The following is a 57671-nucleotide window of genomic DNA, read 5'->3' as shown; positions in this document are numbered from 1 at the left end:
CGGCACTCCTTTCGTTGATGACGCCGATGAAAGCATCGAAAATATCGCCGCCGCCGAGCTGGCGGAACGCGGCCGTCGTATCGTTGAACACCGTCGTGCCGCCATTGATGACGCAGACGCGGTCGCACAGCTTGTCGACTTCGTGCAGATGGTGGGTCGAAAAGATCAGCGGAACCCGGCGCCGCTTGCAGTCGGCCATGAAGTCGAGCAGCACCTTCGCCGCCATGACGTCGAGCCCGCTGGTCGGTTCATCGAGAATGATGACCTTCGGATCGTGCACCACGGCGCGCGCGATCGAGCACTTCTGCTTCATGCCGGTCGACATCTCGTCGGTGCGCTTGTGGGCAAAATCGTGCAGCTGCAATTGCTCGAACAGCTCGTCGCAGCGGCGCTGCAGGCGCGCTTCGTCGATGCCGTGCAGGCGGCCGAAATATTCGACGTTTTCGCGCCCGGTCAGGCGGCCGTACAAGCCGGTGGTACCGGACAGGAAGCCGATCTGCCGGCGCGCCTGCATCGGTTCGGCGACGATGTCGACGCCGTTGACGAACGCCGTGCCCTGGTCGGGCTTGAGCGCGGTGGCAAGCAGGCGCAAGGTGGTGGTCTTGCCGGCGCCGTTCGGGCCCAACAGGCCCAGCACTTCGCCGGGGGCGCAATGAAAACTGACGTCGCGCACGGCCTGGAAATAGCCATCGCCTTCGCGCGCATCGCGGCGCTTGGACAGGTCCGATTTGTTCGCTTGGCGGAAGCGCTTGAACAGGTTTTTGACTTCGATCATCGGGTTTTCACCATCGCAATAACGGAATTTAATTATAGCCCAGAGAACAATCTTTCCAAGCAACATTGTTACTTATATGCATGAAGTTCTTGCCTTCGCCGCCACATCGGCTTTTGTCGGATAATGGCGTTTTGCGTATAGCGGACCACCGTGACCAAGACCCTCGCCGACCTGATCGAAGACGTACTGCCGCAGACGCAATGCACCAAGTGTGGCTATGCGGCGTGCCGGCCGTACGCCGAAGCGATCGCCGACGGCACGGCCGACATCAACCAGTGCCCGCCGGGCGGCATCGAGGGCGTGCGCCGCCTGGCCGGCGTCACCGGGCGCGCCGTCATCCCGATCAATCCGGTCAACGGCATAGAGCGTGCGCGCCCGGTCGCCTACATCGACGAGGAGCTGTGCATAGGCTGCACCTTGTGCATCCAGGCCTGCCCGGTCGACGCCATCGTCGGCGCGGCCAAGCAGATGCACACCGTGGTGCCGAGCCTGTGCACCGGCTGCGACCTGTGCGTGGCGCCCTGCCCGGTCGACTGCATCGTCATGTACCCGGTCACGGGCGACTTCACCGGCTGGGACGCCTGGTCGCAGCGGCAGGCCGACGCCGCGCGCGCGCGCCACGACCTGCGCGGCGCGCGCCTGCAGCGCGAACGCGAGGAAAACGACGCCCGCCTGGCCGCCAAGGCGGTGGCCAAGATGCGCGAAGTGACGGCCGAAGCGACCAACACGCCCGAACAACTGGCCGAGAAGGAGCGCAAGCGCGCCATCATCGCCGCCGCCATCGAACGCGCGCGCCTGAAGGCGACGCCTCCCGCCGAATGAATCCTGCCAAACGCCTCGAGATCTTCACCCGCTTTCGCGCCGCCAATCCGCATCCGACCACGGAACTGGAATACACCACCCCGTTCGAACTGCTGATCGCGGTGCTGCTATCGGCCCAGTCGACCGACGTCGGCGTCAACAAGGCCACCCGCAAGCTGTACCCGGTGGCCAATACGCCGGCGCAGATATTGGCGCTTGGCCTCGACGAACTGAAGACCTACATCGCCACCATCGGCCTGTACAACACCAAGGCGAAAAACGTTATCGCCACCTGCCAGATGCTCGTCGACCTGTACGGCGGCGAAGTGCCGCGCTCGCGCGAGGCGCTCGAAGCGCTGCCCGGGGTCGGCCGCAAGACCGCCAACGTCGTGCTCAACACCGCCTTCGGCGAGCCGACCATGGCGGTCGACACCCATATCTTCCGGGTGTCGAACCGCACCGGCATCGCGCCCGGCAAAACGGTCGAGGTAGTCGAGCAGAAGCTGCTCAAGTTCGTGCCGAAGGCGTTTTTGCAGGACGCCCATCACTGGCTGATCCTGCACGGGCGCTACACCTGCATCGCGCGCAAACCGCTGTGCTGGAACTGCCTGATCGCCGACCTGTGCGAATACCGTCCCAAGACGCCGCCGCCGGATCGGCTGTAGCGCGATGAACTAGCCGGCGCCGAACCAGTCTTACTGTAACAACCGCGTAACCGATAACCATGCAGGGCTACGACACCATACCGACAGAGCTGGAAAAAGCCTGTGCCCGGGAACCGATTCACCTGCTCGGCACCGTGCAGCCGCACGGCTTTCTGATCGTCGCGCAGGTCGCCGACGGGCGCGTTGTCCAGGTCTCGAGCGGCATTGCACGCCACTGGCCCGGGCTCACTGCCGAGGCCATGCTCGGCACGCCGCTGCTCGACTGGATCGAGCGGGGCCCGCCGTTCGACACGCTTGGCCTTGACGCGCTGCCGCCGGTGCAGCCGATGGCGCTGCCGTGGCGCGCGCGCTTCGAGCGCACCGCGCCGGCACAGCAGCAGGCGTCCGACGACTGGGAATGCATTGGCCATCGCCTCGGCGAGGTCGCCGTGCTCGAATGGCTGCCGCAGACCACCAGCGCCGAGCGGTTGCGCGCCGAAGGCCGTGAGTTCGCCGACATCGCCTCGCTGATTGCGCGACTGCGCCGCGCCGACCGCATCGACACCTTCCTCGACGATTGCGCCAAGGTGGTGCGCGGCTTTACCGGCTTCGACCGCGTGATGATTTACCGCTTCCTGCCCGACGGTTCCGGCGCAGTCATCGCCGAGCAGTGCGGCGCGCACTGCGAGCAGCGCTTTGTGGGCCTGCGATTCCCCGCCAGCGACATCCCGGCCCAGGCGCGCGAACTGTACCTGACCAACCGGCTGCGCGTGCTGGCCGACGTCGAGGCGACGCCCGACACACTGGTGCCGCCGCTGCTGCCCGACGGCGCCCCGCTCGACCAGAGTCACTGCCTGCTGCGCGGCCTGTCGCCGGTGCACCTGTCCTACCTGCGCAACATGGGCGTGCGCGCGACGCTGACGATGTCGATCGTCATCGACGCCAAACTGTGGGGCATGATCGCCTGCCATCACCACACGCCGAAGTCCCCGCCGCACCACGTCCGCGCGGCGCTGCGCCAGCTGTGCGAACTGACGGCCGAAGTGGCCACGATGCGCATCGAAACGCTGACCAAGCTGGAGGGGCTCGACCAGCGCCTGGCGATGGGCAACCTGCTCAGCCAATTCCACCAGTCGCTGCTGAAGGGCGAGGACATTGCCGTGCTGCTGCGCCAGCGGCTGCCCGATTTCCTTCACGCGTTCCGGGCCAACACGCTCGGGGTGTACCTGAACTCGACCCACTGGATCGGCGGGCCGGGCCGGCGCCACCAGCCGGCCCGGCAGACGCTTACCGAGGTGCTGGCGCGGCTCGACCGGACCGGCCATGCGCCGGGGGTGCTGTTGTGGGACGACCTGCTCACGCCTGGCCAGCACCGCATCGACGCGCTGCCCGAAGCGGCCGGCATGCTGCTGGCACACCGCTTCGAAGACCATCCGATCTTCTGCTTTGCTACCCGGCCCGAGGTGGTGCAGCTGGTGCGCTGGGCGGGCGAGCCGGTCAAAGAGCAGGTCTGCGATGAACCGGGCGGGCGCGTCCGGCTCGAGCCGCGCCGCTCGTTTGCCGAATGGCGCCAGCAGGTCAGGGGGCGCAGCGAACCGTGGACCGACATCGAGTCGGAAGGCCTGAAGTCGCTGCTGCAGATCCTCGCCGAAGTACACAAGCTGCGGGTAAACCGCACGCTGCACGAGAAGCTGCACTGGCGCGCCCACCACGACCAGTTGACGGGACTGTACAATCGCCGCACGATGGAAGACGAGGTCACGCGGCGCCTGCAGGACGGCCAATACGATGCAGCGCTGATGCTGCTTGACCTGGATCACTTCAAGAATATCAACGACGCCTATGGCCACGCCACCGGCGACCAGGTGCTGCTGCAGTTCGGCCGGCGGCTCGGCGCCGTCGTCCGCGACTGCGATCTGCTGGCGCGCCTCGGCGGCGACGAATTCATGCTGCTGTTCCAGATCGACCATCCGGACGCCGCCACCGCGCTGATGTTCGGCGAACGGCTGCACCAGACGGTGACGCGGCCGTTCGACATCAACGGCCAGCAGCTGAGGATGAGCGTCTCGGTGGGGATTGCGCTGCCGCCGGCGCACGGGCGCACCGTCGGCGAACTGTTGCGCCGTGCCGACCTGGCGCTGTACCACGCAAAGGCCAGCGGCCGCTCGCGCAGTTCGGTGTTCGATTTTTCGATGGAGTCCGACCAGCTCGACCAGTACCTGCTCGAGCGCGACCTCGGCGAAGCGATCGAGCAGGACGAACTGTCGCTGGTGTTCCAGCCGAAGGTCGATCTGGCGACCTGCCGCGTGGTCGGCATGGAGGCGCTGGTGCGCTGGAATCACCCGACGCGCGGACCGATGCCGCCGGCGGTGTTCATCCCGCTAGCCGAGCGCAGCGACCAGATCGTGCGCATCGACCGCTGGGTGATGCGCCATGCGCTGCAGGCGCAAGCGCGCTGGCGCGACCAGGGCCTGCCGCCGCTGCCGGTATCGATCAACCTGTCGATGGCGGACATCCTGTCGACCGACGTGGTGGAATACCTCGGCGCCTTGCTCGACGAGTTCAATATGCCGGGCGATACGCTCGAGATCGAGGTGACCGAGTCGGCGGTGATGCGTGAACTTGCGCGCACCCGCAGCGTGCTGGCCGCGTTTAACACCCGCGGCATCGGCACTACGCTGGACGACTTCGGCACCGGATTCTCGTCGCTAAGCTACCTGCGCCAGTTGCCGCTGCAGAGCATCAAGATCGACCAGTCGTTCACCCTCAGCATGCTGCAGGATGCGAACGCCGAGACGCTGACCGAGGCCATCGTCGCGATGGGCGTGGCGCTGAAGATGCTGGTGGTGGCCGAGGGCGTCGAAACGGCGCAGCAGATGAACTGGCTGATGGAGCACGGCTGCCACCTGGGGCAGGGGTTTTTCTTTAGTCCGCCGGTGTCGGGTGACGACATCCACGGCGTCATTCAAGACATCGAGCTGCGTCTGGCGGCGGCGCATCCGGGCATCCACTAGGTGCTGGAAGCCCTGCCCGTGATGGGCATCGGATCCGCCGATGGCGGGAACGACGTCGAGACGGCGCGCTTTGTGTGGCTACAGCAGCACCAGGTTGTCGCGATGAATCAGCTCGGGCCCGTCGAGAAAGCCGAGCACCTTCTCGATCTCCGACGACGGCTTGCGCATGATGCGCCTGGCCTCGCTGCTGGTGTAATTCGACAGCCCGCGCGCGATCGCCACGCCGTCTTCGCCGACGCACGTGACCACCGCGCCGCGGCCAAATTCGCCCGTCACGCCGATCACGCCGATCGGCAGCAGCGACTTGCCCTCGCGCGTGAGCTTTTGCACGGCGCCGGCATCGAGCACCACCTTGCCGGCGGTGTGCAAATGGTCCGTCATCCACTGCTTGCGCGCGGTCATGCGGCCGGTCTGCGCCGTCAGCTGCGTGCCGATCGCTTCGCCGGCGGCCAGCCGCGTAAGCACGTCGCTGTCGCGGCCCCAAGCGATGATCGTGTGCGCGCCCGAGCGTGCGGCGCGCTTGGCGGCCAGGATCTTGGTCAGCATGCCGCCGCGACCGATGCTGCTGCCGGCGCCGCCGGCCATCGCCTCGAGCGCCGGGTCGCCCGCTGCCCCTTCGGCGATCAGGGTCGCCGCCGGATCCTTGCGCGGGTCGGCCGAAAACAGCCCGTGCTGGTCGGTCAGGATCACCAGCGCATCGGCTTCGATCAGGTTCGCCACCAGGGCGCCGAGCGTGTCGTTGTCGCCGAACTTGATCTCGTCGGTGACGACCGTGTCGTTCTCGTTGATGATCGGGACCACGCCCAGGCGCAGCAAGGTGGTCAGGGTCGAGCGCGCGTTCAGGTAGCGCTCGCGGTCGGCCAGGTCGGCGTGCGTGAGCAGCACCTGCGCGGTGCCCAGGCCATGCGCGCGAAAGCTCGACTCGTAGATCTGCGCCAGGCCCATCTGCCCTACCGCGGCGCAGGCCTGCAGTTCGTGGATATCGGTCGGGCGCGTCTCGAAGCCGAGGCGCAGCATGCCTTCGGCGATCGCGCCGGAGCTGACCAGCACCACTTCCTTGCCGAGCGCGCGCAAGGCCGATATCTGCGAAGCCCAGCGCGCGATGGCGGCGTGATCGAGCCCGCGGCCGTCGTTGGTGACCAGCGACGAGCCGACCTTGATGATGATGCGGGAGGCATTCTGAATGACGGATTTCATCTGGCAGCGGCTCTTATTAACGCGGGCGCAGCACCAGCAGCGCGATGCCGCCGGCCAGCTCCAACCCGCATACGACTAATAAAAATCCCTGGGGCAGGCCGATCGCGAAGGCCGCGATGAAGCGGCCGACCGGCTGCGCCAGGACGAACAATGCAGTGATATCGCCGAGGACAGGCGGTTCGCCCTGCCTTGTCGCTAATAGCGCCAGGCCCGCGGTAGCGAGCCTGGTGCCGACATAGATGGCGTAGAACTGGCTGTAGCCGTTCACGCCAACGAGAAACAATCCCATGACGGTGGCAACGCGGTCCGGGTCCAGCATGGCCGCGAGCGCGGCCAGCGAACTGGCACAGGCAACCAGTTGCAGCAGCTGCCTGCGCAGCGCTGCCCGCGTCACGCAGACCAACTCAGTCTTCGAGAATCTTGAAGCGTGGATCGTCCGGATCGATCGATGCGATGCCGCGTGCTTCCTCGGTCATCTGCGTCTCTTCGGCGCGGTGCTCCACAGCCTTCTTCGCTTCCAGGTGCTGGTAGATGGCGTTGACCAGTTCCGGGCAGCCTTCGTGCGACAGCGCCGAAATCTCGAACACAGGGCCCTTCCAGGCCATGCGCTTGACGAAATCCTTGACCAGCTTCTTGCGGTCTTCCGCAGGCACCACGTCCAGCTTGTTGAGCACCAGCCAGCGCGGTTTCTCGACCAGCGACTCGTCGTACTTTTCCAGCTCCTTGACCAGCGCCTTGGCTTCCTTGACCGGGTCGACGTTCGTTTCGAACGGCGCCATGTCGACGATGTGCAGCAGCAGGCCCGTGCGCTGCAGGTGGCGCAGGAACTGGTGGCCGAGGCCCGCGCCCTCCGACGCGCCTTCGATCAGGCCGGGAATGTCGGCGATGACGAAGCTCTTCTCGTGCGACACGCGCACCACGCCCAGGTTCGGGTGCAAGGTGGTGAACGGGTAGTCGGCGATCTTCGGCTTGGCGTTCGACACGGCCGTAATAAAAGTCGACTTGCCGGCGTTCGGCATGCCGAGCAGGCCAACGTCGGCCAGGACCTTCAGCTCGAGGCGCAGTTCGCGACGTTCGCCTTCCTTGCCTTCGCCTTTCTGGCGTGGCGCGCGGTTGGTCGAGGACTTGAAGTGGATGTTGCCCCAGCCGCCCTCGCCGCCCTTGGCGAGCAGTTCCACCTGGCCGTGTTCGGTCAGGTCGGCAATGATCTCGCCGCTGTTGTTATCGACGATCAAAGTGCCCACCGGCATGCGCATGTGGATGTCGTCGGCGCCCTTGCCATAGCAGTCGGCGCCGCGGCCAGGCTCGCCGTCGCGCGCCTTGTGCATTTTCGAATAACGGAAGTCGACCAGGGTGTTGATGTTACGGTCGGCCACGGCCCAGATCGAGCCGCCCTTGCCGCCGTCGCCGCCGTCCGGCCCGCCGAATGGGCGGAACTTTTCGCGGCAGAACGAGGCGCAGCCATTCCCGCCATCGCCGGCGATGACTTCAATTTTTGCTTCGTCGATAAACTTCATAATTTTGTACCGCCATAAAACTAAAAAGGCCCTACCGTTGGCAGAGCCTTTCGATTGAAGGCTTGCGCCTTACAAAGTGTGCGCCGCGAACGGCGCGTAGTACTTAAGCAGCGACTGCAGCCACTTCGTTCGGGATCACGGTGACGTACTGCTTCGAACCGATACCCTTGTACAGAAACTTCACCTTGCCGTCGACCAGCGCGAACAAGGTGTGATCCTTGCCCAGGCCGACGTTTTCGCCTGCGCGCACTGGGGTGCCGCGCTGACGGATGATGATGCCGCCGGCATTGATCGTCTGGCCGCCGTAAACCTTGACGCCCAAGCGCTTTGATTCTGAATCGCGGCCGTTACGCGTTGTGCCGCCGCCTTTTTTGTGTGCCATTTGTTACTCCTGATAGCTGGTTAACCGGGCTGACTGCGCCGGGCAACGGTGATTAGCCGTTAATCGAAACGATTTGGATTTCGGTGTAATTTTGACGATGGCCTTGGTGCTTCTGGTAGTGCTTACGACGACGCATCTTGAAAATCTTCACTTTATCGTGACGACCGTGTGCCACAACAGTAACCAGCACCGTTGCACCTTCGACCAATGGCGCACCAAACTTAATGGTGTCGCCCGCGCCTACTGCGAGAACTTGATCGATGGTGAGTTCGGAACCAATGTCTGCCGGTATCTGTTCTACTTTAAGTTTTTCGCCAGCGACAACTTTATACTGCTTGCCACCGGTTTTTATGACCGCGTACATGATAGGAAACCTCATCAAATGTTTAAAAGAATCTCTCCCGGCGACATCACGTCGAGCCTGTGCGGAACCGGGGGAGCATGCGATTATACATGGATTGAAATTTCTCGTCAAAAGGATGCACAAGTCCGCTGGTTCGTGGTATGTGCACAACGACAACAATATTCAAGCGCCACGGCGCCGGTGGCGGCTGCTGTGCGTGTCGGACCGAAACGGCGGGGTTGTCGTATAATCCACGCACTTAACGCCACTCGCAGGTCAGCCTTGTCAGCCGCTATCTTACACGCCCAAACAAACACCATCGCCCATTCGATCGCTGCCGACGTGGAGGCAGTCAACGCGGTTATCCGTGAGCGCCTGCATTCCGAAGTGAGCCTGGTCAACCAGATCGCCGAGTACATCATCAGTGCCGGCGGCAAGCGCATCCGCCCCACCCTGGTGCTGCTGGTGGCAAACGCCTACGGTTACAAGGGCACCGCCCACCACGAGCTGGCCGCGGTGGTCGAATTCATCCACACCGCCACCTTGCTGCACGACGACGTCGTCGACGAGTCGTCGATGCGGCGCGGCCGCCAGACCGCCAACGCCCTGTTCGGCAACGCCGCCTCGGTGCTGGTGGGCGACTTCCTGTACTCGCGCTCGTTCCAGATGATGGTTGGCCTGAACAACATGCGGGTGATGCAGATCCTGTCGGACGCCACCAATGTGATCGCCGAAGGCGAAGTGCTGCAGTTACTTAACATGCACGATCCCGACGTCAGCCAGGACGCCTACCTGAACGTGATCCGCTCGAAGACGGCCAAGCTGTTCGAGGCCGCGGCGCAACTGGGCGCGCTGATCTCCGGCGCGACCGACGAACAGATCGACGCCGCCGGCGAATACGGCCGCTCGCTGGGCACCGCGTTCCAGCTGATCGACGACGTGCTCGACTACGCCGGCGACGCCGAAGCCATCGGCAAGAACGTCGGCGACGACCTGCGCGAAGGCAAGCCGACCTTGCCACTGATTTACCTGCTGGAAAACGGCACGTCCGAGCAGCGCGACCTGGTGCGCAACTGCATCGAGAATGGCGACGAGCAGCATTTCGAGGCAGTGCTGGCGGCAGTGACCACCAGCGGCGCGCTCGACTACACGCGGCGCGAGGCGGAAGTTGCCGCCCAGCGCGCAGCGGCCGCTATTGCTGGCCTGCCGGAAAGCGAATTCAAACGAAGCTTGCTGCAACTATGCGTGTTCGCGGTTGACAGGAACCATTAAGATTTTTACACTAAAACCTCGCGTCAGTCTTCTTGCGTCGGGGTGTGGCTCAGCCTGGTAGAGCGCTGCGTTCGGGACGCAGAGGCCGGAGGTTCGAATCCTCTCACCCCGACCAAAAATCCCCTTATAAAACAGCGTGTTATAGCCGCGTGTTTTGTAGTGTGCTGTGGATGGTGGCAAATCAGTGGCAGATTTCTCGAAACGTGCCATGAAAAAAAATAAAAGCCTGCTTCGTCGGTAGTATTTGCAGCAACGCCCGCCGGCTACCAAATCATCCTCGCGCAACGAAGGTATACCGTGCTCCTCAACTGTTGGAGTACGCGTCATGGCGTCTATCGAAAATCGTTCGCACTACGAAGTCACAGTCAAGAACCGGCCTGACCTGACCAAGACCTTCCCCCACAACTCAAAGAAGGCGGCAGATGAGTATTGCTTGAACCTGAGTTCACAGAAGCTTAAGCCACGTCTGACCCGGCTTGACAATGCCTTCATAGTTCGGGAACGAAGCCGTAAACACAAAAACCAAACACTTCCCGCCACCAGCCTGGTTGAAGCAAGAGACATCAAGAATCGACTTGCGAGTGAGCACCGCCGAAGCATTTTCACCGATTACACCACAGGGTACAAGACGACCTTCGCTGACCTTCTGGTGCGCTATTTGCATGAGGAGGCACCTCGGCAAAAAGGCTTCGATATAGTCGCGTACAAAATTAATGCAATGCTCGACGATGCAGGTTTCGAGCGGCAAGACCTGTCCGCAATCATCGCAGCACATCCAAACCCGTGTCCGAAAGTCGCAGGAATGACCGTGCGTAAGTCGGTTGGACAGAGGGTTGGTACCGCATGCGATGCCAATTCATTCATTCGCAAACCTTTCGCTGCAGTAGTACCAGATGACTTCAAAGACTACATTGACGAGCGATGCCAGGTGGTCGCACCAGCCACCGCAGACCGCGAAATCGACATCTTCTCTTCGGTATGTTCTATTGCCATAAATATGTGGCGCATACATGTCGAAAAGAGCCCTATGGACGGAGTCCGCCGACCAAAGTATTACAACGAGAGAGACCGCCGGCTGAAGGTCGGGGAAGAGAAGCGACTAATCGAAGCCGCTCGCGAAGAGGACCGTCAGGCGGCGGTTCAACGACGACTGGAGGACCTCATTCGAGATGAGCGTACCGACGCGAACAACGCAAGAACCACATACGGCCGCAAACAGATAATCAAGCAAGCCCGTCAAGTCCACATGGAAGCGGCGGAAACTAGCTACATCCACGTTCCGTATCTTGAAACTTTTATCCAGTTCCAGCTGATGACGGGAGCCCGGCTCAGTGAGACGCTGACGCTAACGTGGAACAACGTGAACTTGGATGAGCAGACTGCATTTCTACCTGAAACGAAGAATGGGCGCTCACGCGAACTCGCTCTTCGCAGCGACCTTGTCACACTGCTAATCAAGCTCCCACGGGACGGCGACCTAGCATTCCCAATCAGCGTCGACCGCCTCCGGAAGGCATGGGAACGGATGTGCGATGTTGCAGGTTTCACAGGAGAAAACGAGCTGCGGAAACACGACCTGCGCCATGAAGCAATCTCGCGTGTGGCGGAGGCCGGTAGCAACACGCCAGGTGGCTTTTCATTGGTAGACTTGCAACATTTCTCGGGTCACCGCGATGTGCGTATGTTGCTTCGCTATGCGCACCTATGCACCAAGAGTCTGGCAAAACGACTAGATGCCGCCTTTGCAAAGCCTGACGAGTCAGATAGCCATCGTGGTCAGCGTCGTCTAAAACGCGGTGCGTCAATTTCTATGAGGGAGGTCATCGACGAATCGTGCAAACCACAGGAATCAACGGTATCCATACGTGATGAATTCCCTGCCGTATGTACTCAAAATTTCGAAAAACAATCAGAGTCGGCGAACGTAATCCGAGTTCAGTTCGGAAAAAAAGTCGCTTAACAAACCCTACCCGTATTGCCCTGCATCTCACCCAGCAGCGTAGACATCGCTTGGGGTGCATCGTCTAACAAGCCAACGCGAAACTCCCGCCGTCATTTGAATACCATGTTGGCGTTGACCCCGTTCGCCATTGCAGCCGCGAGACGACGCTTGAATTCGACCGGATAGTTCGGTCGCCCTTCCGGTTACCCGGCTTCACTTCAGTATCCAAAGTAGTTCCCATCATAAAAGTAGTGGGAACCACTCTGGCGTATGGAAAGAGCTACGTCCAGATGGTGCTGGCGTCACGCTTACAATGGACCGGCGGGCGCGCTTGGCTCCGCCGTCCGTGCTGGTTACCAGTTCGCCCCCCCGGCGACTGCCAAACTGAAGACCAGCGCGTCGCCCCCACGGGATGGCGATGAGGACGACGCGGTTAGCATTCACATCTCGCAGAGCCGTGCGATGTGCAAGGCGTACATGCCGTGCATGGCCAAACTCGAGTACAAGGAGAGTGCGAGCAAGCTGGTCCACGCCGAGGCCGTGAGGTTCCAGGTATTCAAAGTAGCACGCGAGGCGCGCAACGCTCTGATGGCGCTCCCCGACTCCATCGCCAATAAGTCTTGCCGCCAAGGATTTTTTTGAGCGCTGCATGATTCCGGAGGCGGCGGTCGAGAAGATTTGAAAAAGAGCTGTTCAGCGCAGCCGGGCGGCATACCGCGGCGCCAGAAGGTGAGGAGGCTCGGATGCCTACGGCGACCCACTTCGAGACGGCAGCCGCGAACGTAATGAGCGAGGCTTGGCTCTCGGGCTGACGGGCACCACTACCTGACGAAGCTGCTGGGATTGGGCGCCGCGAAGGCCAACCAGGCCGAGAAGATGGCGCATGCCAGCGAGGAGCCGGATGACACCGCATCCCCAGTCACCCCGCCCCGGCCCGTATCGGCCAAATGGGGCGTAGCGTCCGCACTGGGATGAGGAGCCGCTACCGCGACTGGTAAGCCGTAGGCTTCACGGTAAGCGCCGCACCCTGCGGGGCCGCAACCAGGGACGAGTGGTCGCCAGCGTAAAGACTTCGCCTGAGCATATGCTCGGAAAGAGGAGCACGCCTCATGACTTGGCTCCCTGGCTGCCAGCCCCGCAGGGTGAAGAAGCACGATGCTGGGTAGGACGCGTCAGCGTCATCTTCATGTTCTCCATCATAGCTCAATGACCTTGAGGGACAAGCACACCTGAAGGTATGCATCCTTATATCTCTATATCTATATGCTTCGAAGGGGCTTCTATGCCCCTTCGAAGGGGCATAGAAGTGGTTTCAGGTCCAGCGGTTACGTAACCCTACCCAAGCTGCGGGTCCCTACCTCCACAAATGTGCTGTCCGAAGTGGCCTGTCATGCCCCGGTGGTTTCCCTATACCTAGTATGACCACGCTGACTTACACCATCCCCTTTGCCCCCTGTGCCAGCGTCCCGCCACCGAGTCCCTCACCGGGTCAAGCCTTACTACCCGAAGACCTACGCTGCCTGGCGCGACGCCGCGGCGGCATACCCACTGCCTCGCGACGCTCCTCATGACCGTTCGCACTGACGTGCCCCAGCACATCACTGCAGGCACCTCGCTGCAACTGTGGCGCTCCTTCCAGACACACCGCCCTGCCGATGGCTGGATGTACCTGCTCGCCAGGCGCATTGCAGGTATACGAACAAGGCTGGCCCCCTTCCCCGGACGGCGACGGCTACACGCTGCCCTCACCTCGGCGAACACCGCTTCCTGGTTGCTAGGGGCTACGCATACATCATCGTGGAGACCCGGAGCATGCCGGCGTTCAACCCAGCCGAGCTACTCACCGCAGTGTTCCCGACCGACGGGGCACGGTTCACGGTCGTGGTCCATCACCGACGCAGAGCAGGACGCCGGGCGCAACATGTTGCTCGTAGACGGCGAGCTGATGACTTGGAAGACGGTAACCAGTAACCCGGGCGGCATGGTCAACATCGGCGGCATCGTGCGGGGCGTATTCGACACCCTGCCAGCGGACCACGCGCAGGGCGCCCGGGTCTAATTTCTACCAGCGGCCTGGGCCTCGTGCGGAAGGAAGCCTTCCCCCGCGGACAACACAGTATCGACACACTGACTGCCTTACATCGCACAGGAGAACCTGCCTATCGCCAGCTCCACGGAGGTTAGCGTGACCACGGCCAGCCGGGCAGCGAAGCCGCCCCCGGCCGGTTCCGCAGCAGCACTACCCTGCTCGAGGACGCGGTGGTGGTGGCATAGGGACATCGGCCAGAGGCAACGTTGCTGGCCAGAGCACGGTCGTTGGCCAGGAAGCGGGCAGGTTGTCGCTTGAGGCGGGCACCAGCTACACAGTAGAAGTGGCAGTGGGTGGATAGAGGTGCACACCGAGCCGGGTATCACCCCCACAGCTACACGGACACCGCCACTATGCGGGCAGCCGACAACCCGACCTAAGCCTGCCGGCAGTGCTGAAGGTGTGGGTGGTGATAGTCCAGGACGCCAGCACCGGGGGTAGCTGCGCCTGCGCAGTGTGCAGCACGAAGATACTAGCCGGCTCTTTGGACTTGGAGGCTGAGCTGGAGACAAAGCAACTTCTCAGCAAATCGAGTCGGCAATGGCCGCTTCCGCCGGTGTTTACCGAGGCATTCTGTCTACGCGAGCCAGGGAAGATGAGCTACGCGGAGGTTGCTGACGAACAGCAATGCCCAGTTGGCACGATTCAAAACCGCATCCATCGCGCACGGCAAACTGCAGCAGAAGCGACTGGCCACGACCACTTCCCTTCTGGATGTAAAGAAGCCCCAAAAGGTAGGCCTCGACTGGCTGCTGTTGGGTGCTGCGGGCTGCTGCGGACGCGCTGCGGATGCTCAAATGGCGATGTTGGCCGGCGGAGAACTCAGGCCCTGGAGATAGATGGTCAACAAAGAAAAATTGTAGTTTTTCGTCTGAGCGGGGGCCACTGCTGCCTGAATCCAGGTGACGAGGGCCGCGGAGGTCTCCTGGTACTTCGTCAGAATGGTGTTAATCGCCAGGGCACCCTGGTGATGCGGCATCGCAGGATTTTGGTTGAGCGTCACGAATAATTGGCCGCTGGGCTTCGTCGGGTCCAAAGTATGCTTGAGGCAAAACAGGTTCAACAACTCCAGTAGCTGGGCATTAAACGAGCAAAGTGCGCCTGGCGCCGGCGGCACTGCCGGGCCCGGAACGTTGGGGACTGGCCCCGGCGCGACGTTGAGTGCCGCTTGCCAGGATTCCAGCGGAGGTGCGGGTCTATTCAACGCGGCCAGCAGTTTGCCACCGTTTGCGTACCCCGCGTTGAATGAGAACGGGATGCCGGTTCCGTCGGCTCGCTCAGCAGTGAACTGATAGACTTGGTCCTTGATAGTCCTGTAAATACCCTTCACCGGCTGATTGGGCAGACATTGGTACCGCCGAATCGGCGTAATGCGGTAATTTTTCGCCAGCCAAGTGTAGTTTTTCTTATTTAGGAGAAAGTCAGCTGGAATCATCATTATTAAACAGGCGTGCCTCAGGTAGTTGTTCTTGATGACAAGTGTAGACCCAAGCGCTGGGCAAGGTGGCTTCCAGATGTGAAAACCGGCAAAACATGACACCGCCTGCAACTTGACCCTCAAAAAAAGATGCGCGGCCGACAGCCCGTCGGTGCAATGGGCGCCCTACTTCGCCACGGTAACGCGCTCAACCGGCGCAATATCTCGGTGAGCACGGCCTCGGGCGCATTGAGCTCGTCGAGCGCCTTCGGCCACAAGTCCAAGGCCAGGCCAACGGTCTACTTCCCGACAGCTTTGGCGATGCGCTCGGCGATGCCGGCACGCCTTGCTACCTCATCATAGTTCACCCGCGTCTCCTGCGCTGGTTCATGTCGATGGCGACGTTGGTGGCACGGCTTAAGCAAGCCTAGAGCCGCGCGTGACGCTGGCCGAATCGGGCACTGAGTACGTGAGCGCGGATGCGAGAGTCCTCGCTGTGCTGGGTGTCTGCGAACGGGAGTGCGATACGGTAATGACGCATGTCGCCGGAGCTTTGGCTTCCGATAGTCCCGTCTTGCAGCTCCCCAAAGTCATCGGCACCGAACAAGAAAATGTCTGCGGCCACTTGTTCCTCATCGAGCAGGTAGATATACATGCAGATTAGCCGGCGAAGTTCACCTCGGTGCAGTAGCTCGCATAGCAAGTGTGGTTGAGGTTTATGGCACGGTCGTCGAAGAACTTATCGCGGGCGCCTTGAAGGCTCCAGTTGAGGCTGACTTGACCGGCAGACTTCACGTCAAACCGGAACCCAGCCACTCCACATCGCAGCCGGTCGGGGAATAGTCGACGAGAGGCTGGGATTTTGAACACAACGTGGCTTCGCGCAGCGTGTCATAGATGACCAGCTCGGACAAGCTCGCGCGCCGGTCCGATACTTTTGCAGCCTGCGCGTAACCCAGTCGGCGCTAAGAAAGATGTGACTGTCCCGGGTCCGTCCGGCCTTCGCAATGCCAGTCGCCTCTGAAGCATGCCGGCCGCGGGATTAACGCGCGTCCGAAGCGTGCGCGGTGATTGTTAATTGCGGCAGCGGGGCGAAGGGGCTGGCAAGGCTCTACGTAGGGGCTTCATGGGTGAGATTGAGCTATACCCTAATGCAGAGGCAATGGTGTCGCTGCACAAACCAACCCCTCAGGAGTCTTAAAATGCGTAAATTTGTCATGGTTGCACCAGCTTTCTGGATTGGTCAGACTGGCCGCGACCTTCGCAACGCCGGTATCGCCGCCCAGCTGCTCGCCCTCTACCTGCTTAGCAACCCAGTCGCGAACTACACTGGCTTGTACCGCCTGCCCATCATCTACATCGCCAACGACCTGGGCCTGGGCCTTGACCAGGTGCGCGCCACCCTCGCCGCCGTCGAGCAGACTGGCTTTGCCAAGTACGATGAGGCGAGCGAGTACGTGTGGATTATTGAAGGCGCGCGCCACCAGCTCGGCGAGGAGCTGAAGGAGCAAGACCTGAAGGTCAAGTACGTGAATAAGGAGTTTGCTACTATCAGCAAGAGTTGCCCATTCCTGGTTGATTATTTCGCCAAATACGGCACTGCGCTGCGCCTGACCCCACGCAAGGACGTGATGTGCACCCTGGCCACGTCTCTGGTTTCGGCAACGGAGCTGGTACCTGCTATGGCACAAGCTCCGGTCGAACTAGCCGAGCTGCCGTACGGCGAGACGTCCGAAGGCATCTTCGCCCCGGTCGAGATTGCTGGCGAGCTCACCACGTTCCTTGCTGAGCGTGAGTCCCGCGGTGCCCGGACTGGCGGTGCCAAGGGAGTGGCTGCGTGGGTTCTGAAGTTCGACGCCAAGCATGGCGCGTGGCTGACCAAAGAACTGCTTCGGGCAGCAGCATCGGCCGGCGACTACGATATTGTCAACGGCGCCCGGTACGAGCAGAAAGCACTGGAAAAGGCCGACATTTAAGCTACACGAGCCTGGTGGCAGAACATTCTAAGGTGGGGAGATGAAGATATGGATGTTAACGACGTTTATTTGGCGCTTACCTTGTCCGCCGGATAGCAAACCGTTGGGCATCACATTCCGCCGTTGAAACGAGGGCATAACGGATATTGAAGATTTCGACTTGGTCCCTGAGACAGCTAGTAGCTGAATGAGACTGTGGGGGAAGTGCTGCTCCAAGTTTCGTCGCCTCGACTGGCTCGGCCAGCGCTACTACCCGCTTTAAATGTAAAAATTCCGCGCACGCTCCATCCGTTAGTAACGGGTATAGCCTGCTTCCTTCCTGAAAACTGTCCTAGCAGTTTGTCGGACTTAAGAAATGAAAACGCGATTGCACGCCTCAAACGAAAAAATATGTACTCTGGAAACCATCCACGGCATTTAAACGCTGTTTTTTTGCCCAAATTTTGGGCAAAACCCCAATAAAGTTTCTTTTATACCCATAGTCCGACAGGCTGCTAGTAGGACAGTTTTTGCTGCGCCGGCTTCGCGTCACTAACTGAGGCCGCTCCCGAGAACGACAAAAGTGTCCTACTAGGACACTTTGTCGGGTTTTAACTTACGTCACCGCCGCGACTCACCAACCAGATACCGGTGCCTTTTTGGATGCGGTTGTTGGCGCCGATGCCAGATTGACCCTGGGTGCCGAAATTCGTTGACCCAAACGAATGCGCGCAAACGCAGGCGCCATGCGGCTCACGGCGGCAGTGCTAGGGTCAAGCATAATCCGCTGTGGGTCAATTTGGCGTCGGCGCCAACACGGACATGCCGAAAGCCCAGCCCAAGGCCCCCGGACTAGCCGGCATTGGCCAAGATGAGCAGTAGCACCAGCGAAACACCGACACCAGCACTTCGGGCAACACCGTCACGCCGCATGCCAAAGATGGGAGGACGGCACAGGCTTCCATCTTAGTTGCTAGCCTGCCGCCAGCGCCTAACCCTGCGCGCGAAAGTGGCTGTCACCGCACTTGACGACGACAATGGAGGAGCACGCACATGTTGCCGCGCCGCGCCCGTCGGGAAGCATGCAAAGCTCCAAGCCAATGTCGAGTACGAATAGCGTGGAACTACAACTGAACGGCTGACGCCGCCGCGCAGCCGGGGATGAATGCCCCCCACACAAAATCGCTGACAGGCTCGCGCTTGGGTGAGCTTATCGCCTACAGACCGTCATCGCTAGCTGCCGCCCGGCGCGGGCGTGGGCGTGGGCATATGCTTACCTGAATTAGGGTCGCGCAGCAGCATCTACACTGTACAGCTTCGCAACCGTTTAGCAATGTAATCCCGTTTCTGTGCGACTGGGATGACAGCCCTCCCGCGCAGAAACTGTCCTAGTAGGGCACTTTACCTGCACTGCCCCATTTGGGCACCCAGCAACTCTCGCCAAAACTGTCCTACTAGGACACTTTTGCCCTCGCTGTCCCGCTAAAAGGTCTCAATCGACGCCCCACGGATTATGGAATACAGACGACAGGCACCAGCCGAGGGGCCCCCGGGCAGCAAGCCTTCGTACTAGCGTGACACAGCATCGCGCATTGGCACTTTTAAGTAGATGCTAGACCCGTCACGGCCGGGCGGAACCCGCCGTACGCCGACCATTCGCCTTCCAGGCGTCGAGCTGAGCTAGACGGAGTTCTTCTATGCAAAAAACCCAGGGGACGCGCAGGCGGCAGCTCACCCCCAACCGCCCGCACGCTCGTAGATTACTCCTGCCGAGCAGGCCTTACCGCAGCTATGTCACTTCCTCGTCAGCGTTCCCTGATTGGCTTAGTTCTTTCATGGTCTGGTTTTAACACTATACAAAGAGCGAGCAATTTTTCTCTGCATTTTTTTCTTCCGAGTCATACCTGCATTTTTCCCTCCTTCTAATTTCAAAGGAGAGAGAGCGTGAATCAAAATAACCTCAAAGAATCAGAGGGTTACGGAATTCGCAGGTATTTCACTCCGACGTCTCTAACAGCTTCGCAGACGGCGAAAAAGAGAAAGGTGCGGGCCAATGGACGGTCAATGTCTCCCCTTACTTATCACACGCTCCTGGACGAACAGTCCCGACAAAATCAACTATGTGGTGCGAACGAGCAAACTGCCAATAACCGGGCAACCGCGCTACGCAACTTCATGCGAGCCAATGGAATGTCCGCTGACGACGTCGTTGGTGACGAGATGCGACTTCGGCACCCCGAAGCCATCGAGCGCTTTGTTGGAATGTTGCAAAACGATGGCCGTTCCACCCGCTCAATCTCTAACTCGCGAGCGGCATTCCGGCCTTGGCGTGACGCAGTTATCGAATACGACACGCTGTTAGCCCTAGCGATGGAGAAAGGTACTCCTTTCGTGGAGGCCCTCAAAAGTGTCATTCTTGGCCTGCCCGTAAAACGAGTAGCCAAACAAACTGGGGTCCCGCCGGACATGCTGCGGGGTTGGTTACTTGGGAAGCAGCCTAGACCCTCTAGCGTCAAATATCTCATGCGAATTGAAGGCTTCTTTGGCCTAGAGCGCATGAGCCTAAGCACCCTCGCAGCGGTAAAGCCGAAGGGCTACAAAGTCCAGTTAGGCGGTGTACCAGCACCAATCCAATACAATGAAACCGCAGCAATGCTGGCGCAGCAGCAATATTGCTGCAAGCCTTTACCTGACGCACCACTTCGTCAACAGTGGCGCGAATTTTTGAAGTATAAGACGTGTGCCGTCCCTCAACTGCGCAGGACAAAACGAGGAAAGTGGCGCGTGACTGCCTGTCCTATGGCCCCCAGAACCGACGCCAATTGGTCGATATTCTCAGAGGGAAAAGAGGTGACCTCTGCTCGGATGGCATGGGCAAAAGTATCATCGTATCTAGGTTGGTTGTGCCTTCCCGTTGAGCGTGGCGGTAAGTCGATTTCCGTAGACAATGCGCAGACGTTGGCCTGGCTCGCAGTCCCCGACTTTCTCGAAGAGTATCTTGACTGGTGTAAAGACCGTATTGGCAGGCGCAACCAAGGGACTATTCAATTCTTGGCGCTTGTAGCATCACTCGTTCGTCCCCGATTTGGGTATTTATTGCAACGCCCGGAACTAAAGGAGTCTCTACCTAGCGAATACAAGCAGAGCGAATGGAGCAAAATTTGCGAGCAGCAATTCGACCTTACTGAGCAACTGGTTTCTGCATATCACGGCGAAATAGAGGTGTCCCGCGACTCTTTCGCACCCATCCGCAACCTAATCGAATTGCCACAGCCGATGGACGCGATAGTGGACATGGTTCGACGAATGCGGGCAGACCGACCGGTTGGTTCATCTCAATCCGTGGAAGCTATATGGGCGCGCGACTTGGCCCTCATCAAGCTTTTAACTTCTAACCCACTTCGAATGAGGAACGTTGCTCACTTAACTTGGACGGCGGACAATACCGGTGAACTTTATCAACGCACTGACAAATCTTGGTGGATTCGCATTCCAAAAATAAAATTCAAGAATCGGTCGGGTGCTGCAGGCGACTCAGTATATGACTGCGAGGTACAGCCATCAGCGTGGCGAGACATCGAACGCTACCTCAATGTTTTTAGGCCCAAGCTGCTGAAATTTCCATCAGACTTGGTTTTCTTGACACGGCTAGAAAAAGGTACGCCCGGGCATCGTCCGTGGAGCGGGTTAAGTCCAAAAGTTCATGTTCTCACCGAAAAGTACGTTCCGCTTTGCTCCGGTTTTTCATCACATGCCTTTAGGCATATAGTGGCTACGTCAATTTTAAAGGCACCTGGCGGAACTCATAAAACGGCAGCAAAAGTCCTAAACGACCGTGTAGCGACAGTTGAGAAGCACTACGATGGTTTGACAAGCAACGATGGAGCCCGGGAAATGGGAAAACTGCTTGAGTCTCAGTTTAGCCGTATGTAAAGGCTACTATACTAATTACTCAGTCCAGCCGCCGTCGGTCCGTCGATGATGATTCGCGTTGCCTTCGAACAGCACGTCCCCCGGCATCAGCTCTTCATCCCCTAGGTTGGCGTATGGCACAGGAATGTCGTTCGTTCCCTGGACGCGACGGGAGGAGGCAGTGCCTGTCCCGCGCGAACAATTTTCGCCCTGTGGCGGCAACGCGAGTCGATGGGCTTGATGGTCACAGAATATGATTTCATAGTACGGCTCCTGATTAAATTTGATTGGATTGGAAGGCGGTCGACGTACGCGCGCATCGACCGCTTTCTGGTTAAGCGAGCCGTGTCTATATTTGGCGGAAGATATTGAGATTTTGTGAAGCACAGCGCGGTCGCGGCAAACTGTGGACGGACTGCCTTCAAGGGACCCATGCTCCGAATGGCAGTTGGGCTTGCATTTCGCACTGCGTTGCCAGATACTCATTGACCTCGCCCGCCCGCGACCGCGACCTGCCGCCACACTGGCAAGGGTTTGCACGGGCGTGCCATGAGATGGCAATGTCTTGAAAAAAACCCGGAGCGCGACATGGCACCATCTGAGCGAATTGCAGAATTTGACGGCGTCGTCGACTATTCACACGGGACGACCAACACCAACGCTTCGTTTGGCCAGTCCAGAGAGCACGGGCGGGCGCCCCGGTCGACCATGAACAGCGAAGTCGGTGCCGCCGCCGATGCGACCGCGTCGTCTCTAACCAAAGCCGACTTGGCCAACCTCCTGTTCGAGCAAGTCGGGCTGAACAAACGCGAGGCCAAAGACCTGGTAGATACGTTTTTCGCTGAAATCAATTCCGCGCTTGAACGCGCCGAATCGGTCAAATTGACAGGGTTCGGAAATTTCCAGCTGCGCGATAAAACCTCCCGCCCAGGTCGCAATCCGAAGACCGGTGTGGAGGTCCAAATACCCGCGCGTCGCGTTGTCACTTTTCACGCCAGCCAGAAGCTCAAGGACATGGTCGATGCCTTTCCATTAGCGCGACAGGCCGACGAAAATTCCCGCTGCTGATGCGAATGCCCGCCCCTCCGATTCTCTGTAACCACTACGCAAAAGTCCCATGAGCGCAATGAACTTCCTATTCCGGAAACCCCACTTCCCCCTCATCATTGACACCGGCTATGGGCTGCTTGGCGCAAAGAGCTGGGCCCTCTGCGAGAAGCGTTTGGCAAAAATCACGTTCCCAGATATGGCGCCGCGTGATGTCATCGACTCGACCGCTGAGGCGTTCTCACTTTACCCGGAGCACCTGGTCTTCTCGCCCCTCACGTTCAAGAAACGTTGGACCAAGGCGGCTATCATTGACCTCTACAACGGCCAGAAGGGACCAGAGCGGCCAGAGTATCCGACCACGTCGCTCGGTAACAAGAGTCTGGAAAAATGGTCAAGGACATCGTGGACTTGCTTGTCGCGCCAGTGAAGGTCGATGGCGCCGGCACGCCGAAAACAAGATAAATCGTTTATCCCATAGTTACCATGGCTGCCCTCCCCGGTAGAACTCATCGGGATGAACGTTTTGAGCTGCTCGGCCTCAAAGGCCATCAATAAGAAAATTTTAGAGGCACGTTTCGAACAATGGCTACAGCGTAAAAATGGCAGTTTGCCCCACGCTTCCGCCGTGCGGCATTTGGCTGGAAGTCCACCACTCCTATCCTCCGCATCAAAGAGGCCCTCGTTGAAATCAAAGCTGTCGCGAAGAAGGAGCCGGAGTTGGCCGCCGAGGGCGCCGTGCTGTTTCTGGAGAAGCTGGCGCCGGCCATCGAGCAGGTTGACAGCAGTTCTGGCGGCATTGGCTCTGCCGTCAACCGCGCCATCGAAACCCTCGTCCCAATCATTACGAAGGCCGACGTCAGCCGCGCGGTGCGAGAGAAATGGCTGGACCGGTTGTGGGATGCCCTCCAAGAAGACGACATGCCTTACCTTGAGTACCTCGGAGAGCGCTGGGGCGAGCTGTGCACGACGCCTGAGCTTGCATACAAATGGTCCGATGAATTGACGCCAATCGTCGCCCGCGTTTGCGAACATAGCGCGTGCAGCGGGGAGTACGGATATTTCAAGGGCACGACCGCTTGCCTTAGTGCGCTGTATGCCGCTGGTCGCCAGGAGGAGCTACTCGCGTTGATTGCAAAGTCAGAGTACAGGCACAAGTCGTGGCATAACAGGTCGTGGGGTGCTAAGGCCTTAGCTGCGGCCGGCAAGCCCATGGAGGCCATCTGCTATGCCGAGGAATCGAAAGGACTGAACGCGCCTCTGGCGGCCATTGCGGCGTTCTGTGAGGGTGTTTTGTTGGACTCTGGGTTTGCGGATGAGGCATACGCGCGCTATGCCGTTGAGGCGACGTACGCGACGACCAATTTGGCGACATTCAAGGCTATCGTGAAAAAGTATCCGCACATGCCGAGGGAGACCATTTTGCGTGACCTGGTTGCAAGTCAGCCGGGGAATGAAGGCAAGTGGTTTGCGGCTGCCAAGGATGCGGGCTTCTTCGAGCTGGCCATTGAACTTGCAAATCGGAGTCCGAGCGACCCGCGGACGCTCATACGCGCTGCACGGGACTTCGCTGTAGAAAGGCCGGAGTTTGCGCTAGCGACCGGTATGACCGCGCTGAGAGGCATCGCCAGCGGATGGGGTTACGACATCACTGGCGTCGACGTGCTGGAAGCGTACGCGGCCGTGATGGCGGCGGCCGGTGCTGCGGGCGTGGATGAGACTGTGGTCAGGGCGGATATGCGGGTGATTATTGCAGACAGCCGGGATGGGGGCGAATTTGTTGGGCGGAACTTGGCGCGGCAGTTGGCAGACTAAATTACCTCGTGCCTCAGCCAAGTACCCCTCCGTGACCGGACTTAAAGTAAGGTAGAAGGCCTTACGTTCATTGAAGGCGCCCGCCCCATGAACTGTTCTTTCCAAAATAATCGCAGCGACGCCAGCTACTTCCGCTTACCTAACGAAGGTAGGCCACCGCTTACCTCTAGTGGGTTCTTGAAATATCCCGCCGTATAGTTCTTAGGGTTAAAGTTTTTCTTTTTATAAGAACGAAACTGATAATTTTCACCCTCAGATGGAGGCCTTTTGTGTACGGTGTCAAAATGTAGGCGAAGACTTTGCATGTCGCCCTTGATAATTTCGGCGCACGCCGGACACTTGGCTTCGGTGGACAGCGCCCGCCGAGGTTTCTTAGCAAGACCAGGACCAAAACCCATAAAGTTCCGTTTTCAAATATTTCTGGCAATATAGCATTAAACGGACGCCTCTTTGATTTCAGATTATCTGCGCCGAAAACTGACGACATAGTTATCATTTTCCAGCAATACTACTTCCCCAACCAAGTCGTCACGCGCCGAAAAATCTTTCTTTACCCTGCTAGCATCCTCCCCGGACTCCACGTGGTCGATATTGTCTGTTTGCACAACCACGAGCCTTACCGGCGACTTGCGTTCAAAAGCTTCGGCAATATTCACGCGAAACTCATTGTTTCCCGGCCCCGCCCACCTCGACAGTTTTCCGGAATACTCGGCCGAGCCATCCTCACCTTTGCGATAATGGTGGGCCCAGAGGCTGAGTACCAGTTCGCCGGTAGAGTTCCACGCGGAGACAGACCAATTCACGTTCTTGAGTCGCGCTCCGTACTTCGCAAACGCCTCAGAAATCCCTTTGGTTGCCATACGCTATTCCACTCCCAGTGCTTTGAACACGGCATCAACCGGGTCGGAGTAAAAGCTTGTCTGGAACTTGGCGAACAATTCACCGGGAACCGACGCGATGTCCGTCACGCTCGACATTGGGAGCAGAATCCGTTTGGCGCCGGCATCGAACGCGACCTGCATGCACTCGGCCAGGTTGCGCACCTGCACGATGGTGCCGCCCAGACTCATGTCTCCCATCACGGCTAACTGCGACTGCACCGGCTTGCCCAGCGCTGCGGAGCACAGGGCAATGAAGCCGGCCAAGGTCAGCGCCTGCGGAGAACCACTGTTCTGCAGTTCAACCAGATGGGTGTGAAAGTCACGCTCGCCCGGCTTGATGGACGCGCTGACGCGGGATGAATTGGCTTTGAAGTAGTCGAACGCCACCCTTACCGCTTCACGCGGCGCCACGCCTGATACGTTCGCTTTGCCCGTGCCGGGAATAGATTGAATCTCCAGTCGGTAGATGCCGGGCATCTCGGATGAGCCCATGCTGATGGTGTGCAAGGTACCGGGATTCAAGCGCCCTTCAGGCACCAGCGCGCCGCCCGATTGTTCGGGCACGGTCACAAAGCGCTCAACACCGTCTTCGAGGTCGATGTAGCTGAAATGGACGTCGTAAAACTCCATTCCTCCGATTTTCTTGAGCTGCTCTTTGATTCGGCGGCGTGCCTCCAGCGCGTATTCCAAGCACTTGCGCACTGAGTCCTTGGTGTATTCGCCGTTGGGGCACACAAGCTTGAGCAGGCCCGAAGTCGTGCGCCGCACGGCGATGGTGTCGCGCTGGTTCAGGTTGTTGCCCAACTTGAACCACTTGTCGATGGCATCGGCAAAGCTTTGTTTGCGCATCTCGCGCAGGTACTCCGCCAAGTAGTCGACAATCAGCCCGTACTGGTTCGTGAAAAATTCAGGCCGCATTTTGGGTATTTCCCAGCCCGGGACATACGCGTGAAAACGGTCGAAGAATGCAGAGTCAATCATCGCTTCAGGGAACGGCGCCAGCAAGTGTGAGGTCTTGACCAACGACTCCACACTTTGATTGATGTTGCCAACAAAGACCATCGCGGCGCTGGCATTGATGGACTCTCGGCCCCGGCTGAACGAGCCTGATGCCATGTAGTCCTTCATGATTTGCACGCCATCGTGGTCCTTGAAGTTGATGCCGGCCACTTCATCGAACGCCACGACATCCCACAAGCCCACCAAGCCCACCTTGCGCGCCCCCATATTGTAGAAGAGGTTCGCCACTGTGGTTTGTCCGCCCGAAACCAGAATGCTGTTCGGGCTGATTTCCTTGTAGATGTGGCTCTTACCGGTGCCGCGTGGGCCGAGCTCACAGAAGTTATAGTTGTTCTCAACGAGCGGCACCATGCGCGCGAGCAGGTGCCACTTGACCCGCTCCTTGAAGTGACTGGGCTCCATGCCAGTCGAGCGAATCAAGGCATCAATCCACTGCTCATCCGTAAACGACTTGCGCGCCTCGAACAAGGCCGTCATGTCCATGTTGGGCATCTGGATGGGCTTAAGCTCCGTTACGGTAAACGGTGACCCCTTCTGGTCCTCTTCATAGAAGTATTTGAGTGTGACGATGCACCAAATGCCACCGACGAGCAATTTTTCGAACTGCCGCACATAGCTGCTGGAAATCTCCGCGTTCTTCACACCCAGATTGGACAGCAACGCCTCGTACACGTCCCGCTTTTCATTGAGCTTGACGGTGACCTTGTCGATGACCTTGTATGTACCGCTCTCGCGCACTTTGGATTTGACCTTCTCCGCCTCGTCCGCGCGCACGTAGTTTTCCGTGAGGATGCGCTTGACGTTGACCAAACCGCTCTGGATGACGGCTTCATCATTGCTTGCGCAGTACATGCCCAGCAGGTACTCCAGCACGTACACCGGCACGTTCGCCCCCTCCTTAATCAGCTTGGTCAGGTCTTTGCGTACAACCTTTCCAGCAAAATGGGTGTTGAGCAGAGTGTCCAGGCTGCTATCCGGCAGCTCATTGACCAGTGTTGCAGCGGGTGTCGGAGTTTGCGTCATTTCAATTTTCAAAAGTCATTACCAAAGGCTAAGTCTACCTTGACGGGCAGGCGTAGCACCTCCACGTTGCTTACCGCATCGCGCATCACCAGGTCATAGTGCTTGTGCGGGTCATGCGCGCCCACCAGCACGGTCAACAAAACCGAGCGTTTGCGCTCATCGAGCAGCTGTGACGTGCTGTCAAAGGTGATGGATTGCAGGTTGCTGATGGGTTTGTCGTTGTCCGAGCCATCGCGCAGCGATACCACCACGGAACGGGCCAGCACTCGCTCCGACACAGCGTCGGTTTGGATGAATTCGAAGCGCTGTGTGTTCGTCACCACCTTGTTCACGGCACCTAACAGACTGACGCTCACGTATTTAGTTTTGGCATTTTCGGCCTCGCTGACCCGTACTGTGATGACAGGCACCATAATTTCCTGGGGCATGGCGCTGCCATGGACGAAGCGTGCCCCGCCGGCAAAGTGGAACCGGCTGGCTCCTTTGGGCACCCAGAAATCCAGACTGCCCTCTAGCGTGGTGCCGGCCGTCACCGCCGTATTGCCAGACCAGGCTTTCGGGGTATCTCCCAAATCACGGCCAATCAAATACCGCTTCTTTGCTTTCAAGGTACCTACGGGCTTGTCCTCCAGCGTAGACTTATCCGATTCATCAAGCGCCGACTCCTGGTACATGAAACCATGGTCAGCTGTGACAAGCACCGCAGAGCCATTGAGGCCGTTGATAATAAAGCCGAGCACGTTCGCAAGTTCCTGCACCGTTTGGGCCGCTGCCTCAAAGGTTTTAGTCTCCGAAGCCTGCTTGTCGCCGGTCATGTCGATGCGGTCGTGATAGATGTAAATGAGCTGCTGGTCTCGCACCAGTTCCCGCCCCTTTTCCTTCCCTAGTCCCATCAAATCTTCGGCCTTAATGGCGATGCCGCCGAAGGATTTAAGATGCTCGTGACGCTGGTCGAGGGTGGCCACGGAGTGACCATCGGCCAGCACATCCAGGTTTGCACTCTCTTTGTAGGCCAGTGTCTTGTGCGGTAGCAGCGCGGCCATGCCCAGCGCCGTATAACTCGGCAACACACCCAACATGCCGTCCAGCGACGCCTTGAAGCGGCTCTTGCTGTTAGTGTGCTGCACAAGCTCCTGCGCCACCTCGTACCGGAACGCATCGGAAATCACCACGAACACCCGTTTGACCCCTCCGTCAAACAGCGGCAGCACCTTGCGCTCATAGAACGCCTGCTGTGGTGTCACCTCGGGCAGCTTCCAGTGCTTGAGCAAACCGTGCGGCCCCTCCACCACTTTGGACCAGGCAGTGCTCAAGTGCGGGATGAACCAACCGGAATATACGCCCTCAATCGTATCGCGCAACTCATGCAGCACGGCCCAGCCGGTGGGTTCGACAGCATCAGCCGCCGTGTGAAAATGCCGGTATAACTGGTCAAACCGGAACAGCTCATCGCGGTATTGTGCAAATGCGGTGCCCGCGTCAGCAAAACTGAAGCCTGCGGCATGGGTCGATTTCAGACTGAAAAAATCGGCGGCGGCGGTCAAGGCGTCGTAACATGCAGCCAGCGCGCGGGTGCGTTCGTTGGAGCTGGCCAACAAGGGGTTCGCCCAATGCCCGTCGCGGCGGCGCGCCATTAACGCGCGCACCACATCCATGTTGGCGCCTGCACCGGCGACAATGCGTTTTTTAAGTTCTTGCACCATCCGCAATTCGACATCTTCAAACGTCATGCATTCCACCAATTGCTCGGCGGACTGGCACGACAGCAAGCTCACCAAGTCAAGTTCGTTGGCCACGGCCTGCGCCAGCGCGTTGTAATTGGCAAACTGCGCAATATCCGAGCGCCAACGCCCCACAAACACCGACGCATTCGCAGCCAAGGTGCGGTCAGGAAGTACAAAATGCGCCAATTGAGGGGGCGTTTCACCCTGCAGGCCGCGGCAGAAATCCGTCACCAGAATGCGCAACAGCAAATCGCGCAGGCTAGGGTTGGCCTCAAGATAGCCCAGTTGCATTTGCACCAATTCCCAGAACGCAGGCGTCAAATCGTTGGCTGCGATGTCTTGCCAGGCTTTGGGTTGGGCCGACAAGTCCGCCGCGCCATCCACCACCATGGCGCCGTACAGGCGCTGCAAGATGGCAAACAACTCAGGTTGGTCGGCACGGGTCAGCACCGCCAGCATCTTGCGGTCCAGGTCCGGCGCGCTGTCGCCCGGTAACACCATTCGTTTTAAACGGTCCAACCGGTCTTTTGCGCGCAGAAATTTGGCGCGCTCTTTCAGGTGCTGCCGCAACCCTTGCGTGGTCAGGCCCAAGTCTTCAAGCAGAATGGAGGTTGAATCCGCCCGGAACGACTTGCTGCGCATGCGCACATCGAGCAGCCAATCCTTGGTCGGTTCCGGCTCAGGCTTGGCGCTGTAAATCAGCCAGCGCTGGTCCGGGGCGCCCTCAATGTCGAGCTTCACCTGAAGCGCCGGCGTGTCGTCCAAGCGCACCAATTGTACGCCGTGGATTTGCAGCCCATCGACGGCTGATGCGAACTCGGCGTCCACGTCATGCCAGAACACGACGGGGTAGGTGGAAAACAAGGAGGTCAAACTATCAACCAGACGCTGTTGGCTCATTGACAGGCTCCTTCTTGGATATTTTTACAGCGCGCAGACTTAGTCATCACTGGCCCCGCCAGTAATCGCCTTCACCTCTGCCAGCAAATCCCCGAACTTGCCGTAGTTGACTTTGACACCGTCATCAAGGTCCAGCGAAATGCGCATATCTGCATGATGGCGGAGCTTCTCATCGTAAGCCAGCAGCTCGACCTGCTTCTTTTTGAGTTTTTCAACTTCCTTGGCCAGTTTGTTGCGAACTGCGATGCTAGCAGCGACAGCCGCGTCCTTCTCAAGCATATCAATGCGGGACTGTATTTTTCCGGTCAGGGGCAAGACATACTCCGCACGCATACGGGCTAGAGTTCCCTCATGGTAGCGGTGTAGATAAACCAATGCCTGGAATGCGCCTTGTTTACCACTGGAAAAGAGCCAGTAGATGGGGCGCTTTTTGTAGGTTTGCAGGTGGTCGTTGTAGAACTTGTCTGCCAGGTAGCGACGGATGGTTTCACCGGGGGTTTCGCCAGCTTTGATGCCTAGGCTTTCCGCCAACCATGCCATGTTTTCAGTGAGCGTGTCTGCCCCCCACACGGCCAGCAGAAACTCGGTTATACGGCTCGCAGCCTCGTCCTCGAACCAGAGTTCGTCAGTCAACGGCACGATGCCATCAAAGTCCGCCGGAAAAGTAACGTGGCGACCAACTTCGAAGCCGATGTTGCCCGAATTTGCATAAATCAGACCAGGCTCATCCAAGCTGTAACGCCCCATCATGCAGCCGATGGCGTAAGAAATCAGTCGCTGGCTGTCTTTCTCACGACTGGCGCGGGCCAAAGTGATTTGGTTTTCCGGTACGTCGGGCGCGAGCTCATCCTGCAGCCCGTAAGCATCTATGTACAGACTGTTGTTTTCTTCTTCTATACTTTTCAATTGACAGACCCGCTGAGCACATAATTCTGCCCACCCCATCCATGCCCCACTTAGCGACTGGAATAAATCAACTTTCCATGCTTGTGGAATTCCTGCAAATTCCCACGACTCCTCAAAGCTATCCCAGTCATTCTTTGCGATTGTGACCGCTTCATTTATGCGAGATGACAATTCATTCTTCGTTGATGGAGCGCGATATGGCAAAAGACCGAATGGACCTTCGTGATAGTCCATTGTCTGAGAGAGCGCTGCAAAAAAACTCTGAGCAACGTTAGAATTGCCAAAAGCCAGAATATCTTCGAGTCTAAATGGTGCGATGGGAAAACATACCGCCCCTTTAGATTCAAAAATAAAACCCGGCGGGCACAATCTCATTGCAAAATTACTTGAGGTCAACGTGGACCAAGTAGCGCCTTCGATTCCGTAGAAACGTTCGTTTCTGATTGATGACCCTGGGTGAGACCTCAATGCTTCACCGTTGTCGCGCCAGTCAACAACATATTCCAAATTTCCAAACCACCGACGATACGCGCCACCTTTTTGGATTGGAACCCAATAGGTTACCAGTTCCGGGTTTTTCGTAATTTTCGTAATGAGTTCGAACGAAACTTCATGCCATCGTCGAAGGAAACGTTCGTTCTCTCCAGTATCCAGCCCCTTCTTTGGTTGAGATAACTGATTCAGCGTCCTACCATCTTTCCACGCGGCCCGCACTATGTCACTTGCCCAATAGGCAATCGGACTACCGGGAACAGCGGAAAAACTTATTTGATTTCTTTCGAATACTTCGTTCACGCCTCGGGACAGAAATATTTTATTCTTATCAGAAGATTTCGGCGCGGAATTTAAGTCGACGTATGAGCCAACAAAATCTTCAACGGAATAGTTGAATATCGAAAATGCACACGCCTGTGCAATTTTTGAATTCATTTCAGGAAAACTATTGAAACCAATTTGCATTAATGAATTGATGGTCTTCTTCGATAACAAGTATTTTCTAAAATCAAGAAATGTCGAAATAAACATCCAACTTTGCATCGTGACGAGCGAACAAATCCCTGTTTTATTTTTTGCAAACACAAACGCACGAAGTATAAACATTGCAAAGAGGTCAGACTTTCCGCTTGTATAATTATCTTCGGCCCAAGTTTTCAAATATTCAGGAAGATTCTTCCCTCCCATGTACGGCGGGTTCGCAACCACCGAATCGAAGTGCATACCAAGCACCTGCGCCTGCACCACGAGTGGCCATAAATCCTGCGCAGCAGCCTTGGCGTACAAATCTCCGTTCTGCAATGCCATTTTCAAGGTAACGGCCAGCGCCTTCACTTGCGTGTTCAGCTCAGACGGGATTTGAATAAGCGAACCAAAGGTTTTCGCATTCGCGAAAATGGCGATAAGCGAGGCAATCGCCTGCCGCATGGGGTACCCATCCGAACCACCAACCGTGACCGTTTGTAACGCGCGGACGAGTTCATCAACGTCCAGTCCCTGACTCTCCTGTAAAGACAGCACGTTGAGCTTGATGGGCTCGTTGAAAAGGCGCCGGTCATCGGCGCGGGCTTTCATCAGCAGGGCAAAACCGGCCATTTGCGCGGCGCGGTCGTCGATGTCCAGACCGTACAGGTTCTTTTCCAGAATCAGACGCGGAATCGCGCGTGGCTGGTAGCCGCGCTCCAGGTAGATTGCCTTGAGCACATCGTACCCTTCGACCAGAATGTGGCCGGAGCCACAGGCCGGGTCCAGCAGCGTGATGGACTCGGGATTCAGACTGTCGCCATCCTCATCCACGCGGGCCTGAATCAGGGCGTCGAGCTGGGCTTGCACTTCAATCGTCTGGTCGGCGGGAGCTATGTAGTACGGCCACTGTGCCTTCAAGGTGCTGGCAGGGTTGGCCATCAGCCACAGCCGGCCGACGCTGTTTTGTACCAAGTATTGAACAATCCAGTTGGGTGTGAAGAGCTGCGTGGCGGCGGGGATGTCTTCGCTTTTGACCACCTTGCCGATAACTTCGTCTTTTTTCTCGCTGATGTAGAACTGGTACAGCCAGCCGATGATTTCAACCTGCCCCCAGTCTTCTTCGTCAATGGCGGTCACCAGCTTGGCAATGACGGAATCGGTTCGCAGCAGGTTGTCGGGCAGCAGAAGCTCGGTTTCGTCGTCGATGCGCTCGAACAGGAACGGCATTACATTGCTGAGCGCATTGCACTGGGCGACCAGCAGCAGGCGGTACAGCTCGCCGTCGCGGTTGCCGGCCAGCTTCATCTCGACGACCAGTGCGGGTTTCAGTCCCGGCAAACCACCTTCACCAGCGCCACTTTGCGCTAGGTCTGCGGCGTGCGTCAGGATGTCCGGCAGCGTGCCATCCAAGCTAGAAAGCGCCCGGTGGCCGTGGCCCAAGTAGTCGTGCAACTCCATGTAGCGCAGCGCCGCAAACCGGTTGAACCAAGTGTAAGCCACAGCTTCCATGGTCTGGGCAAAGCCGTCTTTTTGAATGCGGGTAATAAGTTGCTGACGCTGGCTGTGTACTTTTATGGGCCAGGCGTGGCCTGCAATCACGGTCGCGTCGCCCTGCGGTTGGCTGGTAGCCACTTCTAGCTTGCCCGCCTTTTCTGACAAGCCGAGCAAATTGGCGCGGGCGGTGACCGCGGCAATGAAGTCCTTTCGGGCTTGCGGGGCGTAAGACTTGAGTTTGGCTTTGTTCATGTGTCGGAAAAGGTTTCTCAGCTGCCCGTGCTTGGCACGAGGGCAGCTATTGGATAGGTTGAATGAGGGCGAAAGGGGCCTATCGAATGCGCTATTGAATCCGCGCCATTTGACCGGCGCGTACTGTGGTCAACAGCGCATCTTTAAGTTTGGCAACATAGGTGTCCACGTCGGCTTCGGTTTCCAGGTACGTCTTACTGGAGAGTTCGGCAGCACGGATGACGCGAGTGGTCTTGGCCACGGGAGCGGGCACGTTAGGCTGACCGGTCTGCAGCGGTTTGGCCGTATCGCCCGGCATGGCGGCATGATGCGGGACTTTGGCGGCAGCCACTTCGATGATATTGATGGCGTCGTCCATTGCGTCGCCGCCAGCTGCTTGCAGCAACATGATTTGCGCGATGCTAGTCTGGCTGGCAATGCGGGTTTTCAGGTCTTGCAGCGGACGCAGAGCCTTGTTGCTCAGGTCGGCAGTGGTCGCCGCTGCAGCCTCCAGTTTGGCCTGCACTTCGGCCAGTTTGGCTTCGATGGACAGTAAAGCTCGTTCACGTTTTTCTTGCGCCAGTTGCTCATTGATGGCGGTGACGGAGGCAAGTAGCGGCTCGATGCGGTTGACCTGGCCGTAGGGCTTGGGGTTGTCGCGGATTTGGGCCAGGTCAACTAGGGCGGCGGCGGCTTGAGGCACTTTGGTCAATGCTTCACGATTGCTTTCGAATCCGCTCAGGCCATCCAGCAGCTTGCGCCAGGCGGCAATCTGGGTCTTGTAGAAGTTGACCAGGTCATGGATGTCGTCCACAGCATCCAGCCACTCGTTCTTGGCCGCCAAGAGGGCTTCGATGAAGGCAAAGCTATCTCGCGTGCTGAGTTGCTGGGAGATGCGGGCGAGCGCGGCGTCGATGTCGGGCTTGCCAGGGTGGTGCGGCGTAGCGGCGGTGTGAGCGTAGCTTTTGAGCTCGGCTTGCCACTCGGTCAAGCGAGTGCGGAAGTCGGCGACTAGGCTGTCCTCTTCTTCTCGGCCCATTTTTTGGAACAAGTCTTTGTACAACTCGCGGGCGCGCTTGATTGCGGTTGCATCGGCAGTCTTGCGTTTGAGGATGGACACCTGTTTGAAACGAGCGGTCTTAGTGAGCGGGTCGGCGGCGGATACGGGGTCAAGGTCGGAGCCTTCGAGCATTAGCTTGATTTCGCCGGACATGAACAGGCGGGCGATGAGCAACACGGTTTCCCACTCTGGTTTCCAACCCCAGGGGATGCCGGCAAAGCGGTCCACCACGTCTGACAGCAATACCCGGTTCTGGCTGGCGGCCAGTTGCAGGTAGTCGCGCATTTCCTTGATGGCGAGAGCGTTGCCGGCGTCGCCGTCCAAGCCCAACGAATGCTGGCCCAAATCGTCCGCATTGAGCACGGCCTTGATTTCGGCTATTGGGTCAACCTGGCGCACCTTGAGGTATGGCAGCTTGCTATAAGTGTTGGTGATGAGATAATTGAGCAGCTCGTCGAGCACCTTGTCCGCGCTGGCAGTCTTAATTTGAACCGGCTGGCCCAGTGCGTAAAAATCGCCTGACGCGATAAGTTCGGAAAGCTGGTGCACCAGACGCATTCGGCGTTCACGGTTTTCGTCCTTGCGGTCGGCGAGGATGCGCTTGAGCGACGGACTGGCTTGGTCGGCTTTGGGGCTGACGATGTATTTTTCGATTTGCAGGTACAGCGCCAATTCAATGTCCAGGCGCTCGCCTTCCGGTAGGCGCACCAAGGCGCGGCCGTTTCCCTCACCGCTCCGCAAGATGCAGCGGGCTGGCTGGAGACGCTCGTATTCATCACACAGCGGGGTTAGCACTTCAAAGCTCAGGGCGTGGCTGGCCTGGCGCCATGGGACACCGTCAAGCAGGCGGTTGAATTCGTAGTCGGCCTTGGTTTCGCGGTGGCGCACCTTGGTTTGGTCCTTGAAAATATCCTCAAAAATCAGCTTCGCCAGTTCGCGGGACTTTTCAGCAGCGGAGACCTCGACATGACCGATTTCTCGGGCGACATCACGCTCTTCGTTGGTCAGGAAGAACCACAGGTCACCGTTGCGGCTGACTAGGCGCTCCCGCTCCAGGCGCGCCAGACTTTCCTGAATCTTGCGCTTGAGGGCAAGCTTGTCCGCGTCAATCTGGTCTATGCAAAGGGTGGCTAGGTTGTCGATTGTTGGCTTGACGATGTCCGGGATGTAGCGAATCAGGAACATCGCCTTGAGCAGCTGGCCATCATAAGGCTGCAAGCCGGGATTGTCCGGCGCCTGGTCTATCGAGCGCTTGGCGACGCCGTCGATGAAGCTCTCGATGGCGGGATAGAAATCGTACAGCGGTATCAGCACATCGATGCCGTGGTTCGCATTGCGCACGGCCGCGGACTGGAAGGCATCGAGCAGCGAACGTTCGCCCCGTGACAAGTGCTTGCCGGTGGCGCCCACCTTGCGGATGGATTCAAAAATCTTTTGCAGCAGCGTGAACTGGTATGGCGCGAACGGGTAGCAGGTGACGAATTCAGCGGCGTCCTTGTAACCACGCAAGGTCACCGAGTTGCCCGAGAACGCCAGTTGATTGTTGATGACGTCGCTCTTGCTGGCGAAGGCATCGCGCAGCGCAACGTGGGCGGCCTCCGTCTTCGAAAGCAGGCGCTCGCCGATGACTTCGTCGGTGTTGCTGCTGGCTAGCGACAAACGGGTGTGGAAGCGCGCTTGAATCTTTGAGAAGTCCTGGCCCTTGGACTTGTTGTCCTCGCCGATGGCAGCGTCAATATCTTCCTGGCTGGTGACAATGACCCATGCGCGGCCCTTGCACTGGGCACCGAGCTGCTCGGTGATTGTCTGGAGGTTAAGCATCAGCGGCGAGCTGGCCCCGATGAACTGGCCCACTTCATCGACCAGAAAGATGACCTTGTGACTGGCCGGGCAAGTAGCCAGATACTCGTTGACGACCCTGGCAAAACCTTCAAGGGTGATGCGATAATCATCTCTTGCATTGTCGAACCACTTACCAGCCGATTCAGGCGTCATTTTCAAGGCTTGGGCAAGCGCGGTCACAATGTCGTCGCGATAAAAGGCGACCGCATCACTCTCCTGCTCCCATGCGCCACCGTTGGAGGCGGTAAAGGCGGCCTTGAACGTGTCGAACGCGCCCTTGGCTATCAGGTGACGTTCCATGTCTGCGATGTGCGGCGTATCGCCCGACAGGCCCACCTTCTCGTTGAATACCCGCAAGAAGACCTGCAAAATCGCGTCGGGGTCGGACTTGTTGGCTTTGGCGTCGATGTTAAAAAGGATGACGTCGGCCGTGCCCTGCACTGCTCGCTGAATGTCAGCGTGCAGCATGGCATCTTTGATTTTTTGGTGGTCAAAGAACTGGGCAGCGTTGCGTTTCTCCTCGGTCTCGGGGTTTTGAGCCTCGATATTTTCCAGCAAATAGGACAGTATCTTAATGAAGTGGGACTTACCCGAGCCGAAGAAGCCGGACACCCAGACACCCATGCGGTCGGTGATGGCGGCGTCATTCGGGCGGTCCATGGCCGCCAGGTAGGCGTCAAAGAACTTGCGTAGGTACTCGCTAATCTGCTTGGTGACGACATACTCCTCCAGCTCTTGCCACACGCTAGCAGCATCCATCTGGTCCGCTTTGATGACGCCGTTGATGGGACGGTCGATGGGCTTGAGGAAAAGCTCGCTGATTTTCATGTTGTTCTGGTTTCCTGATTGACTGGAGTGTGCTGCCGGGGCTGCCTGAAATGCTTGAGCGGGTTGCTACGTAGTTTCTGGCACTAGGCGGAAGGCGCGATAGTAGTGGTCTTCGGCCAGCGAATTGAACAGCCGTAGCGAGTGCCCGTCGTAGCGGCCGGGGAAAAACATCAGCAGAGGCGTGTTGCCCATGATGGGGTGCAGAGCGGACAGCAATGTGTGCGTGCGGAGCATCGGGTACACAGAGCCGACGCCGGTCAAAATCAAAAGGTCGAGATTTGGGATGTCGTGCTGGGAGGCGATTTTCTGCGCAATCTTGTCTTCTTTAAGTACCGAGCGCAGCGCGGTCAACGTGCTGTCATCGCCGTTCCTGAGCTGCATGTCCATGGTCTTGTCGAGCAGATTGCGTTCCTCCAGCAACCCTGTCACCAGTTGAAGCAAATCGACGGTATCGGCCCGCAGGGCTGGCACCTTTTTTGTCAACGCAGGCAATACGGTGCCATAGAGAAAGCTGCGCATGTCCAGCTCGCGCTCGGGCGGATAGTCGAAAATCCAGAACCCGATTTCATTGCCCAAGCCTTTGCTGTCCAGGAAATCCCGCGAGGTAACGCGGGGCAGGATTTGGTTGAGGCGTTCGTCAAAGCTCAGATTCATCTCGCACGTTCCAGACAGTCAAGGACATAGGTTTCATCGTGCGCGCTCAGGTACCGTCGCACATCGGGGTGCAGGGATTGCGGTGTCAACATCATCGAACGCGCGCTCTTGAGGTACTTCGCTTCCGCCAAGATACGGACAATGACCTGGAACAGTTTGGCTTTAGTTGTGTCTGACCAACCGGCTACGGCGGCATCATGGTGTGCGCATTCAGCTAAAAAATCCTGCCAGTCCGATGGAGCCAGGGTCGGTTCGAGACGGCGCTGGCGGTCTGCATAGACGAGGAGCATGAAGTCGCCCAGCAACTGGCTGTGCTTGACTGCCGCGGCCAGTAGCAACTGGACGGCGACTTCGCTCTCCCTTTCGGCCATCATTTTCCACGCCTCTGCGTCCAGCGTAACCAGACGTCGCCGAAGAAGCCTTGCTTGCCGGCGGGCGCTGGCGGGCGTTTTCTTCTGCAGGATGTTTTCCGTCTCAATGGCGTGCTGCCACGCTGCTTCGTCCGGGTCAGACAGCAGCAATTTGGCAATGCGTCTGCTTTCAAGGGGCAACAGCGAACCAGCAGTGATGTCTGCGCTATACCGCGTCATGCGAACGCAAAAATAATAATGCTACTGACTCGCTTCATAGTTCCCTAAATCATTTTCCAAGCGTGCCAGTCTAACTGAAGGCCTTGAGCGAACGCAACATGGTCAGCGCATGGACATCGCTATAACGATAGCATATTGCCCGAAGGAAAAAACTCACCAATACTCATCATTTGACAAGATTTATAGCTTTGGGCAGCACTATGTTTGAGTCGCCCCCCCCACAGCGAGGTGACCAAGTGCCGCAGCGCCTACCACATTTTGAAAGGCGCAATGATTTGGCTCGAGTTCGAACTTGTCCGACAGAGCGCGCGCGGAAGAGCTTCCTGGACGTGGCGGCGCCCGCAAGATGAGATAGCCGAGCTACACGCGTTGTTGGCCTACCAAGCCAACCGCAAGCACCAGAAGGCCATAAAGGAAACGCTTGAGCGTATCGCGAGGCAACCAGGCTAAAGCGGTGTACGAGCGCAGTCATGGTCTCTGTGTGACGAAGCCCGCCGCCGCTGCTACAGCGGACCGCTCCCGCACCTCTTCTTTCTTCAGAAGGTCAGCCATGGAGAAAGGCTGACGCTGAATGGTTGAGTAAATTGGTGCAAGCTTCAACACTGCCTTCCCTGGCTGCCCAAAACTCAAACCTCGGCGGATATTTCGTCACAGATTCTCAAACCGGGAAGGGAGCTACATTCTATCGAGGCTCACTTCCAACTTTGAGGTGAAACGTTCTGCCCGGGCTGCCAGGTCTGCTACCTTCAGCTTCGCAATACCGAGACAGCATCTTCGCACGCTTAAAGGTCAAGACGGATTGCGATGTGAGACCCGCGCTGCGTGAGGGTAAGCAAGCTCAACGATTGGTTGACGCTACGCCAGCATCCAAGGCCACCACCCCAGCTACACATACTATAGAGTCTATAAAATACTATGGACGCCATCCACCTCCGAGTAGGCTTTGTGATTAGCGGGTGTTCTCGCTCTCAGGGGCAGGCGTAGCGATGTTCAGGTCAAGTAAAATCGATGCGGACGTCAAGTTAAACCGATACTGACGTCAAGCGGAAGCGATGTGGAGGTCAAGTAAAGAAGCCCTGCGTATCCCACGCGAACTGGCCGCCGTCTTAAGAAGCACTTGGAGGCGCACTGGGCGTGGCTGGCGATGCGCTGGCGGCGCTGAAACAGCTTGAACGTGTTGCGTGTCGTGCGCGCGTCCGCCTGCGTCCGGGCGTGCAGGCACGGCACCGAGTAAAAATGGCCATCGACCTCGACGTGTCAGTCGACGCCGACCGGCGCCACTTTTCATTCCGCGTATTCATACCCGCGCTCGGGCACCGAACGCAGGGCTGGCTGGTCCATCTCGGCGAATGCGCTGACGCGGCTGCAGGGCAGTTTCTTGACGGGCGCTGGTTCAGGTCGGTCAGCAGTATGCTCAACGCACCGGTTCAGTTCGTTGCGACTGAAGAAGCACTGGTGGTGTCGCCGCGACAGCACGCAGCGCTTGACTACCAGCACGCCGTTCTCGACCTTGGCCTTGTCCTTGGCCGCTGGAACGCGCCCGCAGCACTGCCATGCCCAAGTGCTCGGCCAGGTTGTGGTAGATGGAGTTGACGTCGAGTTAGCAGCGCGAGACTTAAGACACGCCGCTGCGCAGGTTGTCGGCTCTACAGCCCGGTGCAGTCCTGGATATGCTGGGCGCGCGCACGTGGCTTCCTATCCGGCAGTTGCTGGGGCCAAGTAGCCTCGATGTAGGTGTAATTTGACGCGCCCAGCACTGCAACGATACTTGGGCGGTGCTGATTTCGCCTGTGCTTCCGTCAGTCACGTCTACGACCTGGCCGGCGTCGTCGATGAACAGGGGCTTCCCCTGCGTCCGGGTTTGACGCATCAACGTTGTCATTGCTGGGACCAGCGAAGGTAGCGCTCGCAGAACGCACTGTATTGGTAGCCGTCCGGTTGCTCAGCCTTGTAGTCCTGCCACAGCAGTTCCAGCGTCACGCCCTTGCGACGCAGTTCATTGTGCAAGGTCGGTCAGGCCGGCGCCGGCCGTGCTCGAAATGCAGTCGCAGAACTTCAGGTTGAGAGGCGTCCAGCTAGCCCAGAAAGGGGTTTCCAGTTTGAAGTGGAAACGCCAGCCCCTCGAAAAAAATATCGGTCGGGGCTTAAGAGGAGTTTCTTAGACTCATGTGCGACCAGCGACGCCAAAGCGAAACTATGGGTGGCGACCTAGCCTATACACACCGGTCCCAATCAACTTCTACCGTCATGGAAAAAAAGCAAATTCCCCCAGCTGTGCATCTTAAGAACGCCGAAGAACAGCGAAAGCATGCGGCCCAACTTTCGCAAGCGGCGCTGACAACGGCTTTGGGATACCAGGACCCGGTGTTCAGGGCGGCCGCACTGATGAACAAAATGGCTGATAGCAGTTCAAGAAAAGCAAAAGATGCGACTCCCGAGCCTTCGGTCGCCGTGATACCGCCAGACGCTACCTTAGAGGAAGTTCGAAAGGCGCGCCGGCGTCAGGCGATTCGCCGCGGTAAAGATACATTTCTCCCCAGCTGGAATGCCTTGGCTATGGCGCTACCGAATAGTTTTTTAAGGTCCGCACTATTTTCGACGGGAAGAAGCGTTCAGACCAATGGTGCCAAGGTTTTGGCCGGAGACCAAAGCATATTGGTCGCAGGCAGAGAAATCGCAGCGTTCAAGAGCGTGACACTGACCTTTAGCGGTTATGAGCTATGCCAGTTCGACCGATATGTGTACGCGGCTTGCCTCAACTATTATCGTGAGACGCCTCTCGCTCCAGAAGACTCCAATCAATACGTAACGACATCATTCTACGAATTTGCCAAGCGGATGGGCCTTACTTACGGCTTGAATCCTCACAAGGCCATTCTCACCAGCCTGTTGCGGTTAAGCTTCGCTCAAATACGATTTAGATACAATGGGTGGAACGTGGAAGTCCCCAAACTGCTGACGGCAAGCTTTGAAGATGGCTTAATTAGTGGGGCATTCAAAGGGAGCGACCGGCTGCTGTTTCGGGTGACCGAATCCATTGCCGAGCTCTTTGGGCCTGGGGCTTGGACTGCAGTCGATAAAGAAGTCGTAGGCTACGATGGATTGATGGGCTGGATAGCAAGTTATTACGCTGGGCACTCTGCGGCAATGTGGCTTGACGTTGAGTGGTTATATGAAAGGTCAGGTTACGTATCGCACCTGCGCAACTTCAAGAAGAGCCTCATCGGCGCCCTGGAAAAGCTTAAAGTTGAACAGACGCCGGCCTGCAGCCGAGTCAGCGCATACCATTTCACCGACGATGGTCTCAAATTAATGGTTGTGCGCACAACCTGGAGCAAGACCGGCCTCATCAAATAAATGACCCATGATTTAACCTTCGGCCTTCTGCCTGCAAATGCCAAAGAGCCCGCCCCGAAATGGAACGTTAGCTTTGGCGTCAGGCAGTCGGCCGCCGCTGCCTGGGCTCGTTGAGTATTCGAACAATGACATTGAACGGGGCGCCCCGTGCGAGCACAATCATCGAAGATTAACGCACCTCGGCCTTGGCTGCCTCCTTCCTACGGTACTGAGTTTCGTCGGGTATTCCGCGCGGAATAATCACGCGCGCAAGTAGCGGCTAAGCGTCCTGCATGCCATCAATCGGCGATTGGTTCCAGGCTGAGCGCACTCCGCAGACCACCGCCACCTGACCAATACAAAATTATTCCGCGTGGAATAATGCCCGCTCATGGGTCACAGCGACGTATGTCTGAGTGGACTCATCCACCCAACGCTACCCAAGGCCGCGCGTTATTCCGCGCGGAATAGTCACGAGCATGAGCAGCGGCGAAGCGCTCTGCATGCCAACAATTAGCGCCCAGGTCACGGCTAAGTAAGCGTGCTGAAATTATTGTGAATTTATGGCGAGCAGAAGAAGGGGATGCAATGCAAGGCGCGCGCCGCAACGCAGAGCGAGCCGGTCCGCCGCCGCGGCTGCTAGCGGTGGGCAACGCAGCAGCGCGCCCCTTATGGCAGCTAGAAATCACAAGAATTTATGCGCGCTTACTTAGGACACTTTCGCAATCCCCCGAGCTCGACTTGGTGCCTTGCCGGTCACAATGGACCGGTCCCCGCGCTAGCCGCCACAAACTGTCCTACTAGGACACTTTCGCAATCCCACCGAGCTCGGTCTGATGCCTTGCCGGCCACAATCGACCAGCCCCGGCGCCAGCCGCCACAAACCGTCCTAGTAGGACACTTTTCCAACCCCAACGACCTGGCGCCGCGCCGGTGACAACACAATGTCCTAGTAGGAGACTTTCGCAACCCCAACGAGCTCGTCCGGGCGCCGTGCCGGCCACAATCGACCGGCCCCCGCGCCAGCCGCCACAAACTGTCCTAGTAGGACAGTTTCGCAACTCCAACGACCTGGCGCCGCGCCGGTGACCACACACTGTCCTAGTAGGAGACTTTCGCAACCCCAACGAGCTCGTCCGGGCGCCCTGCCTGCCACAATCGACCGTCCCCTGCGCTATCCGCCACAAACTGTCCTAGTAGGACAGTTTCACAACCCCAACGACCTAGAGCCGCGCCGGCGACCACAAACTGTCCTACTAGGACACTTCCGCAATCCCACCGAGCTCGACCTGGTGCCTTGCCGGCCACAATAGACCGCCCCCCGCGCCAGCCCCCACAAACTATCCTAGTAGGACACTTTCACAACCCCAACGACTTGGCCCCGTGCCGGCGACCACAAACTGTCCTACTAGGACACTTTCGCACTCCCACCGAGCTCGACCTGGTGCCTTGCCGGCCTCAATCGACCGGCCCCCGTGCCACCCGCCACAAACCGTCCTAGTAGGACACTTTTCCAACCCCAACGACCTGGCGCCGCGCCGGTGACAACACACTGTCCTAGTAGGACACTTTCGCAACCCCAACGAGCTTGTCCGGGCGCCGTGCCGGCCACAATCGACCGCCCCCCGCGCCGGCCGCCAAAAACTGTCCTAGTAGGACAGTTTCACAACCCCAACGACCTGGCGCCGCGCCGGCGACCACAAACTGTCCTAGTAGGACACTGTCCCAACCCCAACGCTGGCGCGGCAGGAGACCTGGCGCCGCGCCGGTGACCACACACTGTCTTAGTAGGTGACTTTCGCAACCCCAACGAGCTCGTCCGAGCGCCGTGCCGGCCATAATCGACCGGCCTCCGCGCCAGCCACCACAAACTGTCCTAGTAGGACACTTTCACAACCCCAACGACTTGGGCCCCGCGCCGGCCGCCACAAACTGTCCTAGTAGGACAGTTTCGCAACTCCAGCGACTTCGACCTGGCGCCGGGCGGGTGACCAAAAACTGTCCTTCTAAGTAAGCGTGCAGAAATTCTTGTGATTTATATGGAACAGAAGGGGATGCGACGCAAGGCGCGCGCCGCGACGCAGTACGAGCCGGTCCGCCGCCGCGGCTGCTAGCGGTGAGCAACGCAGCAAAGCGCCCCTTATGGCAGCCAGAAATCACAAGAATTTACGCGCGCTTACTTAGCGTCCTCCACGGACAATCGCCACCTGACCAATCTGAAATTATTCAGCGCGTAATAATCACGCGCACGAGCGCCGGCTAGGCGTTCTGCATACCAACAATTAGCACCCAGCTCACGGCTGAGAGTCCTCCACGGACAAGCTACGCAATCCTAACTTTGAACAGCTGCGCGTCGCGCGCATCCTTCACAAAGCGGAGCATGTCCCGGCGGGCCTGCGCCGGCACTGCGGCACCCGGTGGCCCTCAAGCATCCAGCCGTCGAACACGCCCCGGCACGACCCGCACCGGTCCCCAAGCATCTCCATCAGGGACTCGTGAGTCGGCGTGGGGGCGGCTTATCAGGTCCTCGACAACCGCCTTGGGCTGGCTGCGCCCCCGATTCTTAAACAGGAGCCGGGCACGCACGACCTCGGAGCTGTAAAAATGGTGCGGCGCCCGATGCCGCCCTCCAGTAGTCTAAAAATTACGCCAATATTATTTCGAATTTGAAACAATTTACGGTGCCACTAAAAATATAATAATCTGAAAAACAACTTGGAAATAGTGGGCATTTTTACGATTGCAGAAAATAACAAAAAAATTAATCAAATCAAGGACTTGAAAATTTCCTTAGAGCAATTATACTGGTCATATTGCGGCCTCCCGAAAGACCATTTTTACGTTTAGATTGGCTCATCATCAACCAACGACTAAACATAAAAATACATTCCAAAAATGCATCTTGGCACCGTTCCCCTTAACTAAAGACTTCTACATGAGCACATTCAATTACATCGATTTTGACACTAGCCTTGCTTTCGCCCGCAGCGATGAAGGCGCTAATTACATCAACGAACAGTACGTCGGCGAGACCGCGAACCAAGAGTATCCGGGTGCATTTTTCTCTGTGTACCGCACACCTCAAGCGGCCGCCTTGGCTGCCCTAGCAAATTGCACTGACGAGGAGCTCGCCAGGGTAGGCGACGAGTTCAGTGTTGCAACGGCACGCTGCGATGGAATTCTGCTTCACAGTGCAGAAATCGGGCACAACGGCGGCATGACGCACACAGACCTCGAGGGCTTTGCTTCTTTCCTCGAAGGTAATGATTGGATTGCCTTGGACTTGATTAACGACATCTACGGCCTAGAAGTCGACGTCGCAAGCTGCAAGCCGTCGAGCTTGAAGTTCAACCCGGCCGAGCCTTGGAGCCTGCATGAAGCCCGAGCCATCGCTGCCGACAGCGATGAAGCACTGTGCTCGCCATCTTTGTACGACCACAACGCGAGGCCCCAAGTCGTCAAGCTTGATGACGGAGAGGCAATGGTTATCATCTTCAACCACGGCGCCCCGGTCAAGTACGGCATCTTGGACGCAGCAGGCCTTGAAGAGCTGCGCGAAGGTGTCCGCGACATTCAACTGGCCGACATCGACTATTGTCTCAAGCTGTCTGGCGGACTTGAACGCTGCTACTACACGTCCTATCAAAGAGGGTAAAACTCACCGCCGACTCGGCGGTTCTGAGCAGCATGCAGCCGAAGTTCATGCATGCTTTTTTGCTTCCGGTCGTTCTGCTCCCGCCTGGAAGTGACGGAAATTCGAGACTTATCTGTTTCCGGCCGTGACGCTCTCCTGTCGTCAAATCAATACTTTTTCCAGCGCCAGTCGCGCGTCGCCCGTGGGTGCGCTCCGGACCTGAGAGACTGTCCTACTAGGACACTTTTTTCATTGCCGGTTGCCATTACCCCAGGCTGCTACCCTGGCCCGATGAAAACTGTCCTACTAGGACAGTTTTTTTCAGTATCGGTTAGTCGCTCGTAAATCTGCCGATTGGATGATGAGTCACCACGCTACCGCGTAGCCTCTTTCGGATGCGGGCGACATGGGCGACTCAGACAATCTTTTCCAGCCACGGCGCGTCCACCGTTCTGGGCTGCATCCTATGGCGAAAGAAGTCCTGGTAGGACACTTCTCCCCGCCCGGCTGCCACCACAAGTCCTGGCTACGCTCTGCCTCAATAGAAAGTGTCCTAACAGGACACTTTCTCCTGCCGTTTGCCGCCACAGGTCCTGGCGATTTTCTGGCCCAAGAGAAACTGTCCCACTAGGACATTTTTTTCCAGCCCGGTTGCCGCCCCAAGTCACATGTCCTCAAGTAATACGCGGCCCTCGCGAAAAGGCACGGATTCGCAGCGGTCAACCCGCCAGATGTGTGGGCTGAGAAATCCGTCAAGCGGGCTCGACCAGCAAGAGAACTCAATTGCAGTGGACACGCACTATCAAGGACGTGCAGGCAGAGCACCGGTCACGTCGCGCCCGAATCAAGCAACTCGCGCGGCACAATTCTACTGCCCCCCACAGGAGCTATGTTCTGGTATCAAGAAGTGTCATCACTTTTGGGACTTCTCAAAAGTGATGAGAACTCTTGATACCGCCTCTCCCAAACAGCTTTTTACGAGTAACAGAGCGGTCTGGAAATGTTTGAATAGCAATTCATTAACGCCGACAATGCCATATAAAATGGTCAATTTCTATAATTTTGACTAATATATGTGGCATGACCAAAAAAACTCTCGCTATGTTTCCAACCGCGCTCAAACAGCTGGCCGACCTAGGCGAGCGTCTGCGGTTGGCACGCCGCCGCCGGTTGATAGGCACTGAACTCTTTGCCGAACGCATGGGCGTGTCTCGCGAAACTTTGCGGCGCCTGGAAAATGGCGACCCCACAATCGCCATGGGGACGTACCTGCGTGCGCTGGGTGTCTTGGGGCTTGATGGAGACGTCGACGCAATCGGCCGCGATGACGTGCTGGGCCGAAAACTGCAAGACCTTGAGCTGAGCAGGTCGAAAACATAATCCGGATAGGACGGCCTTCCAAAGCTTTGAGGGATGCCGGCACAAACCGGGCACTAGGCAGGTCCTGGCGAGTAAGGTCGGAAAGAAACACCAGTCTCACACTAGGTCCTATCTCCTCGCCGTCATTATTGCGACCCGTCGCGGCAGTTACCCGGCCACGCAGCGTCCAAATCATGCTGTTCGCGTCACACTATACTTCTGTCCCTAGACTATGGAACAAAGACATGTCTGAACTGACAAAAGAACAAATCGCAATGCTCGAACTGCGCAATGCGGCATACCATGAAGCCGGACACAGAATTATCTGCCGTCGCTTTGGCGGAGACGGCGACATCCTCATCTGGAAAAATGAAAGTGGCAATCCGGACGAGCAAGCTTGGCGCGGACAGTTTCGCACTCGCGTTTGTCCGCAACAGATGCACGACGCAGCAAAGAGGGCCGGGTTTCCCGCAGTCGACCTACCCGACAACTGGAGGGCATTAATCGGCATGGCTGGCTTGGTAGCAGAAGAAATTTTGCGTGACGGAATCGACGATGCTGAACTTGTTGCCGACAGCATATCTGCCACGATTTTGCTCGGGTACGCATCAGCGACGGACTTGATGACGATGGGCATCACAAACATCGACGACTTTGAACTGAGCTGCGAAGACGTCGAGCCGGCCTTGCGCTATCTGAAGGAAGAATGGCCGCTTGTTCAGGAGTACGCGGAATACCACATCGCAGAAGCGATGGCGGCCGAAGCATCACTTGCTTTCGCCTAAGGCCTCGCTGCGCCGCTACGACCCGCGCTAGTGGCGTTCTGAGCCGACTTTATCGCCCTCGCTTCGCAGTGGAATGAGGGGCACTTGTCCACTCAAAGAGGGTTCTGCCTGGAGCACGCAGCTGCATGCCACTGCGCGGCGAATAGCACACCGCGTCGTCATGGGTAACACCATCAAAGTCACAGTAGCAGACCCAGAGCAGGTCTTGATGTAGGTCTTTATCGTCGCTCATTTCTCATCCTCGTCATATCCAGCCAGGTTTGGAGTCATCTCTGCAAATCGTCCTTCTGACATCGCACGCCTAATATCCTCCGGTGTTCGCCGCGGCGTAATTCGAAGTTGAGACGCGCAGAAAATCGCTAATTCGCGTTCGGGAACATCACGCACAGGTTGTTGGTCCGACCCCGGAGCTGAGTTCTCCGCTTGTTGTTCGTGCTCCAGCCAGCCTCGGCCTCCCATGGCCAAGCCGAGGCCGTGCAATATTTTGAGCAGCGAATCAGTACGGATTGGCTTGCCCGCCTCAACGCGTGCGAGCACAAATCTTGACACTCCTACGACCGCTGCCACGTCAACCGAGCGGAGCCGGCGCCGGATTCGCTGGCCCCGGATGAGTTGACCTATGGCCTTTAGCCCTTGGTCTAGAGCGCTTCGGTCGGTCGAAAGTGTCGGAAACTGCACAATGCTCCTTCGCTGTGTGAGGACGTTCTCTGCTACCAATTCCAAGTTATCCAGCCTCCGAATCCTCATCGCCGAAGCGCTCTGCAACTAAGCAATCAACACTGCGAGCTGCGGAGAGAGACATCCGGACACGCTCCACAGCTCGCGGTATAAACGGGCTGCAGAGGCCTTGTCACCTCACAGCATCACGCAGCACAGTTACCCGAGGCGATTTGGTTCACGGCGTCGGCATCTGCCAAATCTCCGCGATGGCGATTGACGTGAGCTTCATGTCAGCATCGTTGGGGTAGTGCCGAAGCAGCCGATGGGCTTCTGACGCTATTTCATGCGGAATGTTGGTGCTTTGGGAGTAAGCGAGTTCGTTAAGAAATTTCCTCGTCTGTAGAACTGCTGAAGTTCGCTCATACGGCATAGTCATTTGTAATCTCCATAAAGAAAGAATCGAAAAGGTCTGACCTAGTCGTCACATGCTCGGCTCGGATTAATTCCTGCTTCCACTCAGCTGCACCAATGCTGGGTCAAGGTGAGCGCTCGTCAAGGCATCCGAATCCTTTTAAAGCCCAACCTTTGCTCCGGTGCAGGCTCGCCAAAGCACTCGAAGTACACCTCGCTGTCGAAGCCTGACGGAGTGTAGCCAGTTGAGGCCAGCCAGCTCCGCACCCTGCGCACCGCCGACATGAACGCCGGCATCACGTCTACATACACCTGCGTCGTCGGATAACGCCCATCCACGCCAGCCCTTGCGATGGCCGCAAACTCCAGTTCGCTGTTCCACAAGGTGCGGTGTTTTTCGACATTCTTTAAGGCCGGCAGGCGAGCGTAAAAATCATCGAGCAGGTAGTAGAAGCGAACCGTGAGCGCATCCGCCTCCGGCGTCGTGCTCCCGAGCAGAAACTCGGCGCCCGACAGGCGTTCGAATGCATCGTTCAGGTGAATCCGGGCGTTCCAGCTCTGAAAAAGCTGGTGGCCTTCGTGGTGATGGATGGCATTTCGCAGCGCGATGATGAGGGAGGTATCCCCATGGCCAAAATAGTCGAAGTCAGGGAGATTCTTCGTGACGTCATACAGGACATGGAACTTCTCGAGTTTCGCTTCCATTGCCATGTCTTGATTCTTCACCGCCTCTTCTCGGTCGACAGCGAAAACACCGTTGAATCGCAGCTTGCTCTCAACATAGAGGCGCATGCTATTTGACAAGCCCTCCCAAGCCCGTTGTGTTGATGTCATCATTTGCCCCAGCCCATAAAGTTATGGAGGCCGCATTATATAAACACTTCCCCTCAGAGCTTGACAACTTCCAGGTCACATACCTCCAACAGCCCGTCGGTGACGCACGCCAGTGCCTTTCTTTTTGCAGCATCGAGGCCAGTCGGCCATGGCTGCCAAGCTGGGCTTTAGCCCGTTTCTATAAACGTGAGGTTGATGCTCCAGCGCTGTTTCGACTGCGGGTGCAGGGTGACCATGAACCCGGCCACCATGGCCGGCCATGTGCCGTTTGGCTGCCTTTTCCACTCAATTTGCGCTTGCTCGCGGTCCCGCAGACGCTGTTGATTCACTAGCATGCGGACGATTACCAGGGCTTCCGCCGACACCCACGTGTCACCAGCAGCCATCGGCTGGATGCTGCGCATGATTGCGGCAGGCGCGAGGGAGTCCCAACTCGCGCAAGCAGCGGACCAGCACGGTGGGCCTCTAGTCAAGCTCCGCAAGCATTTCACGGAACAGCTCCGTGCGCTCTGCTGGCGTAGTGATGAATGCCAGGCCCTCCTCGACTGGCCCGGCCACCCCACCGCCCCACTTTTAGCTGCAATAACTCCGCAGCGCGCTCCATACGTTAGTAACATGTATAGCCGGCTTCCTTCCTAAAAACTGTCCTAGTAGGACAGTTTTTGCTACGCCGGCTTCGCGCCACCAATCGATGCTACTCTCGAGACCGACAAAAAGTGTCCTACTAGGACACTTCCTGTCGGGTTTGAGCTCACGTCATCGCCGCGACTCACCAACCGGATACCGGCTCCCTTTTGGAGTCACCTATGGACTGCACCTGCGTGGATTCCGGTAGCGCCGCGTCGACCAAATGCGCGCTCAGAAATACTACTCCGCAATATGTTCAGCTCTCATCGTCGTCATCGCCGGCTAGGCCTGGGGACATCTCTGCAAATCGTCCTTCGGCTATTGCTCGCCGTACATCTTCCGGTGTCCGAGGTAGCGTAATTCGCAGATGAGACGCGAAGAAAATCGGTAATTCGCTGTCGAGTAGCGGGGGGAGTTTTTGGGCGGACGTCGGGCCTCCATTTACCTCTTGCCACTCTGCGTTTTGCCCGGAGGCGTCCAACGCGAAACGGATGCCCCTCTTTGGCCGTGCCCCCACGACTAGGCCGAGGCCGTTTAATACTTTAACCAGCGAATCAGTCCTGACCGCTTTGCCATTTTCCAAGCGAGACATTGTTGATGTTGAAACCCTTACGCTGGCGGACGCATCAACCAGGCTTAGTCCGAGCACATACCGGCGAGTTCGGATGAGTTCTCCAAGCTCCTTCAGCCCGTAGGCAATCGGGTTTTGGTCTGTCAGAGGTGAAGTTTTCATGATGCGCTGCGCTCGCGCAAGCGGCACATAATCCAGGCTTGCTCAGAGTCAGTGTAAGGCCACTTTGCCTCATCGGCTTTCTTTATCAACGCAAGGCGAATCCGCTCATAGTGCTTTTCGTCAGTCCAGTCGGGGTATTCCCTCTTCTTACGCATGAAGTACGTCACTAGCTGGTCTGCGAGGTCGTCCGCTGATTCAAAACGGTGCATGATTTCTTCGGACGACCGCCTGGGGATGTCGTAAGCACCGTTCTCGCCCTGGGTCAACAACAGCTTCGGCTGCGCGCCTGCAATCGCGCCCAGAATTGGTTCGACGGGAAAATCTGGATGTAGTTCGCTCACTTTATTTCCGGTCTTCAGAAATTTGCTTGTATCTTCGTTATTGAAAATTATCAGTCCGCAGATAGCCGAGCACGCACCCGCATCGAACGCGAGCCCTATTACCCGTGCAACGGAGATAACGCACTTACGCTTGAAAAAACCGATTTACTAAGTAGACACTTATTGACTCCGAACGCAACATGGAAGTTGTCAGCCTCGATACGGTCAAGCATTGCACAACTCGTGTATTCATTCAAATCAGAGTCCGCTGGTAAGTCAATATAAGTTTTTTCTCTATAAAATATTACTTGCTGGACCTCCACCAGAAGCCGAAATGCCTCGTGGCCAGACAATCTATGAATAAGCACCATAGCGCAAAATTCATTAAGGGCGACTATATGGGTTGTGACATTTATATTTGAGTACGCATGTGCAAAAACAGCTTTTAACACTTGCAAGCCCTTCACAGACAACATTTCTCTATCGAACCCGGTGAGTACATACACGTTCTTTTCTTGCGCTGCATTTCCTGATTTCACTTGCATCGCCACTCCAGTTCTAGCTAATCTCTCTGCCTCAAGCGTTGCGCTATATAGACAAGTATTTTCTACTGATTCCATACTGGATTTTCATCCAACCGGCCGAACATAGCATGACTTTTGCAGGGAAAGCGGTGAAAATCAACGGCGGTTGGCAGGTTGCCTTTTGCATGGTATGCGAAACGTTGTTTTTAGCCGACTTTCATAGCTTGCGCTTGGCTGCTTCTCGCCGTAACAATCTACCATTAGAAGTTTTGGCTTTGGGTTAGAGCACATCAAAGGTGCGAGAATTAGTCACAGACATCCTGCATCGGCACGGCCCCGCTGCTCTTTGCGACGCACCGACGTTCGAAATCCAGATAGCTCCGCCAGTCAAAACCACACCAACACAAATTTGGTAAGTAACGTCTCGGGAGAAGGCTGGATAATTGTCGGCCGGCGCCCGTACAACGTCGAGATGGCTATGCATTCCTTCGCCGGCAACTTGTATTGCGCCTCTTTACTGATAATTGCTCTTATCAGGGTAGATTTTTTGGCGGTTTCGCCGCCAGAATAGGCTCAGCAAGGCAATAGCCCGTTGAGGGTTAGAGAGTCCTCCAACCCAGCTGAGCAATGCCCGATTTTTGTGAATTCCTCATAGCTAATCAGAGATGCCGCTCGACAGCGTAAATTGGCTATCCTCGATTATGGGTGGACGTATCGCGGCAGAGGCCTTAGCAACTTACCGGCAAGACGAACTACGTAAGCGACATGATGGACTCGGGAATCGCCTGCGTCGTGAATCGCGACCTGTTGCTGAAGATGGAGCATGCCGCTGATTCAGCAGGATGGTTCTGGTCCGCCAATAGGTGCAACGCTTTGCTGCGGTGACGTGACCGCCCTCACCCGCCGTCTGACTTTATGGGACTTAAAAAATCCTTAGATGCAAAGATTTAATTCACAAGTGAGCGAGCCGTTAATTCCAATTTTTCTAGAAAGAAACCTAGAATTTCTTTATTTCTAGATGGCCCCGAAGTTGGCTTCATCGCTAGAAATTCACCAGCCACAACAGAATTCATTGGTGTAGTCAGAAGAAAGTGGACAACAACGATATTAAATTCTTTCAAACTCTCTGTCGAATTATGGGCAATATGGTTTCTTATTTTCTTCGCTTGTTGCAAATGTGACTGCGACGTCGTGATTGCCGTTCGAATTGGTTCGCCAGTGACGATATATGTTTCTGCCCGCTTGACTACTATTTGGGGACTTGTCCAATCCAAGAACGGCTGTGATGAAGTAACAATCGCCCGAGCATGTTCCCGGTCAGTTGGGGTCACGTGCGCAGCGACCGCAACGCCTGTCGTTGTTGGTTCACCTAGGAGGTAAGATAAAAAAACATTTTCCAATAAGTTTTCATAGGCACGAAATAGCCGCAAAAATATAGCCTCATAGAGCAGATGTCGTTCAGATTCAAGCATCCCCGTAGCAGCGTTATTTGCTTTTTGTCTAAGCGTGGTCGCAACTCCTACTGCCGTCATAAAATCAGTGAACTCATTCGCCACGGTCATTTTCTAAACCGCCTCAAAAAGTTTTGTACAAATAAAATCGGTACGGGATTTTCTAGTTGACAGGTCGGTCGTAGCTCGACGCGACGCATCAATGAAACTTCTATATTCGTCATTTGGAGGAATAGCATCCTTAGCGGTAACCTCATCATAACGAGCGCTAATTTCATCGAGTGCATTTCTGATTTGACCAATATTCGACTGATTAATCGGCGCCCTTGGAGTAGCTTCCAGACCAGAAAGCCCATAAAGACAATGCGCAATGGAAGTAAAGAGAGTGTAGAAAAAGTGAACTCGATGATAATTGGTTTGCATTAAGTCGTTAGCTGAATAAATTGTTCCCATTACCGTCATCACAACATCAAATGCACTCTCCGCATCGCCACATACTTGCTCATCATCGTCATACTTTTTGTACAAATTTGAAATAGATTTCTTCGATTGAATTCCTTCAATTAATGCGCCAAGCAGGTCAGATGAAAGTTCAGCCTCAGCCATTCTAGTCACTTCTTTTTCAGAAAGTACTCCCGATTCTATCAAGTAATTGACATACTTAAAACCTAAGGAATACGAAGCTTGCTTGAAATACCCAAGATATTGAGCGTTCAACAACTCCTGCGGATTTAGTTTTACAGAATAAGTATTTAATCTCGCAAAAATATCGAGAATGTCCTCGAACGTTAAGTCAAATAACATGTCCACACCGATTTCATATTTCAAAAAATCGGATTGTATATCTTCCGGCAACTCTGAGAATGATAGTGACGCGAATTCTTTATTATGAGCACGGGAAACTTTAAAATCACCATTTATAAAACCAAGTATTGCTCTGATGCGTTGCTGACCATCCACAACGGTCCTTATATTTCTCCCAACATTGAGAGTTTGAGTAATTAAAATTTTAGGAATAGGCTTGCCACGCAAGACCGTGTCGACCAGATAAGATTTGGCTTTTTCAGTCCATACAGAGCGACGCTGAAATTTTGGAGATAACTCGAGTAGGCCTGTCTGATGCCATTCGAGAAAATCAGAAATGTTGTATGCACGAGTGTCAAAATTTTTCATCGTAAATATCCTGTGAAGATGAGCTAAGCAGGCGGGCTTTCTTCGTACCTATCTCGACTTGAAAGAAACTTCTCTAAAAAGGCCGAATTTGCCTGGGTTGTTGTTCGTCATCTTAACTCAATGCGAGCTCTTGAATTGCCCGCTAGTGGTGTTCACTCAGAAAATTTTTCTTATAATACAAATAAGTAGACTTTGGTAGCTCAACCACCCGCCGAACAGCACGTCGATTCGACCGCGTCGCGTAGCTCCCTTCAAGAAGCTCACCCGACGCAGCACTACGCCTATCACATTCTCGCGTGCTGCCTAATGCCAAGCTCGCAAGTGGAATCATCAGTACCCGGGCGGTCCGAAAACGATGGTTTTGTGGACGTTTGTAAATTCATCACTTCCACATCGCGCTATACCCCTTTGGATGTTCATCATCCGCTCCATCAATCAGCGTCTAAAAAAGGGGTACGCAATGGCAGTTTTTGGATACGCACGGGTTAGCACAAATGAGCAGACGCTCGACCTTCAGCACGACGCACTACACGACGCTGGAACAATTAGCATCTACCAAGACACAGCAAGCGGGAAGTCTATCGACAGGCCCGAACTTAGTCATTGCCTGAGGGCTCTTCGCGCGGGCGACACATTGGTCGTTTAGCGGCTTGACCGCCTGGGGCGGAACTTGCAAGACCTGGTCAACATCATCAACGACCTCGACGCCCGTGAAGTTAAGTTCAAATCATTGAAGGAAGCCATCGACACCAGCGGGCCAGCGGGGAAACTGGTTTTTCACATGTTTGCGGCATTAGCGCAGTTCGAGCGAGAGCTGCTGAGAGAACGAACCCTGGCCGGCTTGGCGGCCGCTCGGGCTCGTGGCCGAGTAGGCGGCCGACGATGCGTTCTGAGCCCGGTGCAGCAACGAGCCGTCCTGGCAATGATGAAGGACAGAGAAATGTCGATTACTGAAATTGCGAAGCAGTTCAGTGTTTCACGTTCTACTCTGTACAACATACAAGCTGCGGGCCGACGTCCAGCGAAGTAAAGACAAACGGCGGTTGAAAACATTCTGTTAGCCGCCTGCCGACGACAGGCTTTCAGGAGACGTTCGTGCTAACATTTCCAAAATTGTTGCCTCTACCGGCGAAAGCATACAAATGGAAAAATTCCCGTTAGCAAGAAGGCATCACACTTTTGACCAGCGAATAGCTGATGAGAAGACAGAAAGCATTGTGGCAATTTTTGCGAAAATTGCTGCCGCTTCAAATGACAATCGCCCAGCGCGAAAGTTGGTTGAAGGCCGGCCCATCGTGCTCAAGCAAAGGGTGACCGGGTAAGTTCGCACTTCCGCAGAAAAACGGCCGCTCAGCGGTCGTTTTTTCAATAATACAACCGGCGCCTGCAGCGTGCCTTCGGAAGGTGAGCCGGCCTTGTCCCGCTTAACGCTGTGCACCCTGTAAGAAGCCGCAGCCAAGCCGTCGGCCGCGTTCGACGCTTGCTGTTGAGCGCTCTCGCACTAGCCGGGAAATTTCACTCGGAAATCCAACCCTTCGCTTGTTCCTTAGAATCTAATTGCAGCTTCTTAACCACTTCCTTCACGTCCTCATCTGTGACGTTCGCAACCAGAAAACCAATTCGCTTAGCGCCCTTCGCGGTTACGACGAACGGTACGTCACCCAGCCCCCAAACGCGGTCGTTTCGGTTTTCCAAGGCTTGCTGCGCTTTCTTGGACGCAGGCTTCAGGTACCCCCGGCCGAGCAGGCCAAGAATGCCAGCCTCGGTCATAACTTCGCACTCACGCGAGTCAAAGGTCCGAAACGAAAACAGCCGGTTGCTGAACGCACTGCTGTTGTACGTCCCCTCGAGACACATCATCCCCAGCACTAGCGCCTCCATGGGAGGCAGGCTCTCCGCTTCCTTTCTGCCGGAATACGGCTCTACCTTGTCGGTGAAGTAGAGGCTCATCATCATTTTAAGGAACGGCGCATTTGGGTTGGGTTTAAATTTAGTAGCCATTTCAACAAGTCGCAATAGAAAAGAAATATTGTACTATTTCCGCAAAGAAATTAAACATATACTTATGCCTCAGTGGCAATTACTTGTTCCTCGTGGCAATTTTGCGGCAGCATTGGATAATTCAAAAACTGGTGGCAAATAAGTGGCATTTTCGCTTTTTTGCCACTCTAAAAGCAGTAAGTCAAAAAACTTGATTATTTATAACTCATTGATTTATAATGGATTTACCCTAAACCGGGGTACGGTATAACGTAGGGAATTTACGTTCGGGACGCAGAGGCCGCAGGGTCGAATCCTCTCACCCCGACCAGCTGCACGTTTAAGACAACACTTCAATTCCCGCCGGCCATCACGTCAGGCCGGCCATGCTCCAATTCGTCTCGACGCAGCTGCTCTGCGCCGCAGCGGATGATCGTCGCAGCGCACTCGTCAGCGGCGACACGACCTTCAGCGGGTAGTTACAATTGAACAGCGCACTACAAGCCAAAGCAAACTGCATCGGCTTGCGGCTTTCGGAACCGTTCACCGCATGGGAATTACTGACAATGACAAATCGCAGCCTGCTCTTTTCCGCCCTGATCGGCGCCGTCGCCAGCGCGCGATCGATGACCCCAATGGCCACCATCGCCGCGGCGCGACTTGCGGACCGTCCCACCACAGGCGAAGTCTTGCTCCTTGACCGCCCGCTGTTCAAATACGGTGCGCTGGCAATGGGCGTCGCTGAACTGCTCGGCGACAAAATGAAGACGGCGCCTGATCGCACCGTGTTCCTGGGGCTGTTGGCGCGCGTGATGAGCGCGGGGATCGCCGGCGCGGCATTGGCGCCGGCGGGTCGCGAGAAAGCTGGCGCGGCCGTCGCGGTCGCAACTGCCGTTCCGCTTGCTTACCTGACACTTGCCGGGCGCAAGCAGGCCATGGCGCGTATCGGTCAGACCCGTAGCGGACTGATCGAGGACGCGCTGGTCGTGGCCGCGGGCGCGACGGTCGTGGCGCTGGCAACGAGCGCGCGACAGTAGCGGCGCCATCGGTCGCAGCAGGGGTCTGACCCGAACTTTGGGTCAGACCCCGGATTCGGTGGCGCTACCAACTGCGGGGTCCGACCCCCAATGAAGCAACGGGTCAGACCCTGACCCTTCCCCTCATATTCCGACCCTCATGACCATGGATGCCAGCGCATGCAACGCCTCATTGAGTTGTTGTCTCGGCTGAAATGATTGCGGATGTTCGCTAATCCAACTTTGTGCCAGCGAGATTGTCGAGAGGGTGGATGGCGCTTTTTTCTTGCTGCCGTATTGGATTGCATATCCATTGGCGGCTGCAGCTAGGCCGATCAACCATAGCGCGTACGTGATCAACGCGCCGAGTAAGAGAAGGATTGCCAAGCGCTGAAGTTTGCGTGTCTGACTTGTCGCCAGACCGAGACCGAACTGGCCATTTTTTACGTCGCGAAAAGTTTGCTCGATCTGCATCCGGCCGGCGTAGAGTGCAACGATGCTTTTTGCGCTCAGATCTGCGAGCGTCGGCGAGACAGCAAGCAGCCACGGCTCAACCTGGGCCGATCGGTTTTTCTTGCTTTTGGCGCTGCGCG

The 57671-nt window shown here is 57.0% G+C and carries 46 protein-coding genes, 1 tRNA gene and 3 pseudogenes (1 of these 50 running past the window's edge); 23 read left to right on the top strand and 27 right to left on the bottom strand.

Annotated elements, in window-relative coordinates:
- Positions 1–775: the 5' portion of an ABC transporter ATP-binding protein gene (locus ACP7DD_RS11440; RefSeq protein ID WP_426174926.1), read on the bottom strand. It extends 5 nt beyond the left edge of the window; only the first 775 of its 780 coding nucleotides appear in the window; its start codon is at positions 773–775; its stop codon lies off the left edge, out of view.
- A gap of 150 nt (positions 776–925) precedes the next feature.
- On the opposite strand from ACP7DD_RS11440, the gene rsxB reads away from it, so the two are divergent.
- The 3 genes from rsxB to ACP7DD_RS11425 are packed head-to-tail and all read left to right on the top strand — an operon-like array spanning position 926 to position 5234.
- On the top strand, positions 926–1597 hold the full coding sequence (gene rsxB, locus ACP7DD_RS11435) for an electron transport complex subunit RsxB (protein WP_426174925.1): 672 nt from the start codon (positions 926–928) through the stop codon (positions 1595–1597).
- On the top strand, positions 1594–2241 hold the full coding sequence (gene nth / locus ACP7DD_RS11430) for an endonuclease III (RefSeq protein ID WP_426174924.1): 648 nt from the start codon (positions 1594–1596) through the stop codon (positions 2239–2241). Before rsxB ends, nth begins: the two co-directional genes overlap by 4 nt.
- Positions 2242–2300: 59 nt before the next feature.
- Positions 2301–5234, top strand: a complete 2934-nt coding sequence (locus ACP7DD_RS11425) for an EAL domain-containing protein (RefSeq protein ID WP_426174923.1) — start codon at positions 2301–2303, stop codon at positions 5232–5234.
- 78 nt (positions 5235–5312) lie between these two features.
- On the opposite strand, the gene proB is transcribed toward ACP7DD_RS11425, so the two are convergent.
- The 5 genes from proB to rplU form a co-directional block, all read right to left on the bottom strand.
- Positions 5313–6431, bottom strand: a complete 1119-nt coding sequence (gene proB / locus ACP7DD_RS11420) for a glutamate 5-kinase (RefSeq protein ID WP_426174922.1) — start codon at positions 6429–6431, stop codon at positions 5313–5315.
- A 16-nt stretch (positions 6432–6447) separates the two neighbouring features.
- A complete protein-coding gene (locus tag ACP7DD_RS11415) occupies positions 6448–6825 on the bottom strand; it encodes a DUF4345 family protein (RefSeq protein ID WP_426175026.1) in 378 nt (125 codons plus the stop codon).
- A gap of 10 nt (positions 6826–6835) precedes the next feature.
- Positions 6836–7948 carry a GTPase ObgE gene (gene obgE / locus ACP7DD_RS11410; RefSeq protein WP_099788020.1) on the bottom strand — a complete coding sequence of 371 codons (1113 nt, stop codon included), beginning with the start codon at positions 7946–7948 and terminating at the stop codon, positions 6836–6838.
- A gap of 103 nt (positions 7949–8051) precedes the next feature.
- Positions 8052–8330: a 50S ribosomal protein L27 gene (rpmA, locus tag ACP7DD_RS11405; RefSeq protein ID WP_426174921.1), complete on the bottom strand. Its 279-nt coding sequence runs from the start codon at positions 8328–8330 to the stop codon at positions 8052–8054.
- Positions 8331–8382: 52 nt separating this feature from the next.
- On the bottom strand, positions 8383–8694 hold the full coding sequence (gene rplU / locus ACP7DD_RS11400; protein ID WP_106760570.1) for a 50S ribosomal protein L21: 312 nt from the start codon (positions 8692–8694) through the stop codon (positions 8383–8385).
- Between the two features lie 261 nt (positions 8695–8955).
- Between rplU and ispB the strand changes: the two genes are divergently transcribed.
- The 5 genes and pseudogenes from ispB to ACP7DD_RS11375 form a co-directional block, all read left to right on the top strand.
- Entirely contained in the window at positions 8956–9945 is a 990-nt protein-coding gene (gene ispB, locus ACP7DD_RS11395) for an octaprenyl diphosphate synthase (RefSeq protein WP_426174920.1), read from the top strand.
- A 38-nt stretch (positions 9946–9983) separates the two neighbouring features.
- Positions 9984–10060: transfer RNA gene (locus tag ACP7DD_RS11390), tRNA-Pro, on the top strand.
- Positions 10061–10270: 210 nt separating this feature from the next.
- Entirely contained in the window at positions 10271–11905 is a 1635-nt protein-coding gene (locus ACP7DD_RS11385; protein WP_426174919.1) for a site-specific integrase, read from the top strand.
- A gap of 1549 nt (positions 11906–13454) precedes the next feature.
- Positions 13455–13946, top strand: a complete 492-nt coding sequence (locus ACP7DD_RS11380; RefSeq protein ID WP_426174918.1) for a phage tail baseplate protein — start codon at positions 13455–13457, stop codon at positions 13944–13946.
- A gap of 421 nt (positions 13947–14367) precedes the next feature.
- Positions 14368–14637, top strand: a pseudogene (locus ACP7DD_RS11375) (hypothetical protein); the annotation flags it as partial.
- Between the two features lie 132 nt (positions 14638–14769).
- On the opposite strand, the gene ACP7DD_RS11370 reads toward ACP7DD_RS11375, so the two are convergent.
- Complete coding sequence (locus tag ACP7DD_RS11370) at positions 14770–15414, bottom strand: hypothetical protein (RefSeq protein WP_426175029.1); 645 nt, start codon at positions 15412–15414, stop codon at positions 14770–14772.
- Between the two features lie 418 nt (positions 15415–15832).
- On the opposite strand from ACP7DD_RS11370, the gene ACP7DD_RS11365 reads away from it, so the two are divergent.
- The 6 genes from ACP7DD_RS11365 (at position 15833) to ACP7DD_RS11340 (ending at position 24122) form a co-directional block, all read left to right on the top strand.
- Positions 15833–16057, top strand: a complete 225-nt coding sequence (locus ACP7DD_RS11365; RefSeq protein ID WP_426174917.1) for a hypothetical protein — start codon at positions 15833–15835, stop codon at positions 16055–16057.
- A gap of 538 nt (positions 16058–16595) precedes the next feature.
- On the top strand, positions 16596–17369 hold the full coding sequence (locus tag ACP7DD_RS11360; RefSeq protein ID WP_426174916.1) for a hypothetical protein: 774 nt from the start codon (positions 16596–16598) through the stop codon (positions 17367–17369).
- A 1923-nt stretch (positions 17370–19292) separates the two neighbouring features.
- Positions 19293–21281, top strand: a complete 1989-nt coding sequence (locus ACP7DD_RS11355) for a hypothetical protein (RefSeq protein ID WP_426174915.1) — start codon at positions 19293–19295, stop codon at positions 21279–21281.
- A gap of 687 nt (positions 21282–21968) precedes the next feature.
- Positions 21969–22328, top strand: coding sequence for an integration host factor subunit alpha (locus ACP7DD_RS11350; protein WP_426175025.1), 360 nt, complete (start codon positions 21969–21971; stop codon positions 22326–22328).
- A 49-nt stretch (positions 22329–22377) separates the two neighbouring features.
- Positions 22378–22737: a hypothetical protein gene (locus tag ACP7DD_RS11345; RefSeq protein ID WP_426174914.1), complete on the top strand. Its 360-nt coding sequence runs from the start codon at positions 22378–22380 to the stop codon at positions 22735–22737.
- A 230-nt stretch (positions 22738–22967) separates the two neighbouring features.
- The gene (locus tag ACP7DD_RS11340; RefSeq protein ID WP_426175024.1) at positions 22968–24122 is read left to right on the top strand and encodes a hypothetical protein; all 1155 of its coding nucleotides are present in this window, start codon (positions 22968–22970) and stop codon (positions 24120–24122) included.
- Positions 24123–24583: 461 nt separating this feature from the next.
- Here the strand turns inward: ACP7DD_RS11340 and ACP7DD_RS11335 are convergent, their stop codons facing one another.
- From ACP7DD_RS11335 to ACP7DD_RS11300, 8 genes are all read right to left on the bottom strand, one after another.
- A complete protein-coding gene (locus tag ACP7DD_RS11335) occupies positions 24584–24982 on the bottom strand; it encodes a hypothetical protein (RefSeq protein WP_426174913.1) in 399 nt (132 codons plus the stop codon).
- Between the two features lie 3 nt (positions 24983–24985).
- The gene (brxL, locus tag ACP7DD_RS11330) at positions 24986–27046 is read right to left on the bottom strand and encodes a protease Lon-related BREX system protein BrxL (protein ID WP_426174912.1); all 2061 of its coding nucleotides are present in this window, start codon (positions 27044–27046) and stop codon (positions 24986–24988) included.
- 8 nt (positions 27047–27054) lie between these two features.
- A complete protein-coding gene (gene pglZ / locus ACP7DD_RS11325) occupies positions 27055–29670 on the bottom strand; it encodes a BREX-1 system phosphatase PglZ type A (protein WP_426174911.1) in 2616 nt (871 codons plus the stop codon).
- A 39-nt stretch (positions 29671–29709) separates the two neighbouring features.
- On the bottom strand, positions 29710–33282 hold the full coding sequence (gene pglX / locus ACP7DD_RS11320) for a BREX-1 system adenine-specific DNA-methyltransferase PglX (RefSeq protein ID WP_426174910.1): 3573 nt from the start codon (positions 33280–33282) through the stop codon (positions 29710–29712).
- Positions 33283–33373: 91 nt separating this feature from the next.
- On the bottom strand, positions 33374–36991 hold the full coding sequence (gene brxC / locus ACP7DD_RS11315) for a BREX system P-loop protein BrxC (RefSeq protein WP_426174909.1): 3618 nt from the start codon (positions 36989–36991) through the stop codon (positions 33374–33376).
- Positions 36992–37057: 66 nt separating this feature from the next.
- Positions 37058–37645: a DUF1788 domain-containing protein gene (locus ACP7DD_RS11310; protein WP_426174908.1), complete on the bottom strand. Its 588-nt coding sequence runs from the start codon at positions 37643–37645 to the stop codon at positions 37058–37060.
- Entirely contained in the window at positions 37642–38235 is a 594-nt protein-coding gene (locus tag ACP7DD_RS11305; RefSeq protein WP_426174907.1) for a DUF1819 family protein, read from the bottom strand. Before ACP7DD_RS11305 ends, ACP7DD_RS11310 begins: the two co-directional genes overlap by 4 nt.
- A gap of 1017 nt (positions 38236–39252) precedes the next feature.
- Positions 39253–39462 (bottom strand): hypothetical protein, encoded by a 210-nt coding sequence (locus ACP7DD_RS11300; RefSeq protein ID WP_426174906.1) that lies wholly within the window; start codon positions 39460–39462, stop codon positions 39253–39255.
- Here ACP7DD_RS11300 and ACP7DD_RS11295 point away from each other — a divergent pair.
- Positions 39370–39828, top strand: coding sequence for a hypothetical protein (locus ACP7DD_RS11295; protein ID WP_426175028.1), 459 nt, complete (start codon positions 39370–39372; stop codon positions 39826–39828). The two genes, ACP7DD_RS11300 and ACP7DD_RS11295, sit on opposite strands and share 93 nt — an antisense overlap.
- A gap of 285 nt (positions 39829–40113) precedes the next feature.
- Here ACP7DD_RS11295 and ACP7DD_RS11290 read toward each other — a convergent pair whose 3' ends face one another.
- Positions 40114–40242: a hypothetical protein gene (locus ACP7DD_RS11290; RefSeq protein ID WP_426174905.1), complete on the bottom strand. Its 129-nt coding sequence runs from the start codon at positions 40240–40242 to the stop codon at positions 40114–40116.
- A 240-nt stretch (positions 40243–40482) separates the two neighbouring features.
- Here ACP7DD_RS11290 and ACP7DD_RS11285 point away from each other — a divergent pair, with 240 nt between their 5' ends.
- Positions 40483–41592 carry a plasmid replication initiator TrfA gene (locus ACP7DD_RS11285; RefSeq protein WP_426174904.1) on the top strand — a complete coding sequence of 370 codons (1110 nt, stop codon included), beginning with the start codon at positions 40483–40485 and terminating at the stop codon, positions 41590–41592.
- Positions 41593–43982: 2390 nt separating this feature from the next.
- On the opposite strand, the pseudogene ACP7DD_RS11280 reads toward ACP7DD_RS11285, so the two are convergent.
- A pseudogene (locus ACP7DD_RS11280) lies at positions 43983–44172 on the bottom strand (ISL3-like element ISRso21 family transposase); the annotation flags it as partial.
- 334 nt (positions 44173–44506) lie between these two features.
- Here ACP7DD_RS11280 and ACP7DD_RS11275 point away from each other — a divergent pair.
- From ACP7DD_RS11275 to ACP7DD_RS11265, 3 genes are all read left to right on the top strand, one after another.
- Positions 44507–45226: a hypothetical protein gene (locus tag ACP7DD_RS11275; RefSeq protein ID WP_426174903.1), complete on the top strand. Its 720-nt coding sequence runs from the start codon at positions 44507–44509 to the stop codon at positions 45224–45226.
- Positions 45227–46285: 1059 nt separating this feature from the next.
- Positions 46286–46585 (top strand): helix-turn-helix domain-containing protein, encoded by a 300-nt coding sequence (locus ACP7DD_RS11270; protein WP_426174902.1) that lies wholly within the window; start codon positions 46286–46288, stop codon positions 46583–46585.
- 224 nt (positions 46586–46809) lie between these two features.
- Positions 46810–47349 (top strand): hypothetical protein, encoded by a 540-nt coding sequence (locus ACP7DD_RS11265; RefSeq protein WP_426174901.1) that lies wholly within the window; start codon positions 46810–46812, stop codon positions 47347–47349.
- A gap of 895 nt (positions 47350–48244) precedes the next feature.
- Here the strand turns inward: ACP7DD_RS11265 and ACP7DD_RS11260 are convergent.
- From ACP7DD_RS11260 to ACP7DD_RS11235, 6 genes are all read right to left on the bottom strand, one after another.
- Positions 48245–48439 carry a BPSL0761 family protein gene (locus tag ACP7DD_RS11260; protein WP_426175023.1) on the bottom strand — a complete coding sequence of 65 codons (195 nt, stop codon included), beginning with the start codon at positions 48437–48439 and terminating at the stop codon, positions 48245–48247.
- 122 nt (positions 48440–48561) lie between these two features.
- Positions 48562–49257 (bottom strand): hypothetical protein, encoded by a 696-nt coding sequence (locus ACP7DD_RS11255; RefSeq protein ID WP_426174900.1) that lies wholly within the window; start codon positions 49255–49257, stop codon positions 48562–48564.
- 164 nt (positions 49258–49421) lie between these two features.
- Positions 49422–49658 (bottom strand): hypothetical protein, encoded by a 237-nt coding sequence (locus ACP7DD_RS11250; RefSeq protein ID WP_426174899.1) that lies wholly within the window; start codon positions 49656–49658, stop codon positions 49422–49424.
- Between the two features lie 479 nt (positions 49659–50137).
- Positions 50138–50614, bottom strand: coding sequence for a helix-turn-helix domain-containing protein (locus ACP7DD_RS11245; RefSeq protein WP_426174898.1), 477 nt, complete (start codon positions 50612–50614; stop codon positions 50138–50140).
- Complete coding sequence (locus ACP7DD_RS11240; protein WP_426174897.1) at positions 50611–50955, bottom strand: hypothetical protein; 345 nt, start codon at positions 50953–50955, stop codon at positions 50611–50613. The genes ACP7DD_RS11245 and ACP7DD_RS11240 overlap by 4 nt, the downstream gene beginning before the upstream one ends.
- A 98-nt stretch (positions 50956–51053) precedes the next feature.
- Positions 51054–51554, bottom strand: a complete 501-nt coding sequence (locus tag ACP7DD_RS11235; RefSeq protein WP_426174896.1) for a hypothetical protein — start codon at positions 51552–51554, stop codon at positions 51054–51056.
- Between the two features lie 32 nt (positions 51555–51586).
- Here ACP7DD_RS11235 and ACP7DD_RS11230 point away from each other — a divergent pair, with 32 nt between their 5' ends.
- Positions 51587–51742: a hypothetical protein gene (locus ACP7DD_RS11230; protein ID WP_426174895.1), complete on the top strand. Its 156-nt coding sequence runs from the start codon at positions 51587–51589 to the stop codon at positions 51740–51742.
- Between the two features lie 663 nt (positions 51743–52405).
- Here the strand turns inward: ACP7DD_RS11230 and ACP7DD_RS11225 are convergent.
- On the bottom strand, positions 52406–53020 hold the full coding sequence (locus tag ACP7DD_RS11225) for a hypothetical protein (protein ID WP_426174894.1): 615 nt from the start codon (positions 53018–53020) through the stop codon (positions 52406–52408).
- A 3-nt stretch (positions 53021–53023) separates the two neighbouring features.
- Positions 53024–54082 carry a DUF262 domain-containing protein gene (locus ACP7DD_RS11220; protein WP_426174893.1) on the bottom strand — a complete coding sequence of 353 codons (1059 nt, stop codon included), beginning with the start codon at positions 54080–54082 and terminating at the stop codon, positions 53024–53026.
- Between the two features lie 460 nt (positions 54083–54542).
- Here ACP7DD_RS11220 and ACP7DD_RS11215 point away from each other — a divergent pair.
- Positions 54543–55112, top strand: a pseudogene (locus ACP7DD_RS11215) (recombinase family protein).
- Positions 55113–55224: 112 nt separating this feature from the next.
- Positions 55225–55404 (top strand): hypothetical protein, encoded by a 180-nt coding sequence (locus tag ACP7DD_RS11210; protein ID WP_426174892.1) that lies wholly within the window; start codon positions 55225–55227, stop codon positions 55402–55404.
- Positions 55405–55597: 193 nt separating this feature from the next.
- Here ACP7DD_RS11210 and ACP7DD_RS11205 read toward each other — a convergent pair whose 3' ends face one another.
- Positions 55598–56083: a hypothetical protein gene (locus tag ACP7DD_RS11205; protein WP_426174891.1), complete on the bottom strand. Its 486-nt coding sequence runs from the start codon at positions 56081–56083 to the stop codon at positions 55598–55600.
- Between the two features lie 464 nt (positions 56084–56547).
- Between ACP7DD_RS11205 and ACP7DD_RS11200 the strand changes: the two genes are divergently transcribed.
- The gene (locus ACP7DD_RS11200) at positions 56548–57099 is read left to right on the top strand and encodes a hypothetical protein (RefSeq protein ID WP_426174890.1); all 552 of its coding nucleotides are present in this window, start codon (positions 56548–56550) and stop codon (positions 57097–57099) included.
- 123 nt (positions 57100–57222) lie between these two features.
- Here the strand turns inward: ACP7DD_RS11200 and ACP7DD_RS11195 are convergent.
- Positions 57223–57671 (bottom strand): transposase (locus ACP7DD_RS11195; protein ID WP_426174889.1); only part of this gene is annotated, 449 nt, incomplete at its 5' end.

Source organism: Massilia sp. TWR1-2-2 (genome assembly GCF_049897565.1).
Lineage (GTDB): Bacteria > Pseudomonadota > Gammaproteobacteria > Burkholderiales > Burkholderiaceae_D > JAFCUW01.
This window is presented reverse-complemented; position numbering and strand designations above follow the sequence as displayed.

Bases quoted from the DNA above. Each gene is read 5' to 3' on its own strand.
- ACP7DD_RS11250 (WP_426174899.1), bottom strand. From the start codon at position 49,658: ATGCGCAGCATCCAGCCGATGGCTGCTGGTGACACGTGGGTGTCGGCG.
- ACP7DD_RS11285 (WP_426174904.1), top strand. From the start codon at position 40,483: ATGGAAAAAAAGCAAATTCCCCCAGCTGTGCATCTTAAGAACGCCGAA.
- ACP7DD_RS11380 (WP_426174918.1), top strand. From the start codon at position 13,455: ATGACCGTTCGCACTGACGTGCCCCAGCACATCACTGCAGGCACCTCG.
- pglX (WP_426174910.1), bottom strand. From the start codon at position 33,282: ATGAACAAAGCCAAACTCAAGTCTTACGCCCCGCAAGCCCGAAAGGAC.
- ACP7DD_RS11225 (WP_426174894.1), bottom strand. From the start codon at position 53,020: ATGACCGTGGCGAATGAGTTCACTGATTTTATGACGGCAGTAGGAGTT.
- ACP7DD_RS11255 (WP_426174900.1), bottom strand. From the start codon at position 49,257: ATGATGACATCAACACAACGGGCTTGGGAGGGCTTGTCAAATAGCATG.
- ACP7DD_RS11235 (WP_426174896.1), bottom strand. From the start codon at position 51,554: ATGGAATCAGTAGAAAATACTTGTCTATATAGCGCAACGCTTGAGGCA.
- ACP7DD_RS11310 (WP_426174908.1), bottom strand. From the start codon at position 37,645: ATGAATCTGAGCTTTGACGAACGCCTCAACCAAATCCTGCCCCGCGTT.
- ACP7DD_RS11265 (WP_426174901.1), top strand. From the start codon at position 46,810: ATGTCTGAACTGACAAAAGAACAAATCGCAATGCTCGAACTGCGCAAT.
- ACP7DD_RS11270 (WP_426174902.1), top strand. From the start codon at position 46,286: ATGACCAAAAAAACTCTCGCTATGTTTCCAACCGCGCTCAAACAGCTG.
- rpmA (WP_426174921.1), bottom strand. From the start codon at position 8,330: ATGGCACACAAAAAAGGCGGCGGCACAACGCGTAACGGCCGCGATTCA.
- ACP7DD_RS11305 (WP_426174907.1), bottom strand. From the start codon at position 38,235: ATGACGCGGTATAGCGCAGACATCACTGCTGGTTCGCTGTTGCCCCTT.
- ACP7DD_RS11370 (WP_426175029.1), bottom strand. From the start codon at position 15,414: ATGATGATTCCAGCTGACTTTCTCCTAAATAAGAAAAACTACACTTGG.
- ACP7DD_RS11425 (WP_426174923.1), top strand. From the start codon at position 2,301: ATGCAGGGCTACGACACCATACCGACAGAGCTGGAAAAAGCCTGTGCC.
- ACP7DD_RS11230 (WP_426174895.1), top strand. From the start codon at position 51,587: ATGACTTTTGCAGGGAAAGCGGTGAAAATCAACGGCGGTTGGCAGGTT.
- ACP7DD_RS11220 (WP_426174893.1), bottom strand. From the start codon at position 54,082: ATGAAAAATTTTGACACTCGTGCATACAACATTTCTGATTTTCTCGAA.
- ACP7DD_RS11210 (WP_426174892.1), top strand. From the start codon at position 55,225: ATGGAAAAATTCCCGTTAGCAAGAAGGCATCACACTTTTGACCAGCGA.
- ACP7DD_RS11205 (WP_426174891.1), bottom strand. From the start codon at position 56,083: ATGGCTACTAAATTTAAACCCAACCCAAATGCGCCGTTCCTTAAAATG.
- brxL (WP_426174912.1), bottom strand. From the start codon at position 27,046: ATGACGCAAACTCCGACACCCGCTGCAACACTGGTCAATGAGCTGCCG.
- rplU (WP_106760570.1), bottom strand. From the start codon at position 8,694: ATGTACGCGGTCATAAAAACCGGTGGCAAGCAGTATAAAGTTGTCGCT.
- ACP7DD_RS11260 (WP_426175023.1), bottom strand. From the start codon at position 48,439: ATGCCGTATGAGCGAACTTCAGCAGTTCTACAGACGAGGAAATTTCTT.
- ACP7DD_RS11245 (WP_426174898.1), bottom strand. From the start codon at position 50,614: ATGAAAACTTCACCTCTGACAGACCAAAACCCGATTGCCTACGGGCTG.
- ACP7DD_RS11360 (WP_426174916.1), top strand. From the start codon at position 16,596: ATGCGTAAATTTGTCATGGTTGCACCAGCTTTCTGGATTGGTCAGACT.
- ACP7DD_RS11350 (WP_426175025.1), top strand. From the start codon at position 21,969: ATGAACAGCGAAGTCGGTGCCGCCGCCGATGCGACCGCGTCGTCTCTA.
- ACP7DD_RS11275 (WP_426174903.1), top strand. From the start codon at position 44,507: ATGAGCACATTCAATTACATCGATTTTGACACTAGCCTTGCTTTCGCC.
- brxC (WP_426174909.1), bottom strand. From the start codon at position 36,991: ATGAAAATCAGCGAGCTTTTCCTCAAGCCCATCGACCGTCCCATCAAC.
- proB (WP_426174922.1), bottom strand. From the start codon at position 6,431: ATGAAATCCGTCATTCAGAATGCCTCCCGCATCATCATCAAGGTCGGC.
- ACP7DD_RS11385 (WP_426174919.1), top strand. From the start codon at position 10,271: ATGGCGTCTATCGAAAATCGTTCGCACTACGAAGTCACAGTCAAGAAC.
- ACP7DD_RS11335 (WP_426174913.1), bottom strand. From the start codon at position 24,982: ATGGCAACCAAAGGGATTTCTGAGGCGTTTGCGAAGTACGGAGCGCGA.
- pglZ (WP_426174911.1), bottom strand. From the start codon at position 29,670: ATGAGCCAACAGCGTCTGGTTGATAGTTTGACCTCCTTGTTTTCCACC.
- nth (WP_426174924.1), top strand. From the start codon at position 1,594: ATGAATCCTGCCAAACGCCTCGAGATCTTCACCCGCTTTCGCGCCGCC.
- obgE (WP_099788020.1), bottom strand. From the start codon at position 7,948: ATGAAGTTTATCGACGAAGCAAAAATTGAAGTCATCGCCGGCGATGGC.
- ACP7DD_RS11345 (WP_426174914.1), top strand. From the start codon at position 22,378: ATGAGCGCAATGAACTTCCTATTCCGGAAACCCCACTTCCCCCTCATC.